Raw genomic sequence first — 57,395 nt, forward strand, 5'->3', positions numbered from 1 at the left:
TCCAACCTCGTGTCCCGGTCTCCCGGGTCGGTGTCCGTGTCGCTCTGACATGGAATAAGTTACGCGGCGGGAAACGCAACGTCAAATCGCCTGGTGGACACCGAGTATGCCCAGGTCAGAGCGGTGCGAAACGGAGCGAATCACAACCATGTGACCCAGCACACGACGACTACCCGTCCCTATGGGTAAACCGCCTGTTCATTCCGTGCTTCTAGCCTCGGGACGTGCAGTGCTACACGCGCTTCGTCGCCATCGGGGACAGCCAGACGGAAGGGGTCGGCGACCCCGACGATGCGGGCGGGCTCCGGGGCTGGGCGGACCGCTTCGCCGACATCCTCGGCGGTGCGACGCCTGAACTCCGCTATGCCAACCTGGCGATCCGCGGCAGGCGGGCCGGGCAGATCCGGGCCGAGCAGTTGGAGCCCGCGCTGGCGATGCAGCCCGATCTGACCGCGGTGCTGGCCGGGCTGAACGACCTGATCCGGCCGCGCTTCGACCGGGAGGCGCTGCTCGCCGATCTCACCGCGCTGATCGAGCCGTTCCGCGCGGCCGGTTCGACGGTGGTCACCTTCACCTTCCCGGATATCGGGGCGATCGCGCCGGTGGTGCGCCCGCTGGCGGGGCGGATCCGGCAGTTCAATGCCGATATCCGGGAGTTGGCGGCCAGGTACGAGGCGGTGCTGGTGGATCTGGAGCCGGTGCCGGGTGCCGCGCACCGGTTGCTGTGGGCGCAGGATCGGCTGCATCTGAGCCCCCTCGGGCACGAGATGGTGGCGCGGGCGGTCGCCGAGGCGCTGCGGGTGCCGGGGGCGGACGGCTCCTGGCGCGGGCCGCTGCCGTCGGTGCGGCGCCGCCGGGGTGAGCAGGTTTTCGACGAGTTGCGCTGGGCGACGGTACACATGCTGCCGTGGCTGGTGCGTCGGGCGCGCGGCATCTCGACCGGGGATCGGGTGACGGCGAAGCGGCCGGAGCTGGCACCGCTGCGCGAGACCTTCCGGCTGCCACGGGAAGTCGCCGCGGGGTGATCTCCTACGTGCGGTAGTACTATTACCGCCGTGTCGGCTCCGCTCTCGCCCGTCGCGCCGCTGCGCGGGGCCTTCGTCGGGGCCGCATCCGGTGCGGTCGCGGCGGCCGCGCACGCCGTCGGCGGCGGGGTGGTCGCGCCGGGCGGGCCCGCGACGGCGGTGCTCCTCGCGGCCTGCTGTGTGATCGGGGTGCTGGTCGAGGCCATGCCACGGCCGGGGTTCGGGCGGCTGCTCGTCGTGTTGACGCTGGGGCAGGCGGTCGGGCACTGGGCGCTCACGCACGCCCCGGAGCAGCACCACGGCGCGCACTCGGGTGCGGGGATGCTCGCCGTGCACCTGGTGGCGATTCCGCTCGGCGCGGTGCTCATCGGCGCTGCCGAGCGGGCCGTGGTGGCGGGGATCGCGGCGCTGGCGCGGCTGGTCCCGGTGCCCGGTCGGGCACCGGGCCCGACGGTACCGCGGCGAATCCGGCCGGATTGCAGGGTATTTCGGGCACCGCGGTGGCATCCGCTGGAGTCGGGGTTCGGGTTGCGTGGGCCGCCGGGCGGAGACGGCGCCGCGCTGTTCCGTCGGTCCGTGTGACCGGCGGCATTTCCCCCTTCCCTTTCGGATGTTCGGAGTTTCTCCATGGCTGCTTTTTCCGTGCGCGCACGGCGGTACGCCGCCGTCGGCGCCTTCTTCCCGCTGGTGCTGGCGGGTTGTTCCTCCTCCCCCGCCGCGCCTGCCCGTTCCGCCGATGCGGTGACCGTGACCGATCAGTGGGTCAAGGCCGCGGACAGCGGGATGTCCGCCGGTTTCGGCGAGCTGCGCAATTCCGGTGGCGCTCCGGTCACCGTGGTCTCGGCCACCAGCCCGGCGGCGGGCAGGCTGGAGCTGCACGAAGTGGTGCCGGACGCGGACGGCGCGATGATCATGCGGGTGAAGGCGGGTGGCTTCGCGATTCCCGCGGGCGGTGCGCTCACGCTGCGGCCGGGCGGTGACCACCTGATGTTCATGGAGCTGAGCGCGCCGCTGCGCACCGGCTCGACGACCGAGGTGGTGCTGACCTTCGACGACGGCTCCAGCACCTCGTTCAGCGCGCAGGTGCGTGATTTCGCCGGGGCGCAGGAGGAGTACGTCCCGGGGCACGGTGCCTGAGCGGCGGCGGTTCGGTCGGCGGCGGCTGCTCGGCGGCGGTGCCGTCGCGCTCGGCGCCGCGGGTGTCGCCGGTGTCGGCTCCGCCGCGCTGGCGGCGGGCCGGGCGGCGCCCGCCGATCCCGGGCTCGCGACCGAGCCGTTCCACGGGGTGCACCAGGCCGGGATCACCACCCGGCCGCAGTCGCAGGTCAGCTACCTGGCCTTCGATCTGCGGCCCGGCGTCGGCCGGGACGACCTGGCGGGGGTGCTGCGGATCTGGACCGAGGACGCCGCGCGGCTCACCGCGGGGCGTCCGGCGCTGGCCGACACCGAGCCGGAGCTGGCGCTGCGCCCGGCCCGGCTCACGGTGACGGCCGGGCTCGGCCCCGGCGCCTTCGCCGCGGCCGGGCTCGACGCCGCGCGGCCGGAGTGGCTCGCCCCGCTGCCCGCCTTCCCGATCGACCGGCTCGACCCGCGCTGGTGCGGCGGCGACCTGCTGCTGCAGCTCGCCGCCGACGAGGCGACCGCCGTCGCGCACGCCGCGCGGGTGCTGTCCAGGAGCGTCGCGTCGCTGATCACGCCGCGCTGGGTGCAGCGCGGCTTCCTCGACGCGGCGCCGGGGCGGACGCCGCGCAATCTGATGGGGCACCTCGACGGGTCGGGCAATCCCCGGCCCGTTGAGCTAGGCCCGCTGGTGTGGCTGGACAGCGGCCCGCTGGCGGGCGGCAGCGCGCTGGTCCTGCGCCGGATCGCGGCCCAGCTGGACACCTGGGACGAGCTCGACCCGGCCTCGCGGGAGCTGGCGGTCGGCAGGCGGATCGCGGACGGCGCGCCGCTCTCCGGTACCGGGGAAGCGGACCAGCCGGACCTCGCCGCGACCGACGCGCTCGGGATTCCGCTGATCCCGCCCTCGTCGCACGTGGCGCGGGCCAGGCACCGGCACCCCGGCGAGCGGTTCCTGCGCCGGGCGTACAACTACGACGACCCGCCCGAACCGGGAGCCACCTCGAACACGGGCATGCTGTTCGCCGCCTACCAGCGCGACATCACCGCGCAGTTCCTGCCGGTGCAGCGGCGGCTGGCCGAGGTCGACGCGCTGAACCAGTGGACGGCGCCGATCGGCTCTGCGGTCTTCGCCGTGCTGCCCGGGGTGGCCGCACCCGGCGATTACCTGGGGCAGCCGCTCTTCGAGCGCTGAGCCCGGCCCCGCTCCCGCCTGCCCGACGGGAGCGGGGTCGGCTCAGTTCCAGAGCGCGGCGACGAACACGTTGACCACGGCGAGCCCGCCTGCCGCATCGGCCATCCAGGCGACCCGTTTACCCCGCTTGGCATCGGCGTGGCTCATCTCGGCGAGCGCGGTGACCGCGACGGCGATCGTCAGTTTCACGACGATCTTCGCCATGACCGGATCCTTGCCGAGCGCATCGATCGACTCGGCCAGCCCGACCAGCGCGATGCCGGAGAGCAGCTGGGCGCGGGCGCCCCAGACCATCACCGTGTTGACGTCGGGGCGGCCCGCCGCCCAGCCGCCGACCACGGCGGCCATGCCGAGCAGGTGCGTGACCACGACCAGGTTGTAGACGAAATCCATGAACCCGCAGCCTAGTTCATTCGCGGCACATCTACTACACAGCGTCGTGCAACGCGCCCGCACGGTCGGTGTCCCGCTTGACGCCGAAGGCCGTGGCGATCTCCATCACGCCGATCACCACCAGCCAGATGCCCGCGACCCAGGCCAGGGTGGCCACCGAGCTCACCGGCCAGACCAGCAGCACGATGCCCGCGATCGCGGTGATCACGCCGAAGAAGCCCTGTACGCCGCGGCCGGGCATGGTCGGCTCGGAGACCGCGGCCACCACCGCGCCGATGCCGCGGAACAGCCAGCCGATGCCGATGAAGATGCCGAGCAGCAGCAGCGAGGCGATCTCGTCGCGGAAGCAGAAGACGCCGAGCACGATGGAGAGCACGCCGCTGATGAAGGCGAGCACCCGCAGCCCGGCACTGGCGGGCGCGCCGAATGCCGCGATGAGCTGAAGCACCCCGCTGACCAGCAGGTAGATACCGAACAGCACCCCGGCGACGGCGAGGGTGGCCTGCGGCCAGACCAGGATCAGCACACCGAGGACCACCGACAGGATTCCGGTGACGAGAATCGTCTGCCAGGCGGCGCGGGCGAGGGCGCGGACCGGGTTGCCGACCGCTTCTGGTGTCGTCATGGCGCGATGCTATGCCCGGTGTCGCGGGCTGCCGTGCAGATTCGCCGGGTGTTTCCCGTTCGTGATCCGCGCGCGTGGCCACGGCGTTTACCCCGCGCCGGGGTCGGGTATCCGTTCGCGAGTGACTTTCGGCCCGGTCGCCCCGCGGGCGGGTCGGTGACCCACGGTGAGCGAGGGAGATTTCTCAGGTGGCGGTTGTACTCGCGTTGCAGGCACGCGGCCTCGGTGATCTGCTCACCGCGGTCCCCGCGCTGCGTGCGCTGCGCCGGGCGAGGCCGGGCGATCACCTCGTGCTGGCCGCGCCGCGCAGGCTGCGGCCGGTGGTGGACCTGATCGCCTCGGTCGATGCCATCGCCCCCACCGGCCCCGGCGGCGAGCTGCGCTGGGACGGCCCGCGCCCCGAGCTCGCGGTGAACCTGCACGGCCCGGACCCGGCGAGCATCCTGGCGCTGGCCGGGACCGAGCCCGGCCTGCTGCTCAGCTACCGCAGCGCGGCGCTGCCGCAGTGGCCGGGCCCGGAGCTGGACCCGCAGGCGCACCGGGTGCAGCGCTGGTGCGCGCTGCTGGAGTGGGCCGGGATGACCGCGGATCCGCGCAACCTCGGGCTGGTGCCGCCGGTTCCGACGGTCAGCAGGCGGGACTGCGTGGTGGTGCACGTCGGCGCGGGCGCCCCGGCGCGGCGCTGGCCCGCCGACCGGTTCGCCGCGGTGGTGCGGCACCTGCTGGTCCTGGACCGGGAGGTGGTGCTCACCGGCGACGAGCACGAGCGCGAGCTCGCGCTGCAGATCGCCGCGCGCGCCGGGCTGCCGATCGGGCAGGTGCTCGCGGGCGAGCAGACGCTGCTGGAGCTGGCGGCGACGGTGGCCGAGGCCGAGCTGCTGGTCTGCGGGGAGACCGGGGTGGCGCACCTGGCCACCGCCTTCGGCACCAGGACGGTGCTGCTCTTCGGCCCGACCTCGCCGCGCACCGACGGCCCGCCGCCGCACCTGCTCGGCAGGCACGCGGTGCTGTGGGCCGGGGACTGCGGCGACCCGGAGGCGCGGGAGCCGGACGCCGGGCTGCTGCGGCTCGGCAGCACCGAGGTCATCGAGGCGGTGGACAAGCAGCTCGGCAAGCGGCGCTGGCCCGGGGTCGGCCCCGAGCGCAGGCGAACGCCGTACCGGCGGGTGGGCTGAGCACTACGGCTCGGCGCTCCACGCCTCGTCGATGGCGGCCGCGTAGGCGGCGAGCGCGCTCGGCCAGTACTGCTCCACGTAGTCCCTGACGTCGGCGAGGCCGCGCGGGTCGAGGTGGTAGAGGCGGCGGTTGCCGTCCGGGCGCATGCGCACCAGCCTGGCCTCGCGCAGCACCCGCAGGTGCTGGGAGACCGCGGAGCTGGTGACGCCGACCTGCTCGGCCAGCTCGCCGACCGAGCGCGGCGCGGCAGGCAGGGCCTCGAAGATGGCCCGCCTGGTCGGATCCGCGAGCGCGACCATGGCGCGCACTCCATTAGTCGGCACTGAAACAGTATCCGGGGTGGCGGCCGGTTCCGTCAACCGGAACCGGTTCCCGAAAAGCCAGGTCGTGCGGGAGCGCTGCGCGCGACCAAGATCGGGTGCAGCGGCTTCACCTGCGCTTTCCCTGCCGGTGAAGGTTGCCACAGAATTACGGGCCCGGGTTTGGGCTGTCGTACGTTCGTTGCCATGCCCGTAATCTCCTCGTTACCCGCGCGCCGCACCGTGACCCGGGCGGCCGCCGCTACCGCCGCCGTGAGCGCCTCGCTCGCGGTGCTCGCGGTGGCCGGACACGATCCGGCCCCCGCCACCGCCGCCCGCCCCGCGCTCGCCGCCGCCGTGACCCCGTGGGAGGCGCAGCGCCCGCAGACCGTGCCCGCCGCCGTGGTCTCCGAGCAGCACCGGTTCGCCGCCGAGGCGGCGCGGCCGCGCACCGTCCGGCCGGTGGCCGGGCAGCTCACCTCGCTCTTCGGAATGCGCTGGGGCGCGCTGCACGCCGGGCTCGACTTCGGCGACCCGATCGGCGCGCCGATCGCCGCGGTCACCGACGGCACCGTGCTGGAGACCGGCCCGGCCGCCGGGTTCGGGCTGTGGGTGCGGGTGCAGCAGGACGACGGGACGATCGGCGTCTACGGCCACGTGCACGACATCCTGGTCGCCGTCGGGCAGCCGGTACGCGCGGGCGACGTCATCGCCACCGTCGGCAACCGCGGCTTCTCCACCGGCCCGCACCTGCACTACGAGGTGCACGCCGCGGACGGCGGCCCCGTCGACCCGCTGCCGTGGTTGGCCGCGCGCGGGGTCGACCTGCACCGCCCCGCGGGCTGACCCCTACCGGGGTACGACGCCGGGATCACCCGCGAGCGGGAGGCCGGGCGGTGCCCCGGATTCCTACCGTCGACGCATGTCGCAGCTCGTTCCAGGCACCGCGCTCCCGATCCGTTCCACGCCGCACCGACCGCACGGCCCGCTGCTCGTCGCCTGCGCGCTGATGGCGGCGCTGCTGGCCTGGTCGCTCGCCGGGCTGGTGCTCGACGACCGGCTGATCGGCGGCGAGCCCGCGTGGGCCAAGCCCGCCAAGTTCGCCGCGGCCTTCGTCCTCTACACCGCCACCCTGGCCTGGCTGCTGAGCCTGCCGCACCGCGGCGCGCGGGTGACCCGGTGGATGGGCACGATCTTCGCGGTGACCGCCGTGGTGGACGTGGGGTTCGTCGTGGTGCAGGCGGCGCGCGGGACGTTCAGCCACTTCAATACCGAATCCGACGCGGTCAACACGGTGGGGCAGCTGATCTTCGCCTCCGGGGTGCCGGGGCTGTTCGCGGCGAACCTGGTGATCGCGGTGACCGTGCTGTGGCAGCGGGTGGCGGACCGGCCGACCACGCTGGCGATCCGGGCCGGGCTGGTCCTCGCGGTGGCCGGGATGGCGCTCGGCTACCTCATGGGGTTCACCGGGCCGCGCGCGGCCGCGACCGCGGACGGAAAGGTCGTCGAGCTGGTCGGCAGCCACACCGTCGGGGACCGGGCGGTGCGGAACGACACCGCCGGGCTGCCCGGTACGGACTGGAGCACGGCAGGCGGTGACCTGCGGGTGCCGCACTTCGTCGGGCTGCACGGCATCCAGGTGCTGCTGCTCGCCGCGGTGACGCTGGGCTGGGCGGCGCGCCGCTTCCCCGCGCTGCGCGCCGAGCGCACCCGCGCCGGACTGGTCGGGGTGCTCGCCGCGGCCTGGGCCGGGCTGCTCGGGCTGACGCTGTGGCAGGCGCTGCGCGGGGTGCCGCCCGCGGCGCCGGACGGGCCGGTGCTGCGCGCCGCGGCGGTGCTGCTGCTCGGCGCCGCGGCGGGGGTGGCGCTGGTACTCAGCGCAGCCGCTCGGCGTCCCGGGCCAGCGACACCAGTTTCGCACTGAGCGCGGCCAATTCGACCGCGCCCGCGCCCTCGTCGACCGCGATGGCGACGTCCTCCGCGGCGCAGCGGGCGGCGAACCAGCGGTCCGCGAGGGCCGCCGCCTCCTGCGCGCTGAGGACGACGGAGTCGGACGGAATCCCGGTGCCCTTGAGGCTGTTCCGGTGTTCGTAGGCGCGCTGACGGCACGACTGCCGGCAGTACCGGCGCCTGCGTCCGGCCTCCGACTCGACGATCTCCCGCCCGCACCACAGGCAGGACAGCAAGCGGCGCATGGGGCAGAACATTAGCCGCACCGCGGCCCGGGCGAGAACTCTTGGCCGGAGCGGGTGCCGCTGGCACCGGCCGGACCGGGCACCGCCCGGGAGGCACTATCATGGAGGGGTTAGCCAGCTGCCCCGGGAACACCGGCTCGTCTTCGGGCGTTGTACCGTGCGGCACCGGCCACGTTCGACACGACTGGGACTCGACAGGGAGAGGCACACATGGCAGATCGCGTACTCCGGGGCAGCAGGCTCGGAGCGGTGAGTTACGAGACCGATCGCGACCACGACCTGGCGCCGCGCCGGATTGCCCGCTACCGGACCGACAACAACGAGGAATTCGACGTCCCCTTCGCCGACGACGCCGAGATCCCGCCCACCTGGCTGTGCCGCAACGGCCAGGAGGGGGTGCTGCTCGAGGGCACCACGCAGGAGGCGAAGAAGGTGAAGCCGCCGCGCACGCACTGGGACATGCTGCTGGAGCGGCGCTCCAAGGACGAGCTCGAGGAGCTGCTCAAGGAGCGGCTGGAGCTGCTGAAGACGCGCCGCCGGGGCTGACCGGCGACGAACACGAAGGCTCCCACCCGTCGCGGGTGGGAGCCTTCGTCGTCGCCTAGGCTCGGCGGTCGTGAGCGTGTACAACGAGCGGCTGCAGCAGCTGGGCCTGCGGGCGGCGGAGCTGCTGGAGAACGCCGACGAACTCGACGAACCCCGACGTGACCTGGCCTATCTCACGGTGCTGGCGGCGCACTTCGACTACCAGGTGAAGAACGGCGGCTTCGCGCAGCTGATCCACAACGTGGGCGGCGAGCGGCTGGAGGACGTGGACGGCATGCTGCGCGCGGTGGACGCGCCGGTCGCGCTCGCCGCCTACCTGCGCGCCGTCACCCGCTGCACCGAACTGCTCGACGACTACCACCTGATGATGGCCGACTTCACCGCGCCGACGCAGCTCGGTGTCGAGCTGACCGAGATCAGCGTCGACTACCTGCGCGGCGAAGTCGGCTTCGACGCCGAGATCGCGCCCTTCCTCGAGGTCGCGGACGCGCTCTAGCGGCTCGCGACCTTGCGGTAGCGGAGCAGCGCCAGCGGCATGGCGACCGCGAGGATGGCGAGCGAGCAGCCGATCGAGTAGAGCACGGCGTTGTCGGCGACCCAGCCGGTCGCCGGGATGAAGGTCGGCGGCGAGCTGTTGTCGAAGAGCTGCCGCCCCGCCGTGGAGACCGCGGTGATCGGGTTCCACTCGGCGATGGTCTTCAGCGGGCCTGGCAGCGTCTCCCCGGAGATGAAGGCCGAGGAGATGAAGGTCAGCGGGAAGAGCCAGATCAGCCCGGCGCTCTGCGCCACCTCGACGGTCGGCGAGAGCAGCCCGGTGAGCGCGCCCACCCAGGACATGGCGAAGGCGAAGAGCAGGATCACGCCGAAGGCCAGCATGGCGTCGCCGAACGAGCCGTTGATCCGCCAGCCGACGATCAGCCCGCAGACCACCATGACGATCAGGCTCAGCACATTGACCACCAGGTCGGACAGGGTGCGGCCCATGAGCACCGCGAGCCGGGACATGGGCAGCGCCCGCATCCGGTCGATGATGCCCTTCTGCAGGTCGCCCGCGAGCCCGACGGTGGTGAAGGCGGCGTTGAAGGCGACGGTCTGGGTGAAGATGCCCGCCAGCAGGAACTCGCGGTACTGGTCGCCGCCGAGCGAGGCGCCGAAGATGTAGGCGAAGACGAAGACGAACATGAGCGGCTGGATGGTCGCGGTCACCAGCAGGGTCGGCACCCGCAGGATGGTGAGCAGGTTGCGGTAGGCGACGATCGCGCTGTCCCGGAAGATCCGGCCGCGCGGCTCCGGCTCGGCGCCGGGCGTGGCGGCAGGCTCGGAGCGGGCGTGGCGGCCCCGCTTCTCCAGGACCTGGGCACTGCTGGTCACGACAGGATCTCCTCGGGAACGTCGTCGGTTTCGGGCTCCGGCTCGCGGTCCGCGGTGGGTGCGGTGCCGGTCAGGGAGAGGAAGACATCGTCGAGGCTGGGGCGGTGCACCTCGGCGTCGACGACGCAGACGCCCGCGTCGTCCAGCCTGCGCAGCGCCTCGACCATGGTCCGCGAGCCCTCGCCCACCACGATCGAGACCTGGTCGGTGCCGGATTCGTGCTGCGGCTCGCCGAGTCCGATCTGGGCGAGCACCGACTTGGCCAGCGCGGTGGGCTGCCCCGCGGCCAGGGTGACGGTGAGCCGGTCGCCGCCGATCGAGGTCTTCAGCTCGTCGGCGGAGCCGCGGGCGATCACCCGGCCGCGGTCGATCACGGTGATCCGGTCGGCCAGCTGGTCGGCCTCCTCCAGGTACTGGGTGGTGAGCAGCACGGTGGTGCCGTCGTCGACCAGGTCGCCGATCACCTGCCACATGTCGAGCCTGCCGCGCGGGTCGAGGCCGGTGGTCGGCTCGTCCAGCACCACCACCGGCGGCCGCGCGACCAGCGCGCCCGCCAGGTCGAGGCGGCGGGCCATGCCGCCGGAGTAGGTGCCCGCCCGGCGGGCGGCGGCGTGTTCCAGGCCGAAGGCGGCGAGCAGCTCCTCGGCGCGCGCGGTGGCGCGCTTGCCGGACATGCCGTAGAGCCTGGCCACCATGCGCAGGTTCTCGAAGCCGGTGAGGTTGGCGTCGACGGCGGCGTACTGGCCGGAGAGCCCGATCAGCTTCCTGGCCGCGGCGGGGTCGCCGAGCACGTCCACCCCGGCCACCCGCACGGTGCCCGCGGAGGGGCGGAGCAGGGTGGTGACGATCCGGACGGTGGTGGTCTTCCCGGCGCCGTTGGGGCCGAGCAGCCCCATCACGGTGCCCGCCGGGATCTCCAGGTCGATCCCGTCGAGCACGCGGATCTTGCCGTAGCTCATGCTCAGGTCGCTGACTTCGACGGCGAGGCTCACCGGCGCACCTCTGTTCGGGCACTCATCGCATCTCCTGTCCCCCCACCGCCGCCGAGCCGGGACCGCAGTACCGGGCCGATCACGGCGAGCGCTTCGGGTGTGGTCATGTCCGCGTGCCTGCACGGCAGCGCGTGATCGTGGATGTCGCCGGCCACGAACGGCCGCCAGGCCGCCGCGCACCGGTCCGGGTCGGCGCGGTTGATCTCGTCCTCGGCGGCGGTGAAGAAGAGCAGGTCACCGTCGAAGACCCGCGGCCGGAAACCGTGCGCCATCACGGTTCCCGCGCGGTACCCCTCGTACAGCCGTTCCAGGTGCTCTCCGGTGAGCGCCGCGAACGGCCCGTTCGCCTCGCGCAGCAGCGCGGCGGCCCCGGCCAGGTCGAGCTCCGGGTCCAGGTCGTCGGCGGCGATGCCGCCGAACTCGGCGACGATCTCGGCCACGCTCGGCATGGCGAGGTCGAGCAGGTCGTCGGAGAGCCGGTAGCTGTCCAGCAGCCCGAGCAGCGCGACCTGCTCGCCCTGCTGCTGCAGCCTGGTCGCGATCGCGTGCGCGATCAGCCCGCCCAGCGACCAGCCGACCAGGTGGTACGGCCCGGTCGGCTGCACCGAGCGGATGTGCTCGATGTAGCGGTTGGCGGCCTGGGAGATGCTGCCGAACGGCTCGTCGCCGGTGACGTGCGGGGCCTGCAGCCCGTACACCGGGCGGTCGCTGTCCAGGTGCGCGAGCAGCCCGGAGTAGCACCAGGAGAGCCCGATCGCGGGGTGCACGCAGAACAGCGGGGCTGCGCTGCCGGTGGTCCGGATCGGCAGCAGCGGGGCCAGCGGGTCGATGCTCGCGCCGCCCCCGAGGCTCGCGGCGATGGCGGCCGGGGTGGCGGCGCCGAACATCTGCTGGACCGCCATGTCGATCCCGGCGTCGCGGAGCAGCCCGACCACCCTGGTGGCGAGCAGCGAGTTGCCGCCGAGCTCGAAGAAGCCGTCGTCGGCGCCGACCCGCTCGTGCCCGAGCACCTCGGCGAAGGCGGCGGCGATCGCCGTCTCCAGCGGGCCGACCGGCGCCCGGTAGCCGTGCGCGCCGCCGAAGACCGGCTCCGGCAACCGGGCCCGGTCCAGCTTGCCGACCGGGGTCAGCGGCAGCTCGTCGAGCAGCATGATCGCCTGCGGCACCATGTAGTTCGGCACCTTGCCCGCCACGTGCGCGGTGAGCTGCGCCGTGGTCGGCGCGGTGCCCGCGCGCGGCTTGACGTAGGAGACCAGCGCGGTGGCGCCCGCCTCGGTGGTGTGCCCGATGGTGAGCGAGTACTCGACCTCGCCCTGGCTCGCCAGCGCGGCGTCGATCTCGCCGAGTTCGATTCGGAAGCCGCGGATCTTGACCTGGTGGTCGGAGCGGCCGACGTACTCGATCTCCAGCGGGGAGCGGCGTCCGGGCAGCGCGGGTGCGGCGGCGGGGCGCCAGCGCACCAGGTCGCCGGTGCGGTACATGCGCTCGCCGGGTTTGCCGTACGGGTTGGCGACGAAGCGCTGTGCGGTCAGGCCGGGGCGGTTCAGGTAGCCGCGGGCGAGCGCGGCGCCCGCCAGCTGCAGCTCCCCGGTGACGCCGATCGGGGCCGGGTGCAGCCTGGCGTCCAGGATGCTCGCCGCGACGCCGCGGATCGGGCCGCCGATGGTGATCGGCGCGCCGGGCGCCATGGGCTGCGAGATCACCGTGACGATGGTGGTCTCGGTGGGGCCGTACACGTTGTAGAGGTTGCGGCCCGGCGCCCAGCGGGTGACCAGGTCCGGCGGCAGCGCCTCGCCGCCGACCAGGATGTGCGCCAGGTCGACCACCCCGTCGGGGTCGACGGTGCCGAGCGCGGCGGTGGTGATGAAGGCGTGCGTGATCCGCTCGCGCACGAAGACCTCGCGCAGCCCGTCGCCGCCGACCACGTCCGGCGGCGCGATCACCAGGGTGGCGCCGCCGCCGAGCGCGAAGAGCAGGTCGAGCATGGCGGCGTCGAAGCTCGGGGTGGCGAAGTGCAGCACCCGGGAGCCGGGCCGGACGTCGAAGCGCTCGGCCAGCTCGGCGGCGAAGTTGGAGAGCCCGCCGTGCGTGACCACGACGCCCTTGGGGGTGCCGGTGGAGCCCGAGGTGTAGATGACGTAGGCCGGGTTCTCCATCCGCAGCGGGGCGGGGCGCTCGACCTCGGCCAGCGGGCTGTCCTCGGAGGCCAGCACCATGGCCCTGGTGTCCGGGTCGTCGAGCACCAGCCAGTCCACCAGGTTCGGCAGGTCGTCGCGGTGCGCGGCCAGGGTGAGGCCGAGCGCCGCGCCGGAGTCGGCGAGCATGTGCGCGATCCGAGCCGCCGGGTAGCGCGGGTCCACGGGCACGAAGGCGGCGCCGGTCTTGGCGACGGCGAGCACCGTCGCCACCGACTCCACCGAGCGCGCGATCCCCAGCGCGACCAGGGTCTCCGGGCCGACGCCGTACCGGATGAGCAGCCGCGCCAGCCTGCTGCTCCAGCGGTCCAGCGCCTCGTAGGTGACGTCGGTGCCGTCGGCGCGCAGCGCGACCGCGTCCGGCTCGGCGGCGACCGCGGTGGCGAAGACCTCGGGGAAGGTGAGCGGGCGGTCGGGCTCGGCGCCGTGCACCGGGGCCAGCCCGGACCACTCGGCGGGGTGCAGCAGGTCGAGGTCGCCGACGGCGCTGCTCGGGTTGGCGGCGACCGCGGTGAGCAGCCGGACCAGCCGCTCGCCGAGCCCGCGCGCGGTGCCGTGGTCGAACAGGTCGGCGGCGTAGTTCACACCGACGGTGATGCCGCCGGGCTCGGCGCCGCCGTTCTCGGTCATGGTGAACTGCAGGTCGAACTTGGCGATGCCCGCGTCCAGGTCGACCGGCTCGATCTGCAGCCCGGGCAGCTCCAGCGGGCCGACCGGCTCGGTGCGCACCGAGAGCATGACCTGGAAGAGCGGGTGGTGCGAGCGCGAGCGGGCCGGGTTCAGCACCTCGACCAGCCGTTCGAAGGGCAGCTCGGCGTGGTCGAAGGCGTCCAGGTCGGTCTCCCTGACCCGGGCCAGCAGGTCGTCGAAGCGCAGCCCCGGCTCGATCCTGGTGCGCAGGACGAGGGTGTTGACGAACATGCCGATCAGCCCGTCCAGCGCGCGGTCGCCGCGGCCCGCGTGCGGGGTGCCGACGGTGACGTCGCCGGTGGCGGCCATCCGGTGCAGCAGCACCGCCAGCGCGGCGTGCAGCAGCATGAACATGCTGGCGTTGCCGCGCTCGGCGATCCGCCGCAGCTCCCGGTGGGTGAAGGCGTCGACGGTGACCTCGGCGGTGCCGCCGCGGTAGCTCGGCACCGGCGGCCGCGGGCGGTCGGCGGGCAGCGCGAGCAGCTCGGGCAGCTCGGCCAGGGTCTCCCGCCAGTACGCCAGCTGCCGGTGCGCGGGCGCGGCCGGGTCGTCCTCGGCGCCGAGCAGGTCGCGCTGCCACAGCGTGTAGTCGGCGTACTGCAGCGGCAGCGGCTCCCACTCCTGCGCGAGGTCGAGCCGGGCGGCCCGGTAGGCGACCGCGATGTCGGCGGCGAGCGGGCCGAGCGACCAGCCGTCCACCGCGATGTGGTGCACGACGACGGCGAGCACGTACTCGTCGATCGGCCCGCCGGTGGCGACGTGCAGCAGCACGGCCCGCACCGGGACCTCGCGGGCGAGGTCGAAGCCGGGTGCGGTGAACCGGGAGACCGCCTCGGCGACCTCGAACGGCCGCACCGAGTCGAAGGCGACCGGGACGGTGGTGGCGGCGGGGTCGAGGATGCGCTGCACCGGCTCGCCCTCGTGCTCGGGGAAGACGGTGCGCAGGGTCTCGTGCCGCTCCTGCACCGTGACGAGCGCGGCGGCCAGCGCCTCCAGGTCGAGGCTGCCGCGCAACCGGAGCACCAGCGGGACGTTGTACGCCCCGCGCGCGCCGCTCTCCTCGAACCGGTCCAGGAACCAGAGCCTGCGCTGGGCGGCGGAGAGCGGGATGTGCTCGGGCCGCCGCACCGCGACCGGGCGGGCGACCGCGGTGGCCGGGTCGGCGCGGTCGATGCGGGCGGCGAGCGCGGCGACGGTCGGCTCGGCGAAGACGGTGCGGACCTCGAGCCGGACCCCGGTCTGCTCGGCCAGCCGGGCGACCAGCCTGGTGGCGAGCAGCGAGTTGCCGCCGATGTCGAAGAAGCCGTCGTCGGCCTGCACGGTGTCCTGGCCGAGCAGCTCGGCCATGGCGGCGGCGACCAGCCGCTCGGTCGGGGTCTCGGCGCCGCGGCCGCTGCCGCTGCCGGGGAGCGGCTGCGGCTCCGGCAGCCGCGCGATGTCGAGCTTGCCGACCGGGGTCAGCGGGATCTCGTCCAGCACGGTGAGCGCGGAGGGCACCATGTGCGCGGGCAGGCTGCGCGCGACGTGGCCGCGCAGCGCCTCCACGTCGACCCCGGCAGCCGGGTCGGCGGGGTGCACGAAGGCGGCGATCCGGTCGGCGCCCGCGATCCGGCGCACCTCGGTGTGCGCGAACCGCACCGAGGGGTGCGCGGTGAGCGCGCCGGTGATCTCGCCGAGCTCGATCCGGAAGCCGCGCATCTTCACCTGGTGGTCGCTGCGGCCCAGGTAGCGCAGGGCGCCGTCGGCGGTCCAGCGCACCACGTCGCCGGTGCGGTACATCCTGGCCCCCGGCTCGCTCGGGTCCGCGACGAAGCGCGCCGCGGTCAGGCCGAAGCGGTCCAGGTAGCCGCGGGCGACGCCGTAGCCGCCCAGGTAGAGCTCGCCGGGGACGCCGACCGGCACCGGCCGCAGCCGGTCGTCGAGCACCAGCGCGCGGGCGCCGCGCACCGGGGTGCCGATATCGATCGGGCCGCCGACGGCCAGCGGCCGCGAGATGGTCGCCACCACGGTGGTCTCCGTGGGGCCGTAGACGTCGAACATGCGGCGGCCCGGCGCCCAGCGGGCGACCAGCTCGGCGCCGACCGCCTCGCCGCCGACCATGAGCGAGCGCAGCTCGGGCAGCGGCCAGCGCCCGTTGTCGACCGTGGCCAGCGCGGCCGGGGTGAGGAACAGGTGGGTGACCCGCTCCGCGGTCAGCAGCGCGCCCAGCTCGTCGCCGCCGAAGACATCGGTGGGGCAGAGCACCATGGCCGCGCCCGCGTTGATGGTGAGCAGCAGGTCGAGCATGGCGGCGTCGAAGCTGGGGGTGGAGAAGTGCAGGGTGCGCGAGTCCGGGGTGACCTCGGCGCGGGCGCCGAACTCCTCGGCCAGCCCGGCGAACCCGGTGTGCGTGACCGCGACGCCCTTGGGGGTGCCGGTGGAGCCCGAGGTGTAGATGACGTAGGCGAGGTCGTCCGGGCGGGCCGGGCGGGCGCGCTCGGCGTCGCGCACCGGGGAGCCGGGCAGCGCGGCGAGCTCGGCGGTGAGTCCGGGGTCGTCGAGCAGCAGCCAGCGGGTGCCGCCGCCGTCCGCGGCGGCCAGCGCGGCCGCGTGCGCGGAGCGGGTGAGCCCGACCAGGCAGCCGGAGTCGGCGAGCATGTGCCGCAGCCGGTCCGCCGGGTAGGCGGGGTCGAGCGGGACGTAGGCCGCGCCCGCGGTGACCACGGCCAGCGCGGCGGCCACCGAGTCGATCGAGCGGGTCAGCCCGAGCGCGATCCGGTCGCCCGCGCCGATGCCGCGGGTGCGCAGCAGCCGGGCCAGCCGGTTCACCCGGTCGGCGAGCTCGGCGTACTCCAGCGTGCGGCCCGCGGCGCGCAGCGCGGGGCGGTGCGGGTACCGGCGCACGGTGCGCTCGAAGTAGTCGGCGAGCGTGACCGGCAGGTCGGCCGGTCCCCCGTGCGCCGGGCTCAGCGCCGCCCGCTCCCAGTCGGTGCGCAGGTCGATCCGGTGCACCGGGCGCTCCGGGTCGGCGGCGACCGCGGCGAGCACGGTGCGCAGCCGGTGCCCGATGGTCTCGACGGTGCCCGCGTCGAAGAGCTCGGCGGCGTAGACGAGCTCCAGCTCCGCGCCGATCCCCGCCGGGGCGCGCAGCTCCAGGTCGAACTTGGCCCGGGCGATGTCGAGCGCCCGCGCGGTGACGGTGAGCCCGGGCAGCGCGAGGGCGGGGTGCGGCTCGTCCTGCACGGTCAGCGCGACCTGGAAGAGCGGGTGCCGCCCGGTCCCGCGCGCCTCGCCGCCGAGCTCGGCGACGAGCAGGTCGAAGGGCAGGTCGGCGTGTTCCATGGCGGCCAGCTCGGACCCGAGGTCGGCGGCGAGCAGCTCGGTGAAGCCTGCGTCCGGGTCGACGTCGGAGCGCAGCACGACGGTGTTGACGAACATGCCGACCAGGTCGTGCAGCTCCGGCGCGGAGCGGCCCGCGACCGGGGTGCCGATGACGACGTCGCGGCCGCCGGTGAGCCCGCGCAGCAGCACGGCCAGCGCCGAGCGGAGCACCATGAACGGGCTGACGCCGCGCTCCCTCGCCAGCCGCTCCAGCGCGGCGCGCAGCCCGGCGGGCAGCGGGATCCGCACGGTGCCCGCGCGCTGGGTGGGCTCGGCGGGGCGCGGGCGGTCGTAGGGCAGCGGGAGCTCGTCCGGCAGGTCGGCGAGCGCGCCGCGCCAGTACCCGAGCTGGGCGGCGGCCGGGCTGTCCCGGTCGTCGGTGGCGCCGAAGTGCGCGCGCTGCCAGAGCCCGAAGTCCGCGTACTGCACCGGCAGCGGCGCCCAGCCCGGCTCGGTGCCGGCGGCGCGGGCCAGGTAGGCGGCGCCGAGGTCGCGGGTCAGCGGCGCGAGCGAGGCGCCGTCGGCGGCGATGTGGTGCAGCACGACGCCGAGCACGTGCCGGTCGGGGGCGGCGCGCACCAGCGCAACCCGCAGCGGCGGCTCGGCGGCGAGGTCGAAGCCGCGCTGCGCGAGCGCGGTGAGCGCCCGGGTGGCCTGCTCGGCGTCCAGGTTGTCCAGCACCGGCAGCGCCGGGGTGGCCGCGACGGTCGGCAGGACGCGCTGCACCGGGCCGTGCTCGTCCTCCGGGAAGACGGTGCGCAGCACCTCGTGCCGCTCCACCAGGTCGCCGAGCGCGGAGCGCAGCGCGGCGATGTCGAGCGCGCCGTCGATCTGCAGCGCGACCGCGATGTTGTAGGCGCTGTTCGCCGGGTCGAGCCGGTTCAGGAACCAGAGCCGCTGCTGCGGCAGCGCGAGCGGGAGCCGCTCCGGCCGCGGGCCCGCGCTCACCCTGACCCGGTCGCGGCGCGGCGCGAGCGCGAGCGCGGCGGCCACGTCGGCGACGGTCGGCGCCTCGAAGATCGCGCGGACCGGCAGCTCGACGCCGAACTCGTCGTGCAGCGCCGCCACCAGCCTGGTGGCGAGCAGCGAGGTGCCGCCGATCTCGAAGAAGCCGTCCTCGGCGCCGGTCACCGGCTGCCCGAGCACCTCGCCGAAGAGCGCCGCGACCCGGCGCTCGGTCTCGGTGCGCGGCGCGCGGGAGCCCGCGGCGGCGTCGAAGACCGGGTTGGGCAGGGCGCGGCGGTCCAGCTTGCCCGCGCCGGTGACCGGCATCCGGTCCAGGACCAGCAGCGAGGCGGGGACCATGTAGCCGGGCAGCCTGCCGCGGACGCCCGCAAGCACGTCGGCGGGGGTGAGGTGCTCGGCGCCGGTGACGTAGGCGGCGAGCCTGGTGTGGCCGCCGGAGTCGGTGTGCGGCACGGTGACCGCGCCGGTGACCCCGGGCTGGGCGCGCAGCGCGTGGTCGACCTCGCTGAGCTCGACCCGGAAGCCGCGGATCTTGATCTGGTCGTCGGCGCGGCCGAGGAAGCGCAGCGCGCCGCCGCGGTCGGCGACCACCAGGTCGCCGGTGCGGTACATCCGCTCGCCGCGCCGCCCGTACGGGTTGGCCGGGAAGCGGGCCGCGGTCAGGCCGTGCCTGCCCAGGTAGCCGCGGGCCACGCCGGGGCCGGAGAGGTAGAGCTCGCCGGGGGTGCCCGGCACGGCCGGGCGCAGCCTGCCGTCCAGCACGAACAGCCGCATGCCGCGCACCGGCGCGCCGAGCGGCACCGGGTCGCCCGGCACCATGGCGACCGAGGCGGTGGCGGCGACCGTGGCCTCGGACGGGCCGTACATGTTGTGCATCCGATAGCGCGCGCCCCAGGTGCGCACCAGGTCGGCGGAGACCGCCTCACCGCCGACGATCACGGTGCCCAACTCGGGGAAGGGCTCGGCGGTCGGCACGGTGGCCAGCGCGGCCGGGGTGACGAAGGCGTGCGTGACCCGCTCGTCGCGCAGCAGCCGCGCCAGCTCGGCGCCGCCGTAGATGTCGTCGGGGGCGACGACGATGGTGGCGCCCGCGGCGAAGCCGAGCAGCAGCTCGAGCACCGAGGCGTCGAAGCTGGGCGAGGAGAAGTGCAGGGTGCGGGAGCGGTCGGTGACGCCGAAGAGGTAGCGCTGCTCGGCGGCGAGCGAGGCGATCCCGGCGTGCGTGACCACGACGGCCTTGGGCTTGCCGGTGGAGCCCGAGGTGTAGATCAGGTAGGCCGGGTGCGCGGCGCGCAGCGGGCGCTCCCGGTCGGCGTCGGTGAGCGGGCGCGGCGCGGCGGCGGCGCAGGCGCGCTCCAGCTCCGGGGAGTCGAGGACCAGCCACTCCAGCTCGGCCCTGTGGTGCCTGCCCTGCACCGCGAGCGTGCGCCGGGGCAGCCCGTCGGCGCTGCGCGCGACGGTCAGCCCGAGCGCGGCGGCGGAGTCGGTGAGCATGTGCTCGATCCGGTCGGCCGGGTAGCGCGGGTCGACCGGGACGTAGGCGGCGCCGGTCTTGGCCACCGCCCAGATCGCGACGATCGCCTCCGGGCTGCGCGGGATCGCGACCGCGACCACCATCTCCGGGCCCGCGCCGTGGCCCGCCAGCACCCGGGCCAGGCGGTTGGCCCGGTCCTCCAGCTCGCCGTAGCTCACAGTGGTGCCGCGGTAGCGCAGCGCCGTCGCCTCCGGGGCGCGCGCGGCGACGGCGCCGAAGAGCCCGGCGAGGGTGACGGCGGGCTCGGCCGGGCCGCCCGCCAGCGGCAGGAAGCGGCCGGTCTCCCTGATGTCGAGCAGCTCGATGTCGCCGACCGGGCGGCCCGGGTCGGCCACCGCCGCGGTCAGCACGGCGACGAAGCGCCGCGCCACCGCCTCGACGGTAGCCCGGTCGAAAACGTCGGCGGCGTAGCCGAATTCGCCGGTGAGCGGCGCGTCCTCGCCGCCGTCGTGCACCTCCAGCCGGAGGTCGAACTTGGCGACGTCGGCGTCCAGGTCGATGCGCTCGGTGCGCACCCCCGGCAGCTCGACGGCGAGCTCGGGGCCGTTGTCGTAGGCCAGCATGACCTGGAACAGCGGGTGCCGCGCGGTGCTGCGCTCCGGGTTGACCAGCTCGACCAGCCGCTCGAACGGCACGTCGGCGTTGGCGAAGGCGTTCAGGTCGGTGTCGCGGGCGTGGTCGAGCACCCGGGTGAAGCCCGCCGCCGGGTCGACGGCGGTGCGCAGCACCAGGGTGTTGACGAACATGCCGACCAGCTCGTCCAGCTGCGGGTCCGAGCGGCCCGCGATCGGGGTGCCGACGGCGATGTCGCGGGTGGCGCAGATCCGGGCGAGCAGGGTGGCCAGCGCCGCGTGCAGCACCATGAACATGCTGACCCCGCGCTCGGCCGCGAGCGCCGCCGCGGCGGCCCTGGTCGCGGCGGGCACGTGGAACGGCACCCGGCCGCCCGCGGTGTCGCGCCTGCGCGGGCGCGGCCGGTCGAGCGGGAGGTCGAGCTGGTCCGGCAGCCCGTCGAGCGCGCCGCGCCAGTACGTCAGCTGCGTGCTCAGCGCGCTGCCCGGGTCGGATTCGTCGCCGAGCAGGGCGCGCTGCCAGAGCGCGAAGTCGGCGTACTGCACCGGCAGCGGGCTCCACGCCGGGGCGCTGCCCGCGGCCCGCGCGGAGACCGCGGCGGTGAGATCCCGGCTCAGCGGCGCCAGCGACCAGCCGTCGCCGCAGATGTGGTGCAGCACCGCGACGAAGACGTGCGTTTCCGGCCCGGTGCGCCAGAGCGCCACCCGGATCGGAGCCTGTTCGCGCAGGTCGAAGCCGTAGCCGGTGAACTCGGCGACCAGCGCGGGCAGCTGCTCGGCGGGGGCGGGCACCGGGTCGAGGGTGAGCGGGATGTCGGCGGCGGGGTGCACCCGCTGGGCCGGGCCGTCCGGCGTCTCCGGGAACGTGGTGCGCAGGCTCTCGTGCCGCTCCAGCACGTCGCGCAGCCCGGCGCGCAGCGCGGTGAGGTCGAGCGGGCCGTCGACCCGTAGCGCCAGCGGCATGTTGTAGACGGCGGCGTGCTCGTCGATCCGGTTCAGGATCCAGAGCCGCTGCTGGGCCGGGGAGAGCGGAACGTGCTCCGGCCGCGGCCCCGCGGCCAGCACCGGCGCGACCCGGTCCTCGGAGTGCTCGGCGCAGCGCTCGGCCAGCGCGGCGACGGTGTCCGCCTCGAACAGGTCGCGGATGGTGAGCCCGGTTCCGAGCCTGGCGTTGATCCTGGCGATGGCGCGGGCCGCGACGAGCGAGTTGCCGCCGAGCGCGAAGAAGCTCTCGGTGGCGCCGACCTCGTCCAGTTCGAGCAGCTCGGCGATGATGCCCGCGACCGCGCGCTCGGCCTCGGTGCGCGGCCGGGTGCCGCCCGCGGGGCGCTCCGGCGCGGCGGGGGCGGGCAGCGCCTTACGGTCGATCTTGCCGTTGGCGCTGAGCGGCAGCTCGTCCAGCTCGACCAGCTGCGCGGGCACCATGTAGGCGGGCAGCAGCGTGCGCACCCGGGCCAGCAGGGCGTCCCGGTCCAGCGGGCGCGCCGCGCCCGGCGCGGCCACCACGTAGCCGACCAGCTCGGCGCCGACCCGGCCGGTGTGCGCCACGCAGACCGCGCGGGCCACCCGCTCGTCGGCGAGCAGCGCCGCCTCGATCTCGCCCAGCTCGATGCGCTGGCCGCGGATCTTCACCTGGAAGTCGCTGCGGCCCAGGTACTCCAGCGCGCCGTCGGCGCGCCAGCGGGCCAGGTCGCCGGTGCGGTAGAGCCGCTGCCCGGCGACGAACGGGTCGGCGACGAAGCGGTCGGCGGTGAGCTGCGGGCGGCCCAGGTAGCCGCGGGCCAGCTGCACGCCGGCCAGGTAGAGCTCCCCCGCGACGCCCGGCGGCACCGGCCGCAGCCGGGCATCGAGGACGTAGGTGCGGGTGTTCCAGACCGGGGAGCCGATCGGCACGCTCGGCGGGTTCGGCGGGCAGGTCCACGCGGTGACGTCGACCGCGGCCTCGGTCGGGCCGTACAGGTTGTGCAGCCGCACCCGCGGCAGCGCCGCCTGGAAGGCGCGCACGGTGGCGGCGGGCAGCGCCTCGCCGCTGCAGAACACCCGGCGCAGCCCGGCGCAGCCGCGCACGTCGGTGTCGGTGACGAAGACCGACAGCATGGAGGGCACGAAATGCGCGGTGGTGACCGACTTCTCGGCGATGACCCCGGCCAGGTAGGCGGGGTCGCGGTGGCCGTCCGGCGCGGCGATCACCAGCCGGGCGCCCACCTGCAGCGGCCAGAAGAACTCCCACACCGAGACGTCGAAGGTGGCCGGGGTCTTCTGCAGCACCGCGTCGGTGTGGTCCATCGGGTACTCGTGCTGCATCCAGCGCAGCCGGTTCACGATGGCGGCGTGCGTCACCGTCACGCCCTTGGGGCGGCCGGTGGAGCCGGAGGTGAAGAGCAGGTAGGCCGGGTTGTCCGGGCGCAGCGGCGAGCGGCGGTCCCGGTCGGTGACCGGGGCGGCGGACTCGGTGCGCAGCTCGAGGGTGTCCAGCGCGAACCGGGCGACCCCGGCGGGCAGCGGCACCGCGTCCCGCTCGGTGGTGAGCACCGCGACCGGGTCGGCCTGCTCCAGGATGCCCGCCAGCCGCTCGGCCGGGTGGTCGGGGTCGAGCGGCAGGTACGCCGCGCCCGCCTTCATCGCCGCGTACATCCCGACGACCAGCTCCACGCTGCGCCGGATCGCCAGCGCGACGACGGTCTCCGGGCCCGCGCCGCGCGCGATCAGGAACCGAGCCAGCCGATTGGCCGCGCGGTCCAGCTCGGCGTAGCTCAGCTGCTCGTCGCCGAACTCCAGCGCGGGCGCGGCCGGGCTCGCGGCCACGGCGCCGTCGAAGAGCTCGGCGAGCGTGCCCGGCCGCAGCGGCATGGCGGTGTCGTTCCAGCCGTGCAGCACCCGGTGCCGCTCCTCGGCGGTGAGCGCGGGCAGCGCGTCCGCGCCGGTGCCGGGGTCGGCGGCGAGGAAGCGGTCGAGGAAGTCGCGGAAGCGGGTGTGCTGGGCGGTGACCTCGGCGGCCTGGTAGCGCGCCGGGTTGGCCTCGAAGTCCAGGTGGATCTGGCCGTCGATGCCGTTGTAGACATTGATCGACAGGTCCTCGACCGGCCCGGTGGCGAGCACGTGCATGGAGCCGACCATGTCGCCGAGCCGCAGCTCGTTCTGGAACAGCATGATGTTGACCATCGGCCCGAAGAAGCCGCGCGCGGCCCGCGAGTAGCCGCCGTCGCGGCGGATGTCGTCGTGCCGGTACAGCTGGTGCCGCAGCGCCGCGGTGACCTGCAGCTCGGTCGCCTTCACCACGTCGGCGACGGTGGTGCGCGGGGTGAAGCCGATCCGCAGCGGGACCACGTTCGAGACCACGCCCGCCGAGCGGCGCAGCGCCATCGTGGTGCGGCCGGAGACCGGGAGGCTGAGCAGCACGTCGGCCCGGCCGGTGACGGCGTGCGCGTAGCAGGCCACCGCCGCCACGAAGAGCACGGCGTTCTTGGTGTCGTGCGCGGCGCCCGCCGCGGCCAGCGCGGCGGCGGACCCGTCGTCCAGCACGGTGGTGGCCAGGTGCCTGCCCGGCGCCTCCGGCGCCTCGGTGAGCGCGCTGCCGTCCAGGCTGACCGGCTCGCCCGCGCCCGCCAGCTGCTGCCGCCAGTACTCGCGGTCGGCGTCGAAGCGGGCGGAGCCGCGGTAGCGGGACTGGGCCTCGTAGATGTCGGTGAGCTTCGCCGCGCGCGAGACGGTGGGCTCGGTGCCCTCGGTGGCGGCGGTGTAGATCTCGGCGGTCCTGGTCAGCGCGTTCATCGCGCCGTAGCCGTCGACCAGGATGTGGTGCGCGCGGGTGTACCAGAGGTAGTGCGCGTCGCCGATCCGCAGCACGGCGTTGGTGGAGAGCGGGTCGTGCTCGATGTCCACCGGCGAGGCGGCGTGCTCGGTCATCCAGCGGAAGGCGGCGGCGCGCGGGTCCGGCCCGTCGCGGAAGTCGAGCCGCATCCACTCCGGCCCCACCTCGGGGTCGACCACCTGGGCCGGGACGCCGTCCTCCTCGAGCAGCCGGACCCGGCCGACCTCGGCCTCGGCGCCGCACCGCTCGATGGCGTAGTGCAGCCTGCCCGCGTCCAGCTCGCCGTGCAGCTCGACGTACTGCGCGATGATCAGCGGCACGTCCGGGCGCAGGCGCTGCGCGTAGTAGAGCGCGCTCTGCGCGGGTGAAAGGGGGAACGGCTCGGCGCCGTCCCGGGAATCACAGGGGGAGGCACATTGGTCGACCCGGTCGGTGGCCAATGAACTCATCAATCACTCCGTTCTGCCGCACATATCGCATCTCCCCGAGCAGACCTGCAAGCGGATCCATCGAGACGGTTCCCGAGGCCGCCTCGTCCGCCCCTTGATTCGGTGCATCACATCCAGCGGATTGCCGACTGAATGGATGCGGTGCACTCTCGACCCATCCGAACTGTCGTCGAAGTGCTCAGCAATGTTTCCGCAAACGTCGAATAGGTGCAGGTTTTTGTGCAAAAAAGACCGGCAGTTCAGAATTGTCTACACAAGAGGGCCGTACTACCGCTAATGGCGGGTGAACCAGTTTGCTGGAAATGCTCCAGCCCCCGCGAAAGCGTCGATCGGGATCGAGCTATACCTGAACCGCTCTAAATGTGGGGCTCATCACATCGGCGTGGCGGCGGGGTCAGGAGCGGGTGCGGCGGCGGAACATCGCGGCGGCGAGGCCGAGTGCGCAGAGCGCGACGGCGAGCAGCTCCGGGGCCGGGCCGAGCCGGTCGGCGAGCGTGCGGTCGGTGCGCAGCGGGAGCTCGGCGGTCAGGGCGGCGGGGACGAAGAGCTCGCTCTGCTCGGTGACGGCGCCGTCCGCGGCGACGATGGCGCTGACGCCCGAGGTCGCCGCCACCACCAGGGCGCGGCCGTGCTCCACCGCGCGCACCCTGGACATGGCGAGCTGCTGGTAGGTCATCTCGCTGTCGCCGAAGGTGGCGTTGTTGGTCGGGACGGTCAACAGCTGCGCGCCCGCGGCGACGGATTCGCGAAAGGCCCGGTCGAAGGCGACCTCGTAGCAGGTCGCGACGCCGATCGGGACCCCGGCGGCGTGCACGGTGCCGTCGCCGTCGCCGGGGACGAAGTAGCCCGCGCGGTCGGCGTGCTCGGAGAAGAGGCGGAAGAATCCGCGCAGCGGCAGGTACTCGCCGAACGGCTGAATGATCTTCTTGTCGTGCCGCTCCCCCGGGCCGGTCTCCGGGTCCCAGACGATCACCGAGTTGGTGGTGGTCTTCCGGTCGGCGTTGATCAGCACGGCGCCGACCAGGATCGGGGCGCCGACCTCGCGGGCGGCGGCGGCGATCGCCGCGGCGGCGTCCCGGTTGCGCAGCGGGTCGATGTCGGAGGCGTTCTCCGGCCAGATCACCACGTCCGGGCGCGGGGCGCGGCCCGCCGCGATCTCGGCGGCGAGCTGCTCGGTGCGGCGCACGTGGTTGTCCAGGACCGCGCGGCGCTGGGAGTTGAAGTCGAGGCCGAGGCGGGGGACGCTGCCCTGCACCGCGGCGACGGTGATCGTCCCGTCGCCGTCCTCCGGGGCGGGCATGGTCGCGCGCAGGGCGAGCCCGGTAAGCGGGAGCAGGACGACGGCCGCGGCGGCCGCCGCGAGCGCGGAGCGCCGGACCGGGGCACGGAAGCGGTGGCGGGCGGCGGTGAGCAGGGTGGCGAGGCAGGTGCCGGTGAGCGCGACGGCGAAGCCGATGAGCGGGGCGCCGCCGAGCGCGGCCAGCGGGAGGTACCAGCCGTCGGCCTGGCCGAAGGCGAGCCTGCCCCACGGGAAGCCGCCGAACGGGACGTTCGAGCGGGCCCACTCGCAGGTCGTCCAGGCCAGCGCGATCCAGAGCGGGCGGGCGGGCAGCGGAGCGGTCCAGTGCGCCAGCGCGCCGAAGAGCGCGAGGAAGGCGGCGCAGGCGGTGGAGAGCGCGAGCCACGGGACCGGGCCGACGTAGATGCCGGTCCACGGCAGCAGCGGGAGGAAGAAGCCGAAGCCCGCCAGCAGGCCGTACCCCGCAGCGCCGCGCGCCGTCCGCGCCCGCTCCAGCACCAGCGTGAGCAGGGCGATGCCGAGCGGGGCCAGGAACCACAGCGGCCGGGGTGGGAAGGAGCCGAACAGCAGGAGCCCGGCGAGCAGCGCCGCGGCGGCGCGCAGCCAGAAGAAGCCGCCGGGGAACCGGAGCCCCCGCCCGCGCGCGGCGGCAGGAGAGCGCGGCCCGGCGCCGGTCGCGGTGGGCGCTACCCCGGCGGCACCCCGCTCGTCGGTGCCTGCGGATGCCGGACCCGCACCGGCCGAAACCGAACCCACACCGGGCGAGGTGGGCTCCGCACCGGCCGACGCCGCCTCCGCACCAGCCGAGGTCGGCTCAGCACCGGTCCGCGGCCCGGCGGCGACGGGTACCTCCGACTCGGCCGGGCCGCTCGACGACGCTGCGGGTTCCGGGTCGCCGAACCGCGCGTTCTCACGCTTCATGGATCGTCACCCCGCGGTGCACGGTGCGCAGGCAGCGCGGGAGGGCGGCGCCGGGGTCGAGCGGGGGAAGGCCGGGGACGCGGGAGCGCGGGTCGGTGGACCAGCGCTGCACCGTGTCGGCGGCGGCGGCGACCACCAGGTCGTCGGCTTCCCAGACGGCGTAGGAGGCGGGCGCGCCGGGGACCAGCGTCCCGGCGATCCCGTCCCGCACCCCGCCCGCGCGCCAGGCCCCGCGGGTGGCGGCGGCGAAGGCGGCGCGCGGCGAGAGCCCGTGCCCCGGCGTCCGGTGGTGCACGGCGGCCCGGACCGCGGCCCACGGGTCGAGCGCCGTCACCGGCGCGTCCGAGCCGATGGCCAGCGCGACCCCGGCCGCGGCCATGGCGGCGAACGGGTTCAGCGCCGCCGCCCGCTCGGCGCCGAGCCGCGTGGCGTACATGCCGTCCGGCCCACCCCAGGCGGCGTCGAAGCCGGGCTGCACGCCGGCGATCACCCCCCAGCTCGCCAGCGCCGCGATCTGCTCCGGCGAGATCATCTCCGCGTGCTCGACCCGGTGCCCGCGGGCGGCGACCGCGGGCCCGCCGAGCTCGGCGGCGACCCGCCCGATCCCGTCCACCACCGCGTCCATCCCGGCATCGCCGATGACGTGGAATCCGGCCTGCACCCCGGCCACCGTGCAGGCCCGCACGTGCGCGGCGACCCCGTCGGCGTCCAGGTACCCGACCCCGTGCCCGCCGGTGTCGGCGTACGGCTCGCGCAACCACGCCGTGCGCGAGCCGAGCGAGCCGTCCACGAAGAGGTCGCCGCCGAGCGCGTGCACCCCGAGCTCGGCGACGAGCGCGCGCGCCTCCTCCGCGTCGCGCACCGCCTCGCCCCAGTAGGCGCGCACCGAGACCCCGTGCGCGAAGTCGAGCAGCTCGGCCAGGTCGGCGCGGCCCGCGATCTCCGGCCCGCCGCACTCGTGCACCGCGGCGACGCCGTGCGCGGCGGCGTGGTCCAGCGCGGCGGCGCGGGCCCGGTCGCGCAGCGCGCGGTCGGCGCCCGCCAGCGCGGCAACCCGGACCAGGTGGTGCGCGGCCGCGCGGACCGGCTCGCCCCTGGTGAACCCGGCTGCGTCGCGCACCCCGGGCACCGCGTCCAGCAGCGCGGTGGAGACGGCGGCCGAGTGCACGTCGACCCGGGAGAGGTAGACGAGCCTGCCCGGCCCGGCGGCGGCGTCCAGCTCGGCGGTGCTCGGCGGGCGCTGCTCCGGCCAGCCGGCGTCGTCCCAGCCGTCGCCGAGCAGCACCCCGGACGGGTGCGCGGCGGCGAAGGCGGTGACCAGCTCCAGGCAGTGCGCCAGCGAGCGCGCGACGGAGAGGTCGAGCCCGATCAGCTTCAGCCCGAGCGCGGTCACGTGCACGTGCGGGTCGACGAAGGCGGGGGCGACGAAGGCGCCGTCGACATCGATGACCTCCGCGCCCGGGTGCAGCGCCCGACCGGGCTGCTCGGCGCCGAGCCAGACCACGGTGCCGTCGGTGACCGCCATCGCGGTGGCATCGGGCGAACTCGCGCTGTAGAACCGACCGCCGATCAGCAACTGCGTAGCCACGGAGCACCAGTCTGCCGTACCCGGTGCCGCCGGGGCGGGTCAGCCCTTGGTGAGCGAGCGACCGCCGGAATCACCGGGCGCCGGATCCCACACGGTGTGCACCACCGCGCCGTCGACCACGGTGCCGTCCGCGTCGATGACCACGCGGTTCGCCTGCACGGTGTCGAGCACCCGCGCGGCCCGGCGCGCGGCGAAGGCGGTGAGCACCGGCCGCAGCAGCGCGCGGGTCGGGGGCAGCAGCATCAGCAGCCCGAGGATCGAGGTGAGCAGGCCGGGCACCAGCACGAGCAGCGCGCCGGTGGCGACGAGCGCGCCGTCCGCGACGGCGGTGCCAGGGGTCAGCTCGCCGCGGCCGACCCGGCGGAACCCGTCCAGCACCTTCCGGCCCTGCCCGGCGACGAGCAGGACACCGGCGGCGGAGCAGGCGATGAGCAGCAGGATGGCGGCGACCACACCGGCGAGGTGCGCGACGGCGACGAAGGTGGCGATCTCGGCGACCAGGTAGACGGCGAGGTATACGGCGGGCATGGCGTTCCTTTCGGGACGATCTACCGGTACCAACGCGCGAGTGTCCGATTTTTCTCCCGGCGCTACCCGCCGGGACGTACCAATCCGGTCTCGTAGGCCAGCACCACGGCCTGCACCCGGTCGCGCAGCCCCAGCTTGGTGAGCACCCGGCCCACGTGCGTCTTCACCGTCGCCTCGGAGAGGAAGAGCTCGGCGGCGATCTCGGCATTGGAGCGGCCCGCCGCGATCTGCCCCAGCACCTCGCGCTCGCGGGCGGTCAGCACGTCGAGCTCGGCCGGGTCGCGGGAGGGCACCGGGTCCTCGGCGATCAGCCGGTCCAGCAGCCGCTTGGTGACCTTCGGCGAGACCACCGCGTCCCCGGCGGCGACGCTGCGGATGGCGGAGACCAGGTCCTCCGGCGGGGTGTCCTTGAGCAGGAAGCCGCTGGCCCCGGCGCGCAGTGCGCCGAGCGCGTGCTCGTCCAGATCGAAGGTGGTCATGACCAGCACCTTGCTGCCGGTGCCCGCCTCCAGGATGCGCGCGGTGGCGGTGACCCCGTCCACCACCGGCATCCGCACGTCCATCAGCACCACGTCCGGGCGCAGCTCACCGGCCTTGCCGATGGCGGCGGCGCCGTTCTCCGCCTGGCCGACCACCTCGAGGTCGTCGTGCGCGCCGAGCACCATCTCGAGGCCCATGCGCATGAGCTCCTGGTCGTCCACGACGAGCACGGTGATCGGCACGCCCCCACTGTATCGGCGGTGTCACGGGGCTTCCCGGTACACGGGAACCTCGGCGACCACCCGCCACTTCCCGGACGGGTCGCGCCCCGCCTCCATGGTGCCGCCGAGCACCGCGACCCGCTCCCGCATGCCGACCAGCCCGAGTCCGCTGCCGGTGATAGCGGTCTGCACCGGGACCCCGCCGGTGTCGACCACCTCGATGTGCACCCGGTCGGCGACCCGGCGCACGGTGACCCAGGCCTTGGGGTGCGCGCCCGCGTGCCGCAGCGTGTTGGTCAGCGCCTCCTGCACCACCCGGTGCACCCCGAGGCTGACCTCGGGCGGCACGTCGTCGAGCTCGCCGCTGAGCTCCAGGTCGACCGCGAGCCCGGTGCCGCGCATCATCTCCACCACCCCGGCGATGCCCGCGGTGCCGTGCTGCGGCAGGTCGTCGGGGGCGTGCTCGGTGCGCAGCAGAGCGACGGTGCGGCGCAGCTCGCGCAGGGCCTCGCGGCCGGTGCCCGCGATGGTGCCGAGCGCGCGCTCGGCGGCGTCGGGGTCGCGGCGCAGGGTGTAGCGGGCGCCGTCGGCCTGCACGATCATGACGCTCACCGCGTGCGCCACCACGTCGTGCAGCTCCCTGGCGATCCTGGTGCGCTCGGCGGCGACGGCGTCGTGCGCGCGGCGCTCCCGGTCGTAGTCGGCGACGGCGAGCCTGGCCTGCACCTCGGTGTCGTAGGCGTGCCTGGCGCCGGTGAACTCGGCCAGCGTCCAGCACAGCGCGTAGAAGGTGATCGAGAAGGCGATCACCGAGGCCGGGTCCTCGCCGAGGATCAGCGTGGTGCTCACGCCGTCGGCGATCAGCAGCGCCAGGAAGAACAGCCCCTCCCGCCTGCCCACGTAGGCGACCAGCGTGTAGAGCGCGAGGCCGAGCCCGAGAGCGCTCGGGTGCAGGGTGGGGTCGCCGAGCGCGCCGGAGACCCCGATGCTCAGCTGGGAGAGCACGAACAGCGTCAGCGCGGCGGTGCGCGGGTAGACCCGGCGCACGATCACCGGCAGCGGCAGCAGCAGCGCGAAGAGCAGGTACACCGGCTTGTGCGAGCTGTCCGGCAGCGCGCTGAGGTCGAGCGCGAAGAGTAGGAGGGCGAGCACCGAGTCGGCGACGACGGGGTTGTCTCGGACCCAGAGGCTGAACCGGCGCACGCCGCCCACCCTAGGCCGGGGCGGGTCTGCTTGGCTGGCAGGCGTGCAGGCGACGGATTGGGCGATTCTGCTGACCGCGGCCGCGGCGGCGGGCTGGGTGGACGCGGTGGTCGGCGGCGGCGGGCTGATCATCCTGCCGACGCTGTTCCTGGTGGCGCCGGGGATCGCGCCGCAGACCGCGCTCGGCACCAACAAATTGGCGGCGGTCGCTGGCACCTCCGCCGCCGTGCTGACCTTCAGCCGCCGGGTACCGCTGAATTACGCCGTGCTGCTCCCGGCGGCGGTGCTGGCGGCGGCGACCGCGGCGGCAGGCGCCGCGGCGGTCGCGCTGATCGACCGCGACCTGTTCATCCCGATCGTGCTGGTGGTGCTGGTCGGGGTGGCGGTCTTCGTGACGCTGCGGCCGTCGATCGGCGTCACCATGGCGAAGGACCCGCCGACCCGGCGGCGCACCCTGCTGGTGATCGGGCTGGCGGCCGGGCTGATCGGCTTCTACGACGGCATCCTCGGGCCGGGCACCGGCACCTTCCTGATCATCACCTTCGCCACCCTGCTCGGCACCGAGTTCGTGCGCGCCGCGGCCATGGCCAAGGTGATCAACTGCGGCTCCAACGTGGGTGCGCTGCTCTTCTTCGCGGTCACCGGGCACGTGCTGGTCGCGCTCGGCGCGGCGATGGCGGTGGCGAATGTCGCGGGGGCGGTGGCGGGGTCGCGGGCGGCGCTCGCCAGGGGCGCCGGGTTCGTGCGGATCGTGCTGCTGGTGGTGGTGATCGGCATGGTGCTGCGGCTGGGTTGGCAGCAGTTCGGCTGAGCTCGGCGAGCCACCGGCGGCGGCTGCCCCGGCCACCGGCTAGCGTGGGCGCGTGAGCATTCCGCACTCCGGCACACCGCACGAGGTGGACGCCGAATTCCTCGCGCTGCCGCTGCGCGCGCTGGCCGACGCGGCGCTCGGCGCCGCCCGCGCGGCAGGCGCCGAGCACGCCGACCTGCGGGTGCACCGGCTGGTGACGCAGTCGATCCGGCTGCGCGACGGCCGGGTCGAGGCGATCACCGACGGCACCGAGCTCGGCTTCGCGGTGCGGGTCGTCGTCGACGGCACCTGGGGCTTCGCTTCGCACGCCGCGCTCACCGCGGAGACGGCGGCCGAGGTCGCGCGCCGCGCGGTCACCGTGGCCACCGCGCTGCGGGCGCTGAACCGGGAGCGGGTCGAGCTCGCCCCCGAGCCGGTGTACGCCGACGCGCGCTGGGTCTCCGACTACGCGCTCGACCCGTTCGCGGTGCCGACCGCGGAGAAGGTCGCGCTGCTGCAGGAGTACTCGGAGCGGCTCACCGCCGCCGACGGCGTCGACCACGTCACCGCCTCGGTGCTGCAGGTCAAGGAGCAGACCTTCTACGCCGACACCGTGGGCTCGACGATCACCCAGCAGCGGGTGCGGCTGCACCCGCAGCTGGAGGCGGTCACCGTGGACGCGGGCTCCGGCGTCTTCGAGTCCATGCGCACCCTGGCCGCACCGGCCGGGCGCGGCTGGGAGTACGTCACCGGTGCGGACGGAGTCTGGGACTGGGGCGACGAACTCGCCAGGATCCCCGGCTGGCTCGCCGAGAAGGTGAAGGCGCCGAGCGTGGTCGCGGGCCGCACCGACCTGGTGATCGACCCGACCAACCTGTGGCTCACCATCCACGAGTCGATCGGCCACGCCACCGAGTACGACCGCGCCATCGGCTACGAATCCGCCTACGCAGGCACCTCCTTCGCCACCCCGGACCAGCTCGGGACGCTGCGCTACGGCACGCCGGTCATGCACGTCACCGGCGACCGCACCGAGCGCTTCGGCCTGGCCAGCACCGGCTGGGACGACGACGGCGTCGCCGGGCAGCGCTGGGACCTGGTCCGCGACGGCGTGCTCGTCGGCTACCAGCTGGACCGGGTCTTCGCGCCGCGGCTCGGGCTGGCGCGCTCGAACGGCTGCTCCTACGCCGACTCGCCGCACCACGTGCCGATCCAGCGGATGGCGAACGTCTCGCTGCAGCCGGACCCGGAGCGCGACACCAGCACCGCCGACCTGATCTCCCGGGTCTCCGACGGCCTCTACATCGTCGGCGACCGCTCCTGGTCGATCGACATGCAGCGCTACAACTTCCAGTTCACCGGCCAGCGGTTCTTCCGGATCCGGAACGGCGAGCTGGCCGGGCAGGTGCGCGACGTCGCCTACCAGGCCACCACCACCGACTTCTGGGGCGCCATGGAGGCGGTGGGCGGGCCGTCGACGGTCCGGCTCGGCGGCGCCTTCAACTGCGGCAAGGCGCAGCCGGGGCAGGTCGCGGCGGTGAGCCACGGCTGTCCGTCGATCCTGGTGCGCGGCATCAACGTCCTGAACACCAGAGCGGAGGCGGGGCAGTGACCGCGAACGACATCGTCCCCGGCGGCGAACTGGTGGAGCGCGTGCTCGCGCAGTCCACCGCGGACGAGACCATCGTGCTGGTCACCGACGCGCACGAGGCGTCGCTGCGCTGGGCGGGCAATTCCATGACCACCAACGGCTCGTCGGTGGCGAGGAGCTGGTCGGTGGTGGCGATCGTGCGCGAGGGGCCGAACGCGGCGCGGGTCGGCGTGGTCGGCTCCACCAGCATGGACCCCGCGGAGATCGCCCCGGTGGTGCGCGCCGCCGAGGCCGCCGCCCGCGCCGCGACCCCGGCCGGGGACGCGGTGCCGCTGCTGGACGCGGCCGCCGCGCGCGGCACCGGCGACGCCGACTGGGCAGCCACCCCCGCGGGCACCGACATCGAGGTCTTCACCGGCCTCGCCCGCGACCTGGCCACCGGGTTCGACGGCGCCGACCGGCTGTACGGCTTCGCGCACCACCAGATGCACACCACCTGGCTCGGCACCTCGACCGGCCTGCGGCGCCGCTTCACCCAGCCCACCGGCTCGGTGGAGATCAACGGCAAGCGCGGCAGCGGCGCCGAGGTGGCGAGCGCCTGGGTCGGGGTCGGCACCACCGACTTCGCCGAGGTGGACACCCCCGGCCTGCTCGCCGAGCTGAGCCGCAGGCTGGACTGGGCGGGGCGCAGGGTCGAGCTGCCCGCCGGGCGCTACGAGACGCTGCTTCCCCCATCGGCCGTCGCCGACCTCATGATCTACCTGGCCTGGTCCATGGAGGGCCGGGCCGCGCACGAGGGGCACACCGCCTTCTCCAGGGCGGGCGGGACCAGGATCGGCGAGCGACTGACCGGGCTACCGCTCACGCTCTACTCCGATCCCGGCGCCGCCGGGCTGGAGTACCGGCCGTTCGTGGCGACGCCCGCCTCGTCGGAGCTGCTCTCGGTCTTCGACAACGGGCTGCCCGCCGAGCGGGTGGACTGGGTGCACGAGGGCGCCGTGCGGTCGCTGGTCTACCCGCGCGCCACCGCCGCCGAGTTCGGCACCGCGCCCACCGTGCCCGGGGACAACCTGCTGCTCACCGGCGGGTCGGCGGCCACGCTGGACGAGATGGTCGCGCGCACCGAGCGCGGCCTGCTGCTCACCACGCTCTGGTACATCCGCGAGGTGGACCCGGCCACGCTGCTGCTGACCGGGCTCACCCGCGACGGCGTCTACCTGGTGGAGGACGGCGAGGTCACCGCCGCGGTGAACAACTTCCGCTTCAACGAGAGCCCGCTGGACCTGCTGCGCCGCACCACCGAGGCCGGGGCCACCGAGATCACGCTGCCGCGCGAGTGGAAGGACTGGTTCACCAGGACGGCGATGCCGCCGCTGCGGATCCCGGACTTCCACATGTCCTCGGTGAGCAAGGCGACCTGATCAGGCCGGGGTGGGAGCGGGCGCCGGGGTAATGGCCAGCCCGATCGTGCCGCTCTTGCCGCGCCGGATATTGCTGCCGAGGATGAGCAGCGGCGCGGTCAGCCAGTACTTGCGGCGCAGCAGCGAGCGCACCTTCTCGGTGCCGTCGGCGTCCAGCACCCGCGCGGTCCCGTGCTCGACCTCGCCGCTCGGCTTGCCCGTGGCCGAGCAGGGCTGCAGGGTGACGGTGCCGTCCCGGCGGATCCGCTTGACCTTGCCCGCGTTCGCCTCGGTCCACACGTACAGGGTGTCGCCCTCGGTGACGGCCCACACCGGGGTCCCGACCGGGGTGCCGTCCTTCCGGAACGTGGTCAGCAGTACGTAGTTCGCGCTCGCGACGGCGCCGAAGCTTGTGCTCATGCCCGGCAGCGTAGTCGCGAATGCCGGTGCGGTCCCTCCTTGACGAGCCGCGCGGCCGCACCCTACCCTAGTAATCAAATTTGATTACTAGGGAGGAATCGTGGCGGACACCGCCGTACCGGTCATGCACGCGGGCGACCTCGGCGAGACGTTGGAGTTCTACAAGGCGCTCGGATACGAGGTGACGCTCGAACAGACCCGTCCCTACTTCTACGGCGCCATCCGACGCCCCGGCTACGACCTGCACTTCTACGCCGCCAAGGGCGCCGAGGCCCCGGCCGCCGAGACGGTCGGCTGCCTGGTCATGGTCGGCGAGGTGGAGCAGCTGCACGCGGGCTTCAGCGCCGCGCTGCGCGCGAAGTACGGGAAGATCCCCGCGCGCGGCATCCCCCGGATCACCCGGATGCGCCCCGGCCAGACCCGGTTCACCGTCGTCGACCCGGCGGGGAACTCCATCACCTACATCCGCCACGACGAGCCCGAGATGGAGTACGGCGGCTCGGCGGCGCTCACCGGCCTCGCCAAGGTCATCGACAATGCCCGCATCCTGCGCTTCTCCAAGCAGGACGATGCCGCCGCGCGGCGTGCGCTGGAGTCCGGGCTGCGCAGGCACGGTGCGGGCGCGACCGCGCTGGAGCGTGCCCGCGCGCTCGCCGACCTGGTGGAGATCGCGGTCGCCGAGGAGGATCCGGCGCGCGCCGCCGAGCGGCGCGGACAGATCGCGGAGCTGCCGCTGAACGCCGAGGAGCGGGCGGCGATCGCCGAACATCTGCGGATCGCCACCGATCTGGCGGAGTGGCTCGCCGCCGAGTGAGGTTTGCGCGCGGCCGCGGGCGCGGGGAGGATCGGCGACCATGGCGACGGATGTGCAGCTGATCGGCGACGCGCTGGAGTTGCCGGGCGGGGTCAGGGTGACCTTCGTCCGGACGCTCCGGCTGCCCGAGGAGGGCACCTACCCGCTGCCGCCCGGGCTCGGCCCGTTCCCGCTGCGCCGGGTGGCCGACTACCCGGAGACGGTGCCCGCCGAGTGGCGCGAGCGCGGCGGGGTCATGCTGCCGGTGTACCAGCGGGAGGCCATGTGGCTGCGGTTCTCGGCCGCCGCGCCCGCCGCGCTGCAGGTCGGGGTCGGCAAGGTGTGCGCCGTCTCCGGGAAGCCGTGGAGCGACGCGCTGGTCCGCACGCCGCAGAACTACCTGGCGCTGCCGCGGCAGCCGTGGCTGGACGGGATCAACTCCGGGCGCGGCACGGTGCGGCAGTTCGTCGCGGTGCCGCTCGGGCTCGGCGCCACCGTCGAGGGGCAGCTCACCGGGAGCGAGCAGTGGGGCGGGGTGCAGCTCGCGGTGCACCCGCTCACCGACCCGGCGCGCGCCGCGTGGGAGGCCGAGCAGCGGGCCCGACCCCGGACCGCGCGGCCGGGCGGGCCGATGCCCGCGGCGCCCGCCGCGTACTCCGCGCCCGCGCCGGCCGGGGCCGCCCCCGCGCGGCGGGCCATGGGGCTCGGCGCGGGCGGCACCATGCGGCAGGAGATCGTCACCGACACCCGCCCGATCGGCGACTACCGGCCGGACCCCGCCGGGCGGGTCTTCGTGCACCTCGCCTCGGCGGCCGAGTGGACCGCGATCACCGGCGAACCGGCCCCGGCCACCCCGATCACCGCGCACGCCTACGCCGCGCACGGGCTCCCGTGGTTCGACTACTACGACGCGGACGCCGCCGACCTGCCCCCCGCCGACGAACTCGCGGGCATCCGCCCCACCGGGGACTGGCTGGCCGACGAGGGCGCGAATCCCGCTCCCACGAAACCGCTTCCGGTGATCCAGCTCGGTGACAAGCCGGTGGCCGACGGCGAGTGGTGACGGCTCAGGCGGCGGTGAGGATCTGCGGGCCGTCCGCGGTGACGGCGACGGTGTGCTCGGTGTGCGCGGTGCGCGAGCCGTCGGCGGAGCGGATCGTCCAGCCGTCGGGGTCGGTGACGATCCGGTCGGTGCCGCGGGCGAACCACGGTTCGATGGCGATGGTGAGGCCCGGGCGCAGCTTGTAGCCGCGGCCGGGGCGCCCGGTGTTGGGGATGTGCAGGTCCTCGTGCATGGTGCGGCCGATGCCGTGGCCGCCGTACTCGGTGTTCACCGGGTAGCCCGCGGCGCGCGCGACGGCGCCGATGGCGGCGGAGACGTCGCCGATCCGGTTGCCGGGTTGCGCGGCGGCGACGGCGGCGGCGAGCGCCTCCTCGGTGGCGCGGATGAGCCGCAGGTCCGCGGCGTCGGCGGTGCCCGCGACGGTGGTGACGGCGGCGTCGGCGGCCCAGCCGTCGATGGTGACGGCGAGGTCGGCGGTGAGCACGTCGCCGTCGCGCAGCACGTAGTCGAACGGAAGGCCGTGCAGCACCGCGTCGTTCACCGACAGGCAGACGGTGTTGCGGAACGGGCCGCGGCCGAAGGACGGCGCGTAGTCCCAGTAGCAGGAGACGGCGCCGCGCTCGCGGATCCGCTCGCGCACGTAGCCCTCGAGGTCGAGCAGGTTCACCCCGACCATGGCGCGCTCGCGGACACCCGCGAGGACGTCGGCGACGAACGCGCCGGTGACCCGCATGCGCGCGATCTCCGCGGGGGACTTCAACTCGACCATGGACACCTCCGGTATAGGAATACCGGACCCACGGTAGCCGAGCCGGTATTTGAATACCAATTCTTGCGGTATATCAATACCGGCTCTAGGGTGGCGGCATGGTTCGCCTCCCCCTGACCCCGGCCCAGCTCGAAGCGGGGCGCAGGCTCGGCGCGCGGCTGCGCGCGGCGCGGGCCGAGCGCGACCCGGCCGCCGTCGCGCACGCCGCGGGCATCTCGCCGGAGACGCTGCGCAAGATCGAGACCGGGCGGCTGCCCTCCCCCGGTTTCGGCACCGTCGTCGCGCTCTGCCACGCCCTGGAGCTGCCGGTCCAGGAGCTGGCCGAGGTCTGGCGCTCCGCCGGGCTGGCCGAGAGCGCCTGAGCTACTCCAGCTCGCCCTCGGTCTCCAGGTAGACCTCGCGCAGCCGGTCCAGGGTGTCCGGCTCCGGCTGCGCCCACATGCCGCGCTCGGCGGCCTCCAGCAGCCGCTCCGCGATGCCGTGCAGCGCCCACGGGTTCGACTGCGTCATGAACTTGCGGTTCACGTCGTCGAAGACGTAGCTCTCGCTGAGCTTCTCGTACATCCAATCGGCGACCACGTCGGTGGTGGCGTCGTAGCCGAAGAGGTAGTCGACGGTCGCGGCCATCTCGAAGGCGCCCTTGTAGCCGTGCCTGCGCATGGCCTCCAGCCAGCGCGGGTTCACCACGCGGGCGCGGAAGACCCGGGTGGTCTCCTCGGAGAGGGTGCGGGTGCGCACCGCGTCCGGGCGGGTGCTGTCGCCGATGTAGGCCTCCGGGTTCTTCCCGGTGAGCGCGCGCACGGTGGCGACCATGCCGCCGTGGTACTGGAAGTAGTCGTCGGAGTCGGCGATGTCGTGCTCGCGGGTGTCGGTGTTCTTCGCCGCCACCGCGATCCGCCGGTAGGCTGTGCGCATGTCGTCGGCGGCCGGGGCGCCGTCCAGGTCGCGGCCGTAGGCGAAGCCGCCCCACGCGGTGTAGACCTGCGCGAGGTCGTCGTCGCCGCGCCAGCTCTTGGAGTCGATGAGCTGGAGCAGGCCGGCGCCGTAGGTACCGGGCTTGGAGCCGAAGATGCGGGTGGTGGCGCGGCGCTCGTCGCCGTGCTCGGCCAGGTCGGCCTGCGCGTGCGCGCGCACGTAGTTCTGCTCGGCGGGCTCGTCCAGCCCGGCGACCAGCCGCACCGCGTCGTCCAGCAGCGCGAGCACGTGCGGGAAGGCGTCCCGGAAGAAGCCGCTGATCCGGACCGTGACGTCGATGCGGGGGCGGCCCAGCTCCGCGAGGTCGAGCACCGCGAGCGTGGTGACCCGCCTGCTCGCCTCGTCCCACACCGGGCGCACGCCGAGCAGCGCGAGCACCTCGGCGATGTCGTCACCGGAGGTGCGCATGGCGGCGGTGCCCCAGACCGAGATGCCCACCGAGCGCGGGTACTCGCCGTGGTCGGCCAGGTACCGCGCCAGCAGCGAGTCGGCCATGGCCTGGCCGGTCTCCCAGGCCAGGCGGGACGGGACCGCCTTGGGGTCGACCGAGTAGAAGTTGCGGCCGGTGGGGAGCACGTTGATCAGGCCGCGCAGCGGGGAACCGCTCGGCCCGGCCGGGACGAAACCGCCGTTCAGGGCGTGCAGGACGCGGTCGAGTTCGACGCCGGTGCCGCGCAGGCGGGGGACGACCTCGGCTGCCGCGAAGCGGAGCACGTCGCGCACCGGTTGCGTATCGGTGACGCCCTCGAGGGCACTCGACCTGCCCTGCGCGGCATCGACGATGGCGTCGACCGCGTCGACGGACCAGTTCGCGGCCTGCAGCGCGGCGACGAGCGCGCGCGCCCGCTCCTCGACCTCGTCGACGCGGGAGCGCGCTTCGCCCCCGGACTCGTCCAACCCGAGCGCCTCGCGCAGCCCCGGCACCGAGTGCTCACCGCCCCAGAGCTGGCGGGCGCGCAGCATGGCGAGCACCAGGTCCAGCTCGGTCTCCCCGGCGGGCGCCTGGCCGAGGATGTGCAGCCCGTCCCGGATCTGCACGTCCTTGATCTCGCAGAGCCAGCCGTCGACGTGCAGCAGCATGTCGTCGAAGACGTCCTCCTCGGGGCGCTCGGCCAGCCCGAGGTCGTGGTCCATCTTGGCGGCCCGCATGAGCGTCCAGATCTGCTGCCGGATGGCGGGCAGCTTGGCCGGGTCCAGCGCGGAGATGTTGGCGTGCTCGTCGAGCAGCTGCTCCAGCCGGGAGATGTCGCCGTAGGTCTCGGCGCGCGCCATCGGCGGGATCAGGTGGTCGACCAGGGTGGCGTGCGCGCGCCGCTTGGCCTGGGTCCCCTCGCCCGGGTCGTTGACCAGGAACGGGTAGATCAGCGGCAGGTCGCCGAGCGCGGCGTCGGTGCCGCAGGCGGCGGACATGCCGAGCGTCTTGCCCGGCAGCCACTCCAGGTTCCCGTGCTTGCCGAGGTGCACGACGGCGTCCGCGCCGAACCCGTCCGCCAGCCACCGGTACACCGCCAGGTAGTGGTGGCTCGGCGCGAGGTCGGGGTCGTGGTAGATGGCGACCGGGTTCTCGCCGAACCCGCGCGGCGGCTGCACGATCAGCACCACGTTGCCGAAGCGCAGCGCGGCGATCACGATCTCGCCCGCCGGGTCGGCCGAGCGGTCCACGTAGAGCTCGCCGGGGGGCGGCCCCCACGCCTCGACGACCGCGGCGCGCAGCTCCTCGTCCAGCGTCTCGAACCAGGCGGTGTAGGCGGCGGCGCCGATCCGCACCGGGTTGCCCGCCAGCTGCTCGGCGGAGAGCCAGTCCGGGTCCTGCCCGCCCGCGGCGATGAGCGCGTGGATCAGCGCGTCGCCGTCCCGCTCCTCCAGCCCTGGCACCTCGCCGGGGGCGCCGAGGTCGTACCCGGCGGCGCGCAGCTCGGTGAGCAGCCGGATGGCGCTGGCGGGGGTGTCCAGCCCGACCGCGTTGCCGATCCTGGCGTGCTTGGTCGGGTAGGCGGAGAGCACGAGCGCCAGCTTCTTCTCGGCGGCCGGGATGTGCCGGAGCCGGGCGTGCCTGGTCGCGATCCCGGCGACGCGCGCGGCGCGCTCCGGGTCGGGGACGTAGGTGGAGAGGCCGTCGGCGTCGAACTCCTTGAAGGAGAACGGGACCGTGATGATCCGGCCGTCGAACTCCGGCACCGCGACCTGGGTGGCGACGTCCAGCGGGGAGAGGCCGTCGTCGTTCGCCGCCCACTGCGCGCGGCCCGAGGTCAGGCAGAGCCCCTGCAGGATCGGGACGTCCAGCGCGGCCAGCGCGGCCACGTCCCACGCCTCGTCGTCGCCGCCCGCCGCGGCGGTGGCCGGGGTGCTCCCGCCCGCCGCGAGCACGGTGACGACCAGGGCGTCCGCGGTGCGCAGCGTGTCGAGCAGCTCCGGCTCGGCGGTGCGCAGCGAGGCGCAGTACACCGGCAGCGGCCTGGCGCCCGCCGCCTCCAGCGCGGCGCAGAGCGCGTCGATGTAGCCGGTGTTCCCGGCCAGGTGCTGGGCGCGGTAGTAGACCACCGCGACGGTCGGGCCCTCGACCGGGGCGGCGGCGCGCTCCAGCACACCCCACGCGGGCAGCTGCACCGGCGGCCGGAAGCCGTTCCCGGTGAGCAGCACGGTGTCGGAGAGGAAGTGGTGCAGCTCGCGCAGGTTGTCCGGCCCGCCCGCGGCGAGGTAGGTGTGCGCCTCGGCGGCGACGTTGGCGGGCACGGTGGAGAGCTCCATGAGCTCGGCGTCGGGGGCGTTCTCGCCGCCGAGCGCGACCAGCGGGACGCCTGCGGCGCCGAGCGCGGCCAGTCCGTCCTCCCAGGCCCGCTTGCCGCCGAGGATGCGCACGACGACCAGGTCGGCGCCGTCCAGCAGCGCGGGCAGGTCGTCGACGAGCAGCCGGGCGGGGTTGGCCCACCGGTAGTCTGCGCCACTGGCGCGCGCGCTCAGCAGATCGGTGTCGGAGGTGGAGAGCAGCAGGATCACGAACGACCTTCCTCGGGGGAGACGCGCCCAGCGGGATGTGGTGCTCGCCGGAGAGGGTCTGGCTGTGAACAGTGGCGCGACCGCACCGGAGTTGCACCGGTTTCCTCTGCGCTTCCGCGAGCATTCGGGATGCTACCGGGGGCGCTCCGCGACCCCCGAGGCGAGGTTGCGCCGCGCGCACCAGGGCGGCACACGGCCCGAGCGGAGCCGGTACCGGGTCCGTAGGCTGGACGGGTCATGACGCGATCGAATGCCGATTCCTGCCCCGGGGTGCTGACCCTGCACGAGGCCGCCGACGGGCCGCTGGCGAGGGTGCGGGTGCCGGGCGGGCAGCTCGGCGCCGCCGGGTTGCAGGCACTGGCCGAGGCGGCCGACGAGCTCGGCGACGGCGCCCTCGAGCTGACCTCGCGCGGCAATGTGCAGCTGCGCGGCATCCGGGACGCCGCCGCGCTCAGCGCGCGGCTCGGCGCCGCCGGGCTGCTGCCGAGCCCCACCCACGAGCGGGTGCGCAATATCGTGGCCTCCCCGCTCTCCGGCCTGGCGGGCGGGGTGGCCGACGTGCGCGCGCTGGTCCCGGCGCTGGACGCCGGGCTGCGGGCCGCGCCGGAGCTGGCCGAGCTGCCGGGGCGGGTGCTGTTCACCCTCGACGACGGCCGCGGCGACGTCAGCGGGTTCGGCGCCGACATCGGGCTGCACGCGGTGCAGCCCGGGGTGTTCGCGGTGCTGCTCGCCGGGGCGGACAGCGGGATCCGGGTGGCCGCGGGCGATGCCGTCGGGCTGGTACTCGCCGCCGCGCGCGCCTTCGCGGAGATCCGTGGGACGGCGTGGCGGCTCGCCGAGGTACCGGAGGGCGCCGCGCGGGTGCGCGAGCTGCTCGGGTTCGCGGGCACCGCGGCGGGGCCGGTCGTCCCCGACCCCGCGGAGCAGCCGCCGATCGGCTGGCTGCCGCAGGACGACGGGCTGGTCGCGCTCGGCGCCGGGGTCCGGCTCGGGGTGCTGCCCGCGCGCACCGCGCTCTTCGTGGCGGCGGTGGAGCGGCCGGTGCTGGTGACGCCGTGGCGCGGGCTGGTGCTCCCCGATCTCGACGAGTGGACCGCCGAGCAGGTCGTCCGGGTGCTCGCCCCGATGGGGCTGATCTTCGACGCGGACTCGCCGTGGGTGCGGGTCAGCACCTGCGCCGGGGCGCCCGGCTGCGCGAAGTCGCACACCGACGTGCGCGCCGACGCCGCCGCCGCGGTGGAGTCGGGACACGTGCACGGGCGGCAGCACTGGTCCGGGTGCGAACGCCGGTGCGGGCACCCACACGGTTCGGCCACCGATATCGTCGCGGGCCCGGACGGCTACCGGGTGACCGAGCCATGACTGCCCACGTCCTACTGTTGTGCCCATGTCCGTAACCCGTTCCGGCTACCTCACCGATGGCGCCGAGATCTACCGGCGGTCCTTCGCCACCATCCGCGCCGAGGCGAACCTGGAGCGCTTCCCCGCCGACATCGCGCAGGTGGCGGTGCGGATGATCCACGGAACCGGGCAGGTCGACCTCGCCGACGACATCGCCTTCTCCCCCGGCGTCGTCACCGCCGCCCGCACGGCGCTGCGCGCGGGCGCCCCCATCCTCTGCGACGCGACCATGGTCGCCGCCGGCGTCACCCGCAAGCGCCTCCCCGCGCGGAACGAGGTGCTCTGCACCCTCGCCGACCCGCGCACCCCCGCGCTCGCCGCCGAGCTCGGCACCACCCGCTCCGCCGCCGCGCTGGAGCTGTGGCGGGACCGGCTGGCGGGTGCCGTCGTCGCCATCGGCAATGCCCCCACCGCGCTCTTCCACCTCTTCGACATGCTGGACGCCGGGGCCCCGCGCCCGGCCGCGATCCTCGGCATCCCGGTCGGCTTCATCGGCGCGGTGGAGTCCAAGGAGGCGCTGATCGAGTACGGCGGGGTCGAGTACCTGACCGTGCGCGGCAGGCGCGGCGGCAGCGCCGTCACCGCCTCCGCGCTGAACGCCATCGCGAGCGAGGCGGAGTGAGCGGCAAGCTGTGGGGTGTCGGGCTCGGCCCCGGCGACCCGGAACTCGTCACCGTCAAGGCCGCGCGGGTCATCGGCGCGGCGGACGTCGTCGCCTTCCACAGCGCGCGGCACGGGCGCAGCATCTCGCGCGCGATCGCCGCGCCCTACCTGCGGCCGGGCCAGCTCGAGGAGCACCTGGTCTACCCGGTGACCACCGAGACCACCGACCACCCCGGCGGGTACCAGGGCGCCATCGACGAGTTCTACGAGCAGGCGGCCGAGCGGCTCGCCGTCCACCTCGCCGCGGGGCGCTCGGTGGCGCTGCTCGCCGCGGGCGACCCGCTCTTCTACAGCTCGTACATGCACATGCACCGGCGGCTGGCCGACCGGTTCGAGGCCGAGATCGTGCCCGGCGTGACCTCGGTGAGCGCCGCCTCCGCCGCGCTCGGCACGCCGCTGGTCGAGGGTGAGCAGGTGCTAACCGTGCTGCCGGGCACGCTGCCCGCCGCCGAACTCGCCGAGCGGTTGCGCTCGACCGAGGCGGCGGCGGTCCTCAAACTCGGCCGCACGTACCCCGCCGTGCGGCAGGCGCTCTCCGACGCCGGGCGGCTCGACGACGCCTTCTACGTCGAGCGCGCCAGCACCGGGCGGCAGCGGGTGCTGCGCGCCGCCGACGTCGACGAGGGCAGTGTCCCGTACTTCGCCATCGCGGTCGTTCCGGGTCCGAAGCCGGAGACGCACATCCCGCTCACACCGGAGGGGGTCGGCGTCGGCGACAACGGGTCCGGCCGGGCGCGCGTCCGCGACGCGGCTTCGGGAAACATCCCGGCGGCGGACGGCGCCGTACTGTCCGAGGGCGCACTTCCCGCTGGCGGTGGCGCACCGACCGCGGACGATAGCAGCCCGCTCGCAGCCAACGGCGCCGAGCGATCCGCGGCGGTGGTCCCGAGTGGCCCGGCGGTGGCCGAGAGCGGCCCCGCGGGCGAGGTCGTCGTCGTGGGGCTCGGGCCGGGCGACCCGAACTGGACCACCCCGGAGGTCACGGCGGCGCTCGCCGAGGCGACCGACCTGGTCGGGTACACCACCTACATCGACCGGGTCCCGACCCGGCCGGGCCAGCGCCGCCACGCCAGCGACAACCGGGTGGAATCGGAGCGCGCCGCCATGGCGCTGGACCTGGCCCGGCGCGGTGCCAGGGTCGCCGTCGTCTCCTCCGGCGACCCCGGCGTCTTCGCCATGGCCGCCGCCGTCCTGGAGGAGGCCGCCGACCCGCGCTGGGCGGGCGTGCCGGTCCGGGTGCTCCCCGGCGTCACCGCCGCGCACGCCGTCGCCGCCAGGGCGGGCGCCCCGCTCGGCCACGACTACGCGACGATCTCGCTCTCCGACCGCCTCAAGCCGTGGGAGGTGGTCGCCGAGCGGATCGCCGCGGTCGCCGCCGCCGACATGGCCATCGCCGTCTACAACCCGGCCTCCTCGCAGCGCACCTGGCAGGTCGCCGCCATGCGCGACCTGCTGCTCGAGCACCGCGCCCCGGACACCCCGGTGATTCTCGGCCGCGACGTCGGCGGCCCGACCGAATCGGTCCGCGTCGTCCCGCTCGCCGAGCTCGACCCGGCCGTGGTCGACATGCGCACCCTGCTGATCATCGGCGCCTCGACCACCGCGGTGCACGGCGCCAGGGTCTTCACCTCGCGCCGCTACGCCGCCCTGCCGCGCTAATATTCCACAGAGGAAGGTGCGCAGCATGAGTGAACCGAAGCCGAAGCCGTTGAACGCGACCGCCGCCTCGCTGCTGGGATTCCTGCACGAGGGGCCGCGCTCCGGCTGGGACCTGGTGGCCGAGGCGCAGCGGCGGATCGGCGACTTCTGGACCGTCACCCAGAGCCAGGTCTACCGCGAACTCGCCGCCATGGACGCCGCGGGGCTGGTCGAGAAGGGCGCGGCGGGGGCCCGCGAGCGCACCCCGTACCGGATCACCGAGGCGGGCAAGGCCGCCTTCGGCGAGTGGATCGCCCGCGATCCCGGCGCCGAGACCATCCGCGTCCCGCTGCTGCTCACGCTCTCCTTCGGCGAGCACCTGGACCGCCCGCACATCGACCGCATCGCGGCCGCCAACCGCGCCGTGCACCAGCGGCGGCTGGACGGCTACCTCGCCCAGGAGTGCCCCCCGCAGGCCCGCTACCAGCGCGCCACCCTGGAGTTCGGGATCCGCTACGAGCGCGCGGTGCTCGGCTGGTTCGACGATCTCGCCGCCATCCTGGACGGCGGGGCACCGGAGTAGTACGCCGAAATCTCCGCACCGGGTACGGGGACTCCCGACCCGGCACCGGATTGCCGGAGCGTCACCGCAGACGAAGCCACTCCATCGCGCCGTCCACCGTGGCGACGACCGGGGCGCCGCCCGCGGGCAGCGGCGGCCGATCGACCATCACGACCGGCACCCCCACCGCCCTGGCCGCGACCAGCTTGGCCTCGGTGTCCGGCCCGCCGCTGTCCTTGGTGACCAGCACGTCGATCCGGTGCGCACGCAGCAGCTCGATCTCGTCCGCGACGGCGAACGGCCCGCGGGCGAGCAGGATCTCGTGGCGCGGCGGCAGCGGCGGCTCCGGCGGATCAATGGCGCGGATCAGGAACCAGGCGTCCGCGACCCCCGCGAAGGCGGAGACGCCCTGCCTGCCGATGGTCAGGAAGACCCGCCCGCGCAGCCCCGCGGCGGCCGCGGAGAGCGCGGGCACGCGGGTCCACGAATCTCCCCGCGCGGCCACCCAGCCGGGGCGGCGCAGGTGCAGCAGCGGGATCCCCGCGGCCGATGCCGCGGCGGCGGCGTGCTCGCTCATGGTCGCCGCGAAGGGGTGCGTGGCGTCCACCATGGCGTCGATCGCGTTGTCGCGCAACCACGCCCGCAACCCCTCTGCCCCGCCGAACCCCCCGACCCGCACCTCCCCCTCGGGCAGCACCGGCGCACGAACGCGGCCGGCGAGCGTCGACCCGTGGGCGAGTCCGCGCTCGCCGGCCGCGATGCGGGCGAGGTTCCGCGCGTCGGCGGTCCCGCCCAGGATCAGGACCCGGGTCAGGGCTGGCCGCTGAAGTAGGCGGCGCCCGCGTTCAGCAGGGACGGGCCGCCCGCCACGAGCAGGCCGATGACGCCGCCGATCACGGCGCCGGGGATGATGGTGACGATGCCGATCAGGCCGAGCAGGGCGCCGATCACGGCGCCGACGGCGGCGCCGAGCGAGGCGCGCTGCAGCTCCGCGAAGAACCAGTCCTGCGAGGAGATGTCCTTGATGCCGCCGACCGAGCCCGCGACCGGGGTCAGGGTGAGCGAGCTGCCGTCCGCGGCGACGGCGGCGCCGATCGCCACCTCCTGGCCCTGGGCCTTGCCGCTGAGCGGGATGCTGGTGACGACCTCGCCCGCGGCGTTGGTCAGGGTGACGGCCTGCCCGTCGGCGTCCAGGCTGAAGGCGCCGCCGGTGACCGTGGTGACGATGGACTTGCCCGCGTCGGCGAGCGCGACCGCGTAGTCGATGCCCTTGTCCTGGCCCTGCACCGACGGCGAGGTGGCCTGCTGCTGCTCGGCGGGGGCGGGGACCGGGGCGGCGTAGGAGGTGCCGGAGGCGATGCCGGTGGCGGCGGCGGCCAGCAGCGCGGTGGCGGCGAACTTGCTGTACTTCATCTGTCTCCCCATCAGGAAAATCCGTTTTCCGGGCGACCGGAACTCGGGGCCGACCCTACCCCGTCGCGCTCCCCGTTTTCACGGTCCCGCCGAGGTTTCGCCGCTCTTTCGCACCGCCCAGTGCGTCACCGGCAGCTGTGGCGACCACGTGGTGAACCCGCCCAGCGGCTTGCCGCGATACACCTGGTAGCGGCGCAGGGTACCGCCGTACCGGTGGGAGTTCGCCAGGAGCAGGGCCTCGGATTCGGCCGTCACCGCGGCGGCGACCAACCGCCCGCCGACCGGCAGCGCGGCCCAGCACGCCTCCAGCAATCCCGGCTGGGTGATCCCGCCGCCGACGAAGACGGCGTCCGGTGTCCCGTCCTCCGGCCGGAAATCGGGCGCGGCGCCGCGCACCGCGATGCCGGGGACGCCGAGCGCGGCGGCATTGGCGGTGATCCGGTCGCGGCGGTCGGCGTGCTGCTCGAAGGTGACCGCGCGGCAGGTTGGGTGGGTGCGGCACCACTCGATGGCGATGGTGCCGGAGCCGCCGCCGACGTCCCAGAGCAGCTCGCCGGGGGCCGGGGCGAGCGCGGCCAGGGTGAGCGCGCGGATCTCGGCCTTGGTGAACTGGCCGTCGCCGCCGAAGACGGCGTCCGGGAGGCCGGGGGTCCGGGTGAGCCGGAGGTGGTCGTCGTCCGCGACGGCCTCGACGGCGGCGATGTTGAGCGGGTCGCACTCCGGGTGCGGCCAGTCCGCGGCGGTGCCGGTGCGCCGCTCCTCGGCCGGGCCGCCGAGCTGCTCCAGCACGGTCAGCCGCGACCCGCCGAACCCGTTGTCGCACAGCAGCTTCGCGAGCGCCGCCGGGGTGGTGCCGTCGGCGCTGAGCACGAGGATCCTGCGGCCGTCGGTGAGCTCGGGCAGCACGGTCCGCACCGGCCTGCCGACCGCGCTCACCACCGGGACGTCCTGGGCGGGCCAGCCGAGCCGGGCGCAGGCCAGCGCCGCCGACGAGGGCTGCGGCCGCACCCGCAGCGCCGCCGGGCCGAACAGCCCGGCCAGCGTGCCGCCGATCCCGAAGAACATGGGATCCCCACTGGCCAGCACCGCGACCCGCTCCCCCGCGTGCTCGCCGAGCAGCGCAGGCAGCGCGGGGAGCAGGGGCGACGGCCACGCGCGTCGCCGCGCGGGCACCTTGTCCACTGGAACCAGCTCGAGCTGGCGAGCCGAGCCGAACAGCACCGCGCACGCCGCGAGTTCGGCCCGCACAGCGGGCAGGATCCCGTCCCACCCGTCCGCCCCGATCCCCACGACCAGGATCGGCACCCCCGACCACGCCGGTGCGCTCATGCCGCCCCCGCGCCGCCGCAACGGAACGTGCGCAACACGAGGTCAGCGCGCCGATCTCGCGCGCCGTAGCCCGCCAACCGCGTCCCTACCGCAGCCCGTGCGGCGTCTCCCGGCAACCGTGCCTCTGTCACAGCCCATACGTCGCAACCCGACAGCCACGCCCCCGCGACGGCCCGCGAGCCGCGGTCAACCCCGACCTTCACCGCGGCATCCGCCGCCACACCACCTGCGGCAGCTGCTTCATGACGGCGATCACCGGCCGCAGCGCCCACGGCACCCAGACCCGCGCCCGCCCCCTGTCCAGCGCGCGCACGACGGCATCCGCGACCCGGTCGGGCGTGCTGGAGAACGGCGCCGGGGTCATCCCCTCGGTCATCCGGCCGATGACGAACCCGGGCCGGACCAGCAGCAGCCGGACCCCGGTGCCGTGCAGCGCGTCGGCGAGCCCGGAGGCGAAGCCGTCCAGCCCCGCCTTGGCCGAGCCGTAGACGTAGTTCGCCCGGCGCACCCGCGCCCCGGCGATCGAGGAGAAGACCACCAGCTGCCCCGACCCCTGCGCGCGCATCAGGTTCGCCAGCACCGTGAGCACCGAGACCTGCGCGACGAAATCGGTGTGCACCACGGCGACGGCGTGCGCCGGGTCCTGCTCCGCCCGCGCCTGATCACCGAGCACCCCGAAGGCGAGCACCGCGACCCCGATCGCGCCGTGCTCGGCGGCGATCTTCTCCAGCAGCGCCTGATGGCTCGCGACATCGTCGGCGTCGAACTCGACCGGGTGCACCGCGGCCGCCCCCGCCGCGGTCAGCCGCGCGCTCTCGGCGGCCAGGTCGGCGCTGCGCCGGGCGGCGAGCACGACGGTGCGCCCCGGGGCGAGGCGCTGCGCCACCTCGAGCCCGATCTCGCTGCGTCCGCCGAGCACCAGAACGGTTCCTTCTGCCATGCGCCCATCCTGTCAGGCACCGGCCGCGGCGCCGGAGCGCGCCCCGGCTACCGTCGTGCCATGACGACCGGCATCACGCAGCTCACCCCCGCCGCCAGCGAATTCGTCACCGAGCGGCACCTGGCCACGCTCACCACGCTCCGCGCCGACGGCACCCCGCAGGTGACCGCGGTCGGCTTCACCTGGGACGCGGAGGCCGGGCTGGCCCGGGTGATCACCGACGGCAAGTCGGTCAAGGCGCGCAATGCCCGCCGCTCCGGCTACGCCGCGGTGAGCCAGGTCGACGGCCCGCGCTGGCTCACCCTGGAGGGCCCGGCGGAGGTGTGGGAGGAGCCGGCGAGCGTCGCCGAGGCCGAGCGGCGCTACGCCGCCCGCTACCGCGTGCCCAGGGAGAACCCGACCCGCGTGGTCCTGGTGATCCGGGTCGCGAAGGTGCTCTCCAGCCGCACACTGCGCGAGCAGTAGCCGGACCCCGAGGCGCCGACACCGTCCGCCGCACCCGCGAGCGCCCGTCGCGCCCGCGCGCCGCACCGCGAAGCCGCTTGCCCGGCACGCGCGCAGGATCGTCGACTCGGGCGGTCGCGGCTACCCGGGCACGCTCAGAGCACGGTCAACCCGTGCGGCTGCTGGTTCACCGGCTCGCAGCCGTCCTCGGTCACCACGACGATGTCCTCGATCCGGGCGCCCCACTCGCCGGGGAAGTAGATCCCCGGCTCCACGCTGAACGCCATCCCGGCGCGCAGCGCCAGGTCGTTGCCCGCGACGATGTACGGCTCCTCGTGCACCGAGAGCCCGATCCCGTGCCCGGTGCGGTGCACGAAGGCATCGCCGAACCCGGCGTCGGTCAGCGGCTTCCGCGCGGCGGCGTCCACCTCCTCGGCGGTCACCCCGGGCCGCACCGCGGCGACCGCGGCCGCCTGCGCGCGCTCCAGCTCGGCGACCCGCTCGGCCACCTCGGTCCGCGGCTCGCCGAGCACGTAGGTGCGGGTGCTGTCGGAGTAGTAGCCGGGCTCCACCGGGCCGCCGATGTCGACGACCACCACGTCGCCGCGCTGGATCACCCGGTTGGAGACCTCGTGGTGCGGGTCGGCACCGTGCGGGCCGCTGCCGACGATGATGAAGGCCGCCTCGGTGTGCCCCTCCTCCAGGATGGCCCGCTCGATGTCCGCGGCGACCTGCGCCTCGGTCCGGCCCGCCATGAGGAAGTCGGCCATCCTGGCGTGCACCCGGTCGATGGCGGCGCCCGCCCGGCGCAGCGCCTCGATCTCCGCCGCGTCCTTGATCATGCGCAGTTCGCGCAGCACCGGCGTCGCCGAGACCGGCAGCCCGGAGAAGGACTCGGCCAGCGGGATCAGGTGCAGCGCGGGCATGGCGTCGGCCACCGCGACCCGCGAGCCCGCGTGCAGCGCGGAGCGCACCAGCTTGTACGGGTCGGTGCCGTCCACCCAGTCCAGCACGCGCAGCCCGAGGTCGGCGACGGCGGAGCCGTGCAGCGAGGCCAGCTCCAGCTTGGGCACCACCACGGCCGGGGTCGCACCGTCGGCGTTGATCACCAGGCAGGTGAGCCGCTCGAAGGACTGCGCCGCCGACCCGAGCAGGTAGCGCAGGTCCGGGCCGGGCGTGACCAGCAGGGCGTCCAGGTGCGCGGCGCGCATGGCCGTGACCGCCCGCTCCAGCCGGTCACCGTAGACCTCCGCCGCGAACCGCGTCTCCTCGCTCATGGCTCGACCGTACCCGGCCCGCGGCCGCCCCGCGTGCAACGCCCGCTCTGCGAGCACCGGACGAGGAGGTGCGGCCGCACCGGCCGGTCGCTCGCGGCCGCGGGCTGGGCGGCGCGCCGGAGCGACCGGCCCGCGCCGCGCCGCCGCCCCGGTGTCGGGGGCGCCCGGTACCCTTCGGCGCGTGAGCGATCCCGACCGGCCCCTGCTGCTGCTCGACGGCGCCAGCCTGTGGTTCCGCGCCTTCCACGCCATCCCGGACAAGCTGACCGCCCCGGACGGCCGCTCGGTCAACGCGGTGCGCGGCTTCACCGACATGGTGGCCTCGCTGATCACCAAGCACACCCCGAGCAGGCTGGTGGTCGCGCTCGACCTGGACTGGCGCCCCGCGTACCGGGTGGAGCTGGTGCCGAGCTACAAGGCGCACCGGCTGGACACCGCGGCCGCGCCCGGCACCGAGGTGGTGCCGGACCGGCTCACCCCGCAGGTGCCGATGATCATGGAGGTGCTGGCCGCGGCCGGGATCGCCACCGGCGGCGCCGAGGGGCTGGAGGCCGACGACGTGCTCGGCACGCTCGCCGACCGCGAGCGCACCGATCCGGTGGTGGTGGTCAGCGGCGACCGCGACCTGCTGCAGCTGGTGCGCGACGAGCCGGAGCCGCGGGTCCGGGTGCTCTACGCCGGGCGCGGGCTGGCCAAGGCGGAGCTGTTCGGGCCCGCCGAGGTGGCGGCGAGGTACGGGGTTCCGGTGCCGAACGCGGGCCCGGCCTACGCGGACATGGCGACGCTGCGCGGCGACGCCTCGGACGGGCTGCCCGGCGTCGCCGGGATCGGCGACAAGTCGGCGGCCACGCTCATCCAGCGCTTCGGCTCCCTGGAGGCGCTGCGCGCCGCGGTCGAGGATCCCGGCGCCGACCTGGCGGCGGGGGTCCGCGCGAAGCTCCGCGCCGCCGCCGACTACCTCACCGCCGCGGCGCCGGTGGTCCGGGTGGTCCGCGACGCCGACGTCGCCCTCTCCACCGACGACGCGCTCCCCGCCGAACCCGCCGACCCCGCCCGGCTGCGCGAACTCGCCGCCGAGTACAACGCGGAGAGCCCGATCGAACGGCTGATCAAGGCGATGGCCGCCGCCCACGCGGGCTGAATCGAACCGACTCCGCGGGGCCGCGCGCATCCGCCGCAGCGGGGCGAACCGGCGCCGCACCCGGACAACGGAAACCGGGCGACGCCCCTCGTCGGCGCCGCCCGGAAATCCCGGCGGAATCCCGCCGGGACCGAACTCAGCTGGGGCGCCCGACCTCGTAGGTGCCGTCCTCGCTGGTGATCTTGACGGTGACGACCTTCGACTCGCCGCTGACGTCGACGGTGCAGGTGAAGGTGGCGTCCACCTTCACCTCCTGCCCGGAGGGGCAGGAGACCGTGCCGATGTCCTGGATGCCGTAGGAGTCGCCGAGCACCTTCTCGACGCCGTCCTGCACGGCGGCCTGGTCCAGCTTGTCGGTCGCGGTGACGGCGAGCACCAGCGCGGCGATCAGCCCGACGACGACGAGCCCGCCGACGATCAGCCCGATCAGCAGCCCCTTGTTCTTGCCGCCCTGCTGCTGCGGCGGCTGCCCCCACTGCTGCTGCGGCTGGCCCCACTGCTGCTGCGGCTGCTGGGGCTGCCCCCACTGCTGCTGCGGCTGCGCCTGGGGCTGCGGCTGCTGGCCCCACTGCGGCTGGGACTGCTGCGGCTGCTGCCCCCACTGCGGCTGCGACTGCCCCCACTGCTGCTGCGGCTGCTGCTGCGACGGGTCGCCGCCGCCCCACTGCTGGGTCGGCTGCGCCTGCGAGGGAGGCTGACCGGTCCACTGCTGCGTCGGCTGCGCGCCGCTCACCGGTTGCTGTCCACCCCACTGCTGGGTGGGATCGTTGCGTCCCTGGTCGGGGCCGCTCGGTCCGTACGGGCCGCTCATCCAGTTGCCTCCACTCGCATCGTTGTCCACACGGTAGCCCCCCGTGCGCGACCCGTCGCCCGGCGACGGCTGCGTACACGGTCGGTACGCGAGGAAATCAAATCACACCCGGTCGGGTCACGCGGCGTCCACCGCGACGACACCCCGCCGGATCGCCCGGACCGCCTTGGCGGCGGTCGCCGCCACCTCGACATCGTCGGCGGTGCCGTGGATCTGGTCCAGCAGATCGATCACCTGCCTGCACCAGCGCACGAAATCGCCCGCCGAGAGCGGCGAGCTCTGGTCGCCACCGGCCAGCAACGCGTCGGCCAGCCCGTCGCCGCGCGCCCACAGGTAGACGGTGCCGACGAAGCCGGGGTCCGGCTCCCTGGTCGGGGCGAGCCGGTGCGCGGACTCGTCGGCGCGCAGCTCGCTCCAGATGGCGAGCGTGGCGTTCAGCGCGCGCCGGATGGGCTGGGTCGGGCCGCTCGCGCCGATCAGCCCGACCTCCTGGCGCGATTCGTACACCAGCGCGGAGACCACCGCGGCCAGCTCGGCCGGGCCGAGCCCGCGCCAGCTGCCCTGTCGCAGACACTCGGCGACCAGCAGGTCGCTCTCGGTGTAGATGCGCGCCAGCCGCCTGCCATCCGCGGTGACCTCGCCGTCGGCGACGTACCCGCGTTCGGCCAGCAAACCGACGATCCGGTCGAAGGTGCGGGCCAGTGAGTTGGTGGTGGCGGCGACCTTCTGCCGCATGGACTCGGTCTCCCGCTCCAGCCGGCTGTACCGCTCCCCCACCCGGCACAGCTGCTCGCGGTCCGGGCGGTGGTGCGCCGGGTGCGCGCGCAGCGTGCGGCGCAGCGTGGAGAGCTCGCGGTCCTCCGCGGCATCGGCCCTGCCGCCGTTGCGCCTGCCCCGCCCCGGCGCGGCGATGCCGGTGCTGCGCAGCGCCGAGGCCAGGTCGCGCCGGGTGCGCGCGGTGCGGTGGTCGACCCGGCGCGGCAGCCGCATGTGCCCGAGCGCCTCGGCCGGGACCGGGAAGTCGGCGACCGAGACCCGGCCCGCCCACTTGTCCTCGGTGAGCACCAGCGGGCGCGGGTCGCCGGGGGTGGCGTCCGGCTCCAGGATCACCGCGAGCCCCGCCCTGCGCCCGGTCGGGATCGCCACCACGTCGCCGCGGCGCAGCGCGGTGAGCGCGTCCGCGGCGGCGCCGCGGCGGTCGGCCCTGCGCTGCTGGGCGAGCTGCCGCTCGCGCTGCGAGATCCGCTCGCGCAGCTCGATGTACTCCAGCATGCCGCCGCCCGCGCCGCCGAGCTGGTCGCGCAGCTTGGCGAGCTGGCCCTGGTTGCGCTCGATGCCGCGGACCAGCCCGACCACCGAGCGGTCGGCCTGGAACTGGGCGAACGACCGCTCCAGCAGCTCGCGGGATTCGGCCGCGCCCATCCGGTCGATCAGGTTGATCGACATGTTGTAGCCGGGCCGGAACGAGCTGCGCAGCGGGTAGGTGCGGGTGGAGGCGAGCCCGGCCACCGCGCTGGCGTCGACCTGCGGCTGCCAGAGCACGACGGCGTGCCCCTCGACATCGATGCCGCGCCGCCCGGCCCTGCCGGTGAGCTGGGTGTACTCGCCGGGGGTGAGCTCGGCGTGCGACTCGCCGTTGAACTTGACCAGCCGCTCCAGCACCACGGTCCTGGCGGGCATGTTGATGCCGAGCGCCAGCGTCTCGGTGGCGAAGACCGCGCGCACCAGCCCGCGCACGAACAGCTCCTCGACGGTGTGCCGGAAGGCGGGCAGCATGCCCGCGTGGTGCGCGGCGAGGCCGCGGTGCAGCGCCTCCCGCCACTCCCAGTAGCCGAGCACCTCGAGGTCGCCGCGCGGCAGCTCGCCGGTGTGCCGCTCGATGATCCGGTCGACCTCCGCCAGCTCGTCGGGGCGGCCGAGGTCGAGCCGGGAGCGCACGCACTGCGCCAGCGCGCCGTCGCAGCCCGCCCGGCTGAAGATGAAGGTGATCGCCGGAAGCAGCCCCTCCTCGTCCAGCTGCGCCAGCACCTCGGGGCGCGGCAGCGGGCGGAAGTCGCGGCGCGGCCCGCCGCCGCGGCCGCGCGGAGCGCCCCAGTTGTTCATCCGGTCCGCGCTCTCCCGCTGCCGGATGTAGCGCACCAGATCCTCGTCCACGATGATCTTCTGGTCGCTGGAGGAGGTGTCGAACAGGTCGAAGAGCCTGCGCCCGACCATCACGTGCTGCCAGAGCGGCACCGGCCGGTTCTCGTCCACGACGACGGCGGTGTCGCCGCGCACCGTCTCCATCCAGGCGCCGAACTCCTCGGCGTTGCTGACCGTCGCGGACAGGCTGACCAGCCTGACCTCGGCGGGCAGGTGCAGGATGACCTCCTCCCAGACCGCGCCGCGGAACCGGTCGGCGAGGTAGTGCACCTCGTCCATGACGACATAGGACAGCCCGTGCAACGCGTCCGAGGAGGCGTAGAGCATGTTGCGCAGCACCTCGGTGGTCATCACCACCACCGGGGCGCCCGGATTCACCGACTGGTCGCCGGTGAGCAGCCCGACGCTCTCCCGCCCGTGCCGCTCGACCAGGTCGGCGAACTTCTGGTTGGAGAGCGCCTTGATCGGCGTGGTGTAGAAGCACTTGCCGCCCGAGGCGAGCGCGAGGTGCACGGCGAACTCGCCGACCACCGTCTTGCCCGCGCCGGTGGGCGCGCAGACCAGCACGCCGTGCCCCGCCTCGAGGGCGGCGCAGGCATCCCGCTGGAAGGGGTCGAGCGCGAAGGAGAGGTGAGCGGCGAAGCGTGCCAATTCGCCCGTCAGCGACCGGTCGTGTGTCACTCCTCAGAGCGTATCGGAGTAGTCCGACACCGAGCGCGGGGTTTTCCCGGGCTGCGCGACCGGGGCCGCCGCGTCGACGCCGGACGGCGTCGGGATCGCGGAGGCCTCTTCGTCATCGAGCCCGCCGAGCCCGCCGTCCCGCTCGCGCCGGGCCCTGCGGCCGTCGTTGAACCGGGAGAGCTGCACCGCGAGCTCGAAGAGCACGGTCAGCGCGAGCGCCAGCGCCAGCATGGAGAAGGGGTCCTGCGGGGTGACGATGGCGGCGAAGACGAAGAGCGCGAAGACGATGCCGCGGCGCCAGGCCTTGAGCTTGGCGTAGCTGAGCACGCCGACCAGGTTCAGCCCGATGATCAGCAACGGGAACTCGAAGCTCACGCCGAAGATCACCAGCAGCTGGATGATGAAGCCGAAGTACTGGGTGCCGCTGAGCGCGGTGATCTGCACGTTGTCGCCGATGGTGAGCAGGAAGCTCAGGGCGTGCGCGACGATCACGTAGGCCAGCACCGCGCCCGCGGCGAAGAGCACGGTGCCGGTGGCGACGAAGCCGATCGCGTAGCGCCGCTCGTTGGGGTGCAGCCCCGGGGTGATGAAGGCCCACACCTGGTAGAGCCAGAGCGGCGCGGAGAGCACCATGCCCGCGGTCATGCCGACCTTGAGGCGCAGCATGAACTGCTCGAACGGGCCGGTGGCGAGCAGCCTGCAGGCACCGTCCGGCGTCAGCGCGGCGCGCGCCTCGGGCGGCAGCGAGCAGTAGGGGCCGCGCAGCAGCTCGCCCAGGCTTTCGATCCCGAAGAAGGAGTGCGAGTACCACAGGAAGCCGAGGAGGGTGCCGAGCGCGATGGCCGCGATCGCCTTGAGCATGCGGCTGCGCAGTTCGTGGAGGTGCTCGACCAACGACATGGTGCCGTCGGGGTTCGTCCGGCGTCGGCTGCGCCGCGGATCGAACGGGATTCGCATGATCGGTGAGGCCCCTGGCCGGTCGCGCGGCGCGGCACCTGCCGGCTGCGTCGTGGATGCGGAGTGGTGTGGATTGGCGGTGTCGGACGCCCGGACAGCGCGGCGGCCGCTCGTGCTGCGCCTGCGCTGTGCCGCCCGGCCCGGCGCCGTGGCGCGCGATCCCGGCCTCCGTCCGGAACGCGTCCGGTCCGGCGGAGCGGCAGGGCCGCCTCAGCTCGTCAGAGCGACTTGGACTGCGTCTTCTGCTCGGTGGCCTGCGCCTGCTGCGGCGCCGCGGCGGGCAGCTGCTGCGTCGGCTCGGCGGCCTGCTGCTGCGGCGCGGCCTGCTGGCTCCCGCTCTCGTTCTGCATCTGGCTGACCTCGCTCTTGAAGATGCGCAGCGAGCGGCCGAGGCCGCGGGCGGCGTCGGGGAGCCGCTTGGCACCGAAGAACATCACGAAGAGC

The 57,395-nt window shown here is 74.6% G+C and carries 45 protein-coding genes (1 of these 45 running past the window's edge); 21 read left to right on the forward strand and 24 right to left on the reverse strand.

From position 1 onward, the window contains the following. The first annotated feature begins 224 nt into the window (after positions 1-224). From ACFUUZ_RS20660 to ACFUUZ_RS20675, 4 genes are read left to right on the forward strand one after another with little or no spacing between them, the layout of a single operon-like run. A complete protein-coding gene (locus ACFUUZ_RS20660) occupies positions 225-1,025 on the forward strand; it encodes an SGNH/GDSL hydrolase family protein (RefSeq protein WP_378698513.1) in 801 nt (266 codons plus the stop codon). A gap of 30 nt (positions 1,026-1,055) precedes the next feature. Continuing rightward, on the forward strand, positions 1,056-1,607 hold the full coding sequence (locus ACFUUZ_RS20665) for a hypothetical protein (protein ID WP_378698515.1): 552 nt from the start codon (positions 1,056-1,058) through the stop codon (positions 1,605-1,607). A gap of 45 nt (positions 1,608-1,652) precedes the next feature. After that, positions 1,653-2,162, forward strand: a complete 510-nt coding sequence (locus tag ACFUUZ_RS20670) for a copper chaperone PCu(A)C (RefSeq protein WP_378698517.1) — start codon at positions 1,653-1,655, stop codon at positions 2,160-2,162. Further along, positions 2,155-3,339: a Dyp-type peroxidase gene (locus ACFUUZ_RS20675; RefSeq protein WP_378698519.1), complete on the forward strand. Its 1,185-nt coding sequence runs from the start codon at positions 2,155-2,157 to the stop codon at positions 3,337-3,339. Before ACFUUZ_RS20670 ends, ACFUUZ_RS20675 begins: the two co-directional genes overlap by 8 nt. Before the next feature lie 42 nt (positions 3,340-3,381). On the opposite strand, the gene ACFUUZ_RS20680 is transcribed toward ACFUUZ_RS20675, so the two are convergent. Beyond that, positions 3,382-3,732 (reverse strand): hypothetical protein, encoded by a 351-nt coding sequence (locus ACFUUZ_RS20680; protein WP_378698521.1) that lies wholly within the window; start codon positions 3,730-3,732, stop codon positions 3,382-3,384. 34 nt (positions 3,733-3,766) lie between these two features. Beyond that, positions 3,767-4,357 carry an HdeD family acid-resistance protein gene (locus ACFUUZ_RS20685; RefSeq protein WP_378698523.1) on the reverse strand — a complete coding sequence of 197 codons (591 nt, stop codon included), beginning with the start codon at positions 4,355-4,357 and terminating at the stop codon, positions 3,767-3,769. A gap of 188 nt (positions 4,358-4,545) precedes the next feature. Here ACFUUZ_RS20685 and ACFUUZ_RS20690 point away from each other — a divergent pair, with 188 nt between their 5' ends. Further along, a complete protein-coding gene (locus ACFUUZ_RS20690; RefSeq protein WP_378698525.1) occupies positions 4,546-5,532 on the forward strand; it encodes a glycosyltransferase family 9 protein in 987 nt (328 codons plus the stop codon). Between the two features lie 3 nt (positions 5,533-5,535). Here ACFUUZ_RS20690 and ACFUUZ_RS20695 read toward each other — a convergent pair whose 3' ends face one another. Then, positions 5,536-5,832, reverse strand: coding sequence for an ArsR/SmtB family transcription factor (locus ACFUUZ_RS20695; protein ID WP_378698606.1), 297 nt, complete (start codon positions 5,830-5,832; stop codon positions 5,536-5,538). A gap of 207 nt (positions 5,833-6,039) precedes the next feature. Here ACFUUZ_RS20695 and ACFUUZ_RS20700 point away from each other — a divergent pair, with 207 nt between their 5' ends. Both ACFUUZ_RS20700 and ACFUUZ_RS20705 read left to right on the forward strand, forming a co-directional pair. Then, entirely contained in the window at positions 6,040-6,678 is a 639-nt protein-coding gene (locus ACFUUZ_RS20700) for a M23 family metallopeptidase (protein ID WP_378698527.1), read from the forward strand. A gap of 76 nt (positions 6,679-6,754) precedes the next feature. Further along, the gene (locus ACFUUZ_RS20705; RefSeq protein ID WP_378698529.1) at positions 6,755-7,756 is read left to right on the forward strand and encodes a hypothetical protein; all 1,002 of its coding nucleotides are present in this window, start codon (positions 6,755-6,757) and stop codon (positions 7,754-7,756) included. On the opposite strand, the gene ACFUUZ_RS20710 is transcribed toward ACFUUZ_RS20705, so the two are convergent. After that, the gene (locus ACFUUZ_RS20710; protein ID WP_378651000.1) at positions 7,707-8,027 is read right to left on the reverse strand and encodes a hypothetical protein; all 321 of its coding nucleotides are present in this window, start codon (positions 8,025-8,027) and stop codon (positions 7,707-7,709) included. The genes ACFUUZ_RS20705 and ACFUUZ_RS20710 overlap by 50 nt on opposite strands. A gap of 210 nt (positions 8,028-8,237) precedes the next feature. Between ACFUUZ_RS20710 and ACFUUZ_RS20715 the strand changes: the two genes are divergently transcribed. Then, positions 8,238-8,573, forward strand: a complete 336-nt coding sequence (locus tag ACFUUZ_RS20715; protein WP_378698531.1) for an RNA polymerase-binding protein RbpA — start codon at positions 8,238-8,240, stop codon at positions 8,571-8,573. Between the two features lie 70 nt (positions 8,574-8,643). Further along, positions 8,644-9,069: a DUF4375 domain-containing protein gene (locus ACFUUZ_RS20720; protein ID WP_378698533.1), complete on the forward strand. Its 426-nt coding sequence runs from the start codon at positions 8,644-8,646 to the stop codon at positions 9,067-9,069. On the opposite strand, the gene ACFUUZ_RS20725 is transcribed toward ACFUUZ_RS20720, so the two are convergent. The 8 genes from ACFUUZ_RS20725 to ACFUUZ_RS20760 form a co-directional block, all read right to left on the reverse strand. Then, positions 9,066-9,848: an ABC transporter permease gene (locus tag ACFUUZ_RS20725; RefSeq protein WP_378698608.1), complete on the reverse strand. Its 783-nt coding sequence runs from the start codon at positions 9,846-9,848 to the stop codon at positions 9,066-9,068. The genes ACFUUZ_RS20720 and ACFUUZ_RS20725 overlap by 4 nt on opposite strands. 92 nt (positions 9,849-9,940) lie before the next feature. Beyond that, entirely contained in the window at positions 9,941-10,936 is a 996-nt protein-coding gene (locus ACFUUZ_RS20730) for an ATP-binding cassette domain-containing protein (RefSeq protein WP_378698535.1), read from the reverse strand. Beyond that, positions 10,933-24,513, reverse strand: coding sequence for an amino acid adenylation domain-containing protein (locus tag ACFUUZ_RS20735; protein WP_378698537.1), 13,581 nt, complete (start codon positions 24,511-24,513; stop codon positions 10,933-10,935). The genes ACFUUZ_RS20730 and ACFUUZ_RS20735 overlap by 4 nt, the downstream gene beginning before the upstream one ends. Positions 24,514-24,907: 394 nt before the next feature. After that, positions 24,908-26,734 carry an apolipoprotein N-acyltransferase gene (gene lnt, locus ACFUUZ_RS20740; RefSeq protein ID WP_378698539.1) on the reverse strand — a complete coding sequence of 609 codons (1,827 nt, stop codon included), beginning with the start codon at positions 26,732-26,734 and terminating at the stop codon, positions 24,908-24,910. Next, a complete protein-coding gene (locus ACFUUZ_RS20745) occupies positions 26,724-28,322 on the reverse strand; it encodes an amidohydrolase (protein WP_378698541.1) in 1,599 nt (532 codons plus the stop codon). The genes lnt and ACFUUZ_RS20745 overlap by 11 nt, the downstream gene beginning before the upstream one ends. Before the next feature lie 39 nt (positions 28,323-28,361). Then, on the reverse strand, positions 28,362-28,850 hold the full coding sequence (locus tag ACFUUZ_RS20750) for an FxsA family protein (protein WP_378698544.1): 489 nt from the start codon (positions 28,848-28,850) through the stop codon (positions 28,362-28,364). A 62-nt stretch (positions 28,851-28,912) separates the two neighbouring features. Further along, positions 28,913-29,572, reverse strand: coding sequence for a response regulator (locus tag ACFUUZ_RS20755; protein WP_378698547.1), 660 nt, complete (start codon positions 29,570-29,572; stop codon positions 28,913-28,915). 21 nt (positions 29,573-29,593) lie between these two features. Continuing rightward, the gene (locus ACFUUZ_RS20760) at positions 29,594-30,754 is read right to left on the reverse strand and encodes a sensor histidine kinase (protein ID WP_378698550.1); all 1,161 of its coding nucleotides are present in this window, start codon (positions 30,752-30,754) and stop codon (positions 29,594-29,596) included. A 43-nt stretch (positions 30,755-30,797) separates the two neighbouring features. Here ACFUUZ_RS20760 and ACFUUZ_RS20765 point away from each other — a divergent pair, with 43 nt between their 5' ends. Genes ACFUUZ_RS20765 through ACFUUZ_RS20775 form a run of 3 tightly spaced genes read left to right on the forward strand, consistent with a single transcriptional unit; the run spans position 30,798 to position 34,556 of the window. Next, positions 30,798-31,565, forward strand: coding sequence for a TSUP family transporter (locus tag ACFUUZ_RS20765; protein ID WP_378698552.1), 768 nt, complete (start codon positions 30,798-30,800; stop codon positions 31,563-31,565). Between the two features lie 52 nt (positions 31,566-31,617). Next, a complete protein-coding gene (locus ACFUUZ_RS20770) occupies positions 31,618-33,156 on the forward strand; it encodes a TldD/PmbA family protein (protein ID WP_378698554.1) in 1,539 nt (512 codons plus the stop codon). Next, on the forward strand, positions 33,153-34,556 hold the full coding sequence (locus ACFUUZ_RS20775; RefSeq protein WP_378698556.1) for a metallopeptidase TldD-related protein: 1,404 nt from the start codon (positions 33,153-33,155) through the stop codon (positions 34,554-34,556). Before ACFUUZ_RS20770 ends, ACFUUZ_RS20775 begins: the two co-directional genes overlap by 4 nt. Here ACFUUZ_RS20775 and ACFUUZ_RS20780 read toward each other — a convergent pair whose 3' ends face one another. Next, a complete protein-coding gene (locus ACFUUZ_RS20780) occupies positions 34,557-34,955 on the reverse strand; it encodes a PPOX class F420-dependent oxidoreductase (RefSeq protein WP_378698559.1) in 399 nt (132 codons plus the stop codon). A 100-nt stretch (positions 34,956-35,055) separates the two neighbouring features. Between ACFUUZ_RS20780 and ACFUUZ_RS20785 the strand changes: the two genes are divergently transcribed. Together ACFUUZ_RS20785 and ACFUUZ_RS20790 are read left to right on the forward strand one after the other, a co-directional pair. Beyond that, complete coding sequence (locus tag ACFUUZ_RS20785; RefSeq protein WP_378698561.1) at positions 35,056-35,769, forward strand: glyoxalase; 714 nt, start codon at positions 35,056-35,058, stop codon at positions 35,767-35,769. A gap of 40 nt (positions 35,770-35,809) precedes the next feature. Further along, positions 35,810-36,811, forward strand: a complete 1,002-nt coding sequence (locus tag ACFUUZ_RS20790) for a hypothetical protein (protein ID WP_378698563.1) — start codon at positions 35,810-35,812, stop codon at positions 36,809-36,811. 4 nt (positions 36,812-36,815) lie between these two features. Here the strand turns inward: ACFUUZ_RS20790 and map are convergent, their stop codons facing one another. Then, positions 36,816-37,580, reverse strand: coding sequence for a type I methionyl aminopeptidase (gene map, locus ACFUUZ_RS20795; RefSeq protein ID WP_378698566.1), 765 nt, complete (start codon positions 37,578-37,580; stop codon positions 36,816-36,818). A gap of 98 nt (positions 37,581-37,678) precedes the next feature. Between map and ACFUUZ_RS20800 the strand changes: the two genes are divergently transcribed. Next, on the forward strand, positions 37,679-37,942 hold the full coding sequence (locus ACFUUZ_RS20800) for a helix-turn-helix domain-containing protein (RefSeq protein WP_378698568.1): 264 nt from the start codon (positions 37,679-37,681) through the stop codon (positions 37,940-37,942). Between the two features lies 1 nt (position 37,943). On the opposite strand, the gene cobN is transcribed toward ACFUUZ_RS20800, so the two are convergent. Beyond that, on the reverse strand, positions 37,944-41,552 hold the full coding sequence (gene cobN / locus ACFUUZ_RS20805; protein WP_378698570.1) for a cobaltochelatase subunit CobN: 3,609 nt from the start codon (positions 41,550-41,552) through the stop codon (positions 37,944-37,946). A gap of 237 nt (positions 41,553-41,789) precedes the next feature. Between cobN and cobG the strand changes: the two genes are divergently transcribed. Genes cobG through ACFUUZ_RS20825 form a run of 4 tightly spaced genes read left to right on the forward strand, consistent with a single transcriptional unit; the run spans position 41,790 to position 45,837 of the window. Continuing rightward, positions 41,790-42,914, forward strand: a complete 1,125-nt coding sequence (gene cobG / locus ACFUUZ_RS20810; RefSeq protein WP_378698572.1) for a precorrin-3B synthase — start codon at positions 41,790-41,792, stop codon at positions 42,912-42,914. Positions 42,915-42,939: 25 nt separating this feature from the next. Beyond that, a complete protein-coding gene (locus tag ACFUUZ_RS20815) occupies positions 42,940-43,575 on the forward strand; it encodes a precorrin-8X methylmutase (RefSeq protein WP_378698574.1) in 636 nt (211 codons plus the stop codon). Beyond that, a complete protein-coding gene (locus ACFUUZ_RS20820; RefSeq protein ID WP_378698576.1) occupies positions 43,572-45,275 on the forward strand; it encodes a precorrin-2 C(20)-methyltransferase in 1,704 nt (567 codons plus the stop codon). Before ACFUUZ_RS20815 ends, ACFUUZ_RS20820 begins: the two co-directional genes overlap by 4 nt. Before the next feature lie 25 nt (positions 45,276-45,300). Then, complete coding sequence (locus ACFUUZ_RS20825) at positions 45,301-45,837, forward strand: PadR family transcriptional regulator (RefSeq protein ID WP_378698578.1); 537 nt, start codon at positions 45,301-45,303, stop codon at positions 45,835-45,837. Between the two features lie 61 nt (positions 45,838-45,898). Here ACFUUZ_RS20825 and ACFUUZ_RS20830 read toward each other — a convergent pair whose 3' ends face one another. The 4 genes from ACFUUZ_RS20830 to ACFUUZ_RS20845 form a co-directional block, all read right to left on the reverse strand. Further along, positions 45,899-46,630 carry a cobalt-precorrin-6A reductase gene (locus ACFUUZ_RS20830; protein ID WP_378698610.1) on the reverse strand — a complete coding sequence of 244 codons (732 nt, stop codon included), beginning with the start codon at positions 46,628-46,630 and terminating at the stop codon, positions 45,899-45,901. After that, positions 46,627-47,229, reverse strand: coding sequence for a hypothetical protein (locus tag ACFUUZ_RS20835; RefSeq protein WP_378698580.1), 603 nt, complete (start codon positions 47,227-47,229; stop codon positions 46,627-46,629). The genes ACFUUZ_RS20830 and ACFUUZ_RS20835 overlap by 4 nt, the downstream gene beginning before the upstream one ends. Positions 47,230-47,307: 78 nt before the next feature. Then, a complete protein-coding gene (cbiE, locus tag ACFUUZ_RS20840) occupies positions 47,308-48,558 on the reverse strand; it encodes a precorrin-6y C5,15-methyltransferase (decarboxylating) subunit CbiE (protein WP_378698582.1) in 1,251 nt (416 codons plus the stop codon). A 199-nt stretch (positions 48,559-48,757) separates the two neighbouring features. Then, entirely contained in the window at positions 48,758-49,498 is a 741-nt protein-coding gene (locus ACFUUZ_RS20845; protein ID WP_378698584.1) for an SDR family NAD(P)-dependent oxidoreductase, read from the reverse strand. A gap of 60 nt (positions 49,499-49,558) precedes the next feature. Here ACFUUZ_RS20845 and ACFUUZ_RS20850 point away from each other — a divergent pair, with 60 nt between their 5' ends. Next, positions 49,559-49,963 carry a PPOX class F420-dependent oxidoreductase gene (locus ACFUUZ_RS20850; RefSeq protein WP_378698586.1) on the forward strand — a complete coding sequence of 135 codons (405 nt, stop codon included), beginning with the start codon at positions 49,559-49,561 and terminating at the stop codon, positions 49,961-49,963. Positions 49,964-50,097: 134 nt separating this feature from the next. Here ACFUUZ_RS20850 and ACFUUZ_RS20855 read toward each other — a convergent pair whose 3' ends face one another. Then, on the reverse strand, positions 50,098-51,219 hold the full coding sequence (locus ACFUUZ_RS20855; protein ID WP_378698588.1) for a M24 family metallopeptidase: 1,122 nt from the start codon (positions 51,217-51,219) through the stop codon (positions 50,098-50,100). Positions 51,220-51,400: 181 nt separating this feature from the next. Here ACFUUZ_RS20855 and ACFUUZ_RS20860 point away from each other — a divergent pair, with 181 nt between their 5' ends. After that, entirely contained in the window at positions 51,401-52,360 is a 960-nt protein-coding gene (locus ACFUUZ_RS20860) for a 5'-3' exonuclease H3TH domain-containing protein (RefSeq protein WP_378698590.1), read from the forward strand. 136 nt (positions 52,361-52,496) lie between these two features. On the opposite strand, the gene ACFUUZ_RS20865 is transcribed toward ACFUUZ_RS20860, so the two are convergent. From ACFUUZ_RS20865 to tatA, 4 genes are all read right to left on the reverse strand, one after another. Further along, positions 52,497-53,171, reverse strand: a complete 675-nt coding sequence (locus tag ACFUUZ_RS20865; RefSeq protein ID WP_378698592.1) for a DUF4333 domain-containing protein — start codon at positions 53,169-53,171, stop codon at positions 52,497-52,499. Between the two features lie 117 nt (positions 53,172-53,288). Next, positions 53,289-55,994 (reverse strand): DEAD/DEAH box helicase, encoded by a 2,706-nt coding sequence (locus ACFUUZ_RS20870; RefSeq protein ID WP_378698594.1) that lies wholly within the window; start codon positions 55,992-55,994, stop codon positions 53,289-53,291. Between the two features lie 3 nt (positions 55,995-55,997). Beyond that, positions 55,998-56,951: a twin-arginine translocase subunit TatC gene (gene tatC / locus ACFUUZ_RS20875; protein WP_378698596.1), complete on the reverse strand. Its 954-nt coding sequence runs from the start codon at positions 56,949-56,951 to the stop codon at positions 55,998-56,000. Between the two features lie 218 nt (positions 56,952-57,169). Further along, positions 57,170-57,395, reverse strand: partial view of a Sec-independent protein translocase subunit TatA gene (gene tatA / locus ACFUUZ_RS20880; RefSeq protein WP_378698598.1) — the 3' portion only. 41 nt of this gene lie beyond the right edge of the window; the window shows 226 of its 267 coding nt (coding positions 42-267); its start codon lies off the right edge, out of view; it ends in the stop codon at positions 57,170-57,172.

This window comes from Nocardia sp. NPDC057353 (assembly GCF_042667085.1).
GTDB lineage: Bacteria > Actinomycetota > Actinomycetes > Mycobacteriales > Mycobacteriaceae > Nocardia.

Excerpts from the sequence above, each read along its gene's own strand:
- ACFUUZ_RS20670 (WP_378698517.1), top strand. The coding sequence starts at position 1,653 with ATGGCTGCTTTTTCCGTGCGCGCACGGCGGTACGCCGCCGTCGGCGCC.
- ACFUUZ_RS20680 (WP_378698521.1), bottom strand. The coding sequence starts at position 3,732 with ATGGATTTCGTCTACAACCTGGTCGTGGTCACGCACCTGCTCGGCATG.
- ACFUUZ_RS20685 (WP_378698523.1), bottom strand. The coding sequence starts at position 4,357 with ATGACGACACCAGAAGCGGTCGGCAACCCGGTCCGCGCCCTCGCCCGC.
- ACFUUZ_RS20695 (WP_378698606.1), bottom strand. The coding sequence starts at position 5,832 with ATGGTCGCGCTCGCGGATCCGACCAGGCGGGCCATCTTCGAGGCCCTG.
- ACFUUZ_RS20700 (WP_378698527.1), top strand. The coding sequence starts at position 6,040 with ATGCCCGTAATCTCCTCGTTACCCGCGCGCCGCACCGTGACCCGGGCG.
- ACFUUZ_RS20705 (WP_378698529.1), top strand. The coding sequence starts at position 6,755 with ATGTCGCAGCTCGTTCCAGGCACCGCGCTCCCGATCCGTTCCACGCCG.
- ACFUUZ_RS20710 (WP_378651000.1), bottom strand. The coding sequence starts at position 8,027 with ATGCGCCGCTTGCTGTCCTGCCTGTGGTGCGGGCGGGAGATCGTCGAG.
- ACFUUZ_RS20715 (WP_378698531.1), top strand. The coding sequence starts at position 8,238 with ATGGCAGATCGCGTACTCCGGGGCAGCAGGCTCGGAGCGGTGAGTTAC.
- ACFUUZ_RS20735 (WP_378698537.1), bottom strand. The coding sequence starts at position 24,513 with ATGAGTTCATTGGCCACCGACCGGGTCGACCAATGTGCCTCCCCCTGT.
- lnt (WP_378698539.1), bottom strand. The coding sequence starts at position 26,734 with ATGAAGCGTGAGAACGCGCGGTTCGGCGACCCGGAACCCGCAGCGTCG.
- ACFUUZ_RS20750 (WP_378698544.1), bottom strand. The coding sequence starts at position 28,850 with ATGCCCGCCGTATACCTCGCCGTCTACCTGGTCGCCGAGATCGCCACC.
- ACFUUZ_RS20780 (WP_378698559.1), bottom strand. The coding sequence starts at position 34,955 with ATGAGCACAAGCTTCGGCGCCGTCGCGAGCGCGAACTACGTACTGCTG.
- ACFUUZ_RS20790 (WP_378698563.1), top strand. The coding sequence starts at position 35,810 with ATGGCGACGGATGTGCAGCTGATCGGCGACGCGCTGGAGTTGCCGGGC.
- map (WP_378698566.1), bottom strand. The coding sequence starts at position 37,580 with ATGGTCGAGTTGAAGTCCCCCGCGGAGATCGCGCGCATGCGGGTCACC.
- ACFUUZ_RS20800 (WP_378698568.1), top strand. The coding sequence starts at position 37,679 with ATGGTTCGCCTCCCCCTGACCCCGGCCCAGCTCGAAGCGGGGCGCAGG.
- cobG (WP_378698572.1), top strand. The coding sequence starts at position 41,790 with ATGACGCGATCGAATGCCGATTCCTGCCCCGGGGTGCTGACCCTGCAC.
- ACFUUZ_RS20815 (WP_378698574.1), top strand. The coding sequence starts at position 42,940 with ATGTCCGTAACCCGTTCCGGCTACCTCACCGATGGCGCCGAGATCTAC.
- ACFUUZ_RS20825 (WP_378698578.1), top strand. The coding sequence starts at position 45,301 with ATGAGTGAACCGAAGCCGAAGCCGTTGAACGCGACCGCCGCCTCGCTG.
- ACFUUZ_RS20835 (WP_378698580.1), bottom strand. The coding sequence starts at position 47,229 with ATGAAGTACAGCAAGTTCGCCGCCACCGCGCTGCTGGCCGCCGCCGCC.
- cbiE (WP_378698582.1), bottom strand. The coding sequence starts at position 48,558 with ATGAGCGCACCGGCGTGGTCGGGGGTGCCGATCCTGGTCGTGGGGATC.
- ACFUUZ_RS20845 (WP_378698584.1), bottom strand. The coding sequence starts at position 49,498 with ATGGCAGAAGGAACCGTTCTGGTGCTCGGCGGACGCAGCGAGATCGGG.
- ACFUUZ_RS20850 (WP_378698586.1), top strand. The coding sequence starts at position 49,559 with ATGACGACCGGCATCACGCAGCTCACCCCCGCCGCCAGCGAATTCGTC.
- ACFUUZ_RS20855 (WP_378698588.1), bottom strand. The coding sequence starts at position 51,219 with ATGAGCGAGGAGACGCGGTTCGCGGCGGAGGTCTACGGTGACCGGCTG.
- ACFUUZ_RS20865 (WP_378698592.1), bottom strand. The coding sequence starts at position 53,171 with ATGAGCGGCCCGTACGGACCGAGCGGCCCCGACCAGGGACGCAACGAT.
- tatC (WP_378698596.1), bottom strand. The coding sequence starts at position 56,951 with ATGCGAATCCCGTTCGATCCGCGGCGCAGCCGACGCCGGACGAACCCC.